This is a genomic window from Streptosporangium sp. NPDC050148, from assembly GCF_055586505.1.
In genome coordinates this window covers 278,051-335,062 of sequence record NZ_JBVJIA010000001.1, presented here as the reverse complement: position 1 = coordinate 335,062, position 57,012 = coordinate 278,051, and the positions used below count along the sequence as shown (strand labels likewise).

48 protein-coding genes (2 of these 48 only partly in view) are annotated in these 57,012 nt (G+C 71.1%); 25 read left to right on the top strand and 23 right to left on the bottom strand.

Features of this window, described 5'->3' with window-relative positions:
* The 5 genes in view from ACZ6RT_RS01475 to ACZ6RT_RS01455 are tightly spaced (at most 31 nt apart) and all read left to right on the top strand, a layout consistent with a single transcriptional unit that may run on beyond the window.
* On the top strand, positions 1–700 hold the 3' end of the coding sequence (locus ACZ6RT_RS01475; RefSeq protein ID WP_470151792.1) for a fatty acyl-AMP ligase. The gene continues 1,163 nt to the left of window position 1, outside the view; 700 of the gene's 1,863 nt are visible here — the last part of the coding sequence; the start codon falls outside the window, past its left edge; it ends in the stop codon at positions 698–700.
* Between the two features lie 31 nt (positions 701–731).
* Positions 732–1,847 (top strand): DegT/DnrJ/EryC1/StrS family aminotransferase, encoded by a 1,116-nt coding sequence (locus ACZ6RT_RS01470; protein WP_399186877.1) that lies wholly within the window; start codon positions 732–734, stop codon positions 1,845–1,847.
* A 23-nt stretch (positions 1,848–1,870) separates the two neighbouring features.
* Positions 1,871–3,139, top strand: coding sequence for an activator-dependent family glycosyltransferase (locus ACZ6RT_RS01465; protein WP_470151791.1), 1,269 nt, complete (start codon positions 1,871–1,873; stop codon positions 3,137–3,139).
* A 27-nt stretch (positions 3,140–3,166) separates the two neighbouring features.
* Positions 3,167–4,423 (top strand): activator-dependent family glycosyltransferase, encoded by a 1,257-nt coding sequence (locus ACZ6RT_RS01460; RefSeq protein ID WP_470151790.1) that lies wholly within the window; start codon positions 3,167–3,169, stop codon positions 4,421–4,423.
* Between the two features lie 27 nt (positions 4,424–4,450).
* Positions 4,451–5,728: an activator-dependent family glycosyltransferase gene (locus tag ACZ6RT_RS01455; protein WP_470151788.1), complete on the top strand. Its 1,278-nt coding sequence runs from the start codon at positions 4,451–4,453 to the stop codon at positions 5,726–5,728.
* 32 nt (positions 5,729–5,760) lie between these two features.
* On the opposite strand, the gene ACZ6RT_RS01450 is transcribed toward ACZ6RT_RS01455, so the two are convergent.
* The 3 genes from ACZ6RT_RS01450 to ACZ6RT_RS01440 all read right to left on the bottom strand — a co-directional run bounded on the left by ACZ6RT_RS01450 (position 5,761) and on the right by ACZ6RT_RS01440 (position 9,492).
* Complete coding sequence (locus ACZ6RT_RS01450) at positions 5,761–6,987, bottom strand: class I SAM-dependent methyltransferase (RefSeq protein ID WP_344897927.1); 1,227 nt, start codon at positions 6,985–6,987, stop codon at positions 5,761–5,763.
* A 151-nt stretch (positions 6,988–7,138) separates the two neighbouring features.
* A complete protein-coding gene (locus ACZ6RT_RS01445) occupies positions 7,139–8,122 on the bottom strand; it encodes a Gfo/Idh/MocA family protein (protein ID WP_399186880.1) in 984 nt (327 codons plus the stop codon).
* Complete coding sequence (locus ACZ6RT_RS01440) at positions 8,119–9,492, bottom strand: NDP-hexose 2,3-dehydratase family protein (RefSeq protein ID WP_470151786.1); 1,374 nt, start codon at positions 9,490–9,492, stop codon at positions 8,119–8,121. The genes ACZ6RT_RS01445 and ACZ6RT_RS01440 overlap by 4 nt, the downstream gene beginning before the upstream one ends.
* A 285-nt stretch (positions 9,493–9,777) precedes the next feature.
* On the opposite strand from ACZ6RT_RS01440, the gene ACZ6RT_RS01435 reads away from it, so the two are divergent.
* The gene (locus ACZ6RT_RS01435) at positions 9,778–10,230 is read left to right on the top strand and encodes a sugar 3,4-ketoisomerase (protein ID WP_399186882.1); all 453 of its coding nucleotides are present in this window, start codon (positions 9,778–9,780) and stop codon (positions 10,228–10,230) included.
* Positions 10,227–11,327 (top strand): DegT/DnrJ/EryC1/StrS family aminotransferase, encoded by a 1,101-nt coding sequence (locus tag ACZ6RT_RS01430; protein ID WP_470151784.1) that lies wholly within the window; start codon positions 10,227–10,229, stop codon positions 11,325–11,327. Before ACZ6RT_RS01435 ends, ACZ6RT_RS01430 begins: the two co-directional genes overlap by 4 nt.
* Positions 11,328–11,361: 34 nt before the next feature.
* Here the strand turns inward: ACZ6RT_RS01430 and ACZ6RT_RS01425 are convergent, their stop codons facing one another.
* The 6 genes from ACZ6RT_RS01425 to ACZ6RT_RS01400 form a co-directional block, all read right to left on the bottom strand.
* Positions 11,362–12,357 carry an NAD-dependent epimerase/dehydratase family protein gene (locus ACZ6RT_RS01425; protein ID WP_399186884.1) on the bottom strand — a complete coding sequence of 332 codons (996 nt, stop codon included), beginning with the start codon at positions 12,355–12,357 and terminating at the stop codon, positions 11,362–11,364.
* 5 nt (positions 12,358–12,362) lie between these two features.
* Positions 12,363–13,712 (bottom strand): nucleotide sugar dehydrogenase, encoded by a 1,350-nt coding sequence (locus tag ACZ6RT_RS01420; RefSeq protein ID WP_399186885.1) that lies wholly within the window; start codon positions 13,710–13,712, stop codon positions 12,363–12,365.
* A 21-nt stretch (positions 13,713–13,733) separates the two neighbouring features.
* Entirely contained in the window at positions 13,734–14,888 is a 1,155-nt protein-coding gene (locus ACZ6RT_RS01415; RefSeq protein ID WP_399186886.1) for an ABC transporter permease, read from the bottom strand.
* Complete coding sequence (locus ACZ6RT_RS01410) at positions 14,885–16,042, bottom strand: ABC transporter permease (RefSeq protein WP_470151780.1); 1,158 nt, start codon at positions 16,040–16,042, stop codon at positions 14,885–14,887. The genes ACZ6RT_RS01415 and ACZ6RT_RS01410 overlap by 4 nt, the downstream gene beginning before the upstream one ends.
* Positions 16,043–16,089: 47 nt before the next feature.
* On the bottom strand, positions 16,090–17,031 hold the full coding sequence (locus ACZ6RT_RS01405) for an ABC transporter ATP-binding protein (RefSeq protein WP_399186888.1): 942 nt from the start codon (positions 17,029–17,031) through the stop codon (positions 16,090–16,092).
* A gap of 229 nt (positions 17,032–17,260) precedes the next feature.
* Positions 17,261–17,356 (bottom strand): class III lanthipeptide, encoded by a 96-nt coding sequence (locus ACZ6RT_RS01400; RefSeq protein WP_350974439.1) that lies wholly within the window; start codon positions 17,354–17,356, stop codon positions 17,261–17,263.
* Positions 17,357–17,702: 346 nt separating this feature from the next.
* Here ACZ6RT_RS01400 and ACZ6RT_RS01395 point away from each other — a divergent pair, with 346 nt between their 5' ends.
* The 6 genes from ACZ6RT_RS01395 (at position 17,703) to ACZ6RT_RS01370 (ending at position 24,679) form a co-directional block, all read left to right on the top strand.
* Positions 17,703–18,431 (top strand): helix-turn-helix transcriptional regulator, encoded by a 729-nt coding sequence (locus ACZ6RT_RS01395; RefSeq protein ID WP_470151777.1) that lies wholly within the window; start codon positions 17,703–17,705, stop codon positions 18,429–18,431.
* Between the two features lie 126 nt (positions 18,432–18,557).
* On the top strand, positions 18,558–19,178 hold the full coding sequence (locus ACZ6RT_RS01390) for a GNAT family N-acetyltransferase (RefSeq protein ID WP_470151775.1): 621 nt from the start codon (positions 18,558–18,560) through the stop codon (positions 19,176–19,178).
* Positions 19,175–19,828 carry a flavoprotein gene (locus ACZ6RT_RS01385; RefSeq protein WP_470151773.1) on the top strand — a complete coding sequence of 218 codons (654 nt, stop codon included), beginning with the start codon at positions 19,175–19,177 and terminating at the stop codon, positions 19,826–19,828. The genes ACZ6RT_RS01390 and ACZ6RT_RS01385 overlap by 4 nt, the downstream gene beginning before the upstream one ends.
* Before the next feature lie 115 nt (positions 19,829–19,943).
* The gene (lanKC, locus tag ACZ6RT_RS01380; protein ID WP_470151771.1) at positions 19,944–22,631 is read left to right on the top strand and encodes a class III lanthionine synthetase LanKC; all 2,688 of its coding nucleotides are present in this window, start codon (positions 19,944–19,946) and stop codon (positions 22,629–22,631) included.
* Between the two features lies 1 nt (position 22,632).
* A complete protein-coding gene (locus ACZ6RT_RS01375) occupies positions 22,633–23,835 on the top strand; it encodes an ATP-binding cassette domain-containing protein (RefSeq protein WP_470151770.1) in 1,203 nt (400 codons plus the stop codon).
* Positions 23,822–24,679 (top strand): ABC transporter permease, encoded by an 858-nt coding sequence (locus tag ACZ6RT_RS01370; RefSeq protein ID WP_470151768.1) that lies wholly within the window; start codon positions 23,822–23,824, stop codon positions 24,677–24,679. Before ACZ6RT_RS01375 ends, ACZ6RT_RS01370 begins: the two co-directional genes overlap by 14 nt.
* Positions 24,680–24,761: 82 nt before the next feature.
* Here the strand turns inward: ACZ6RT_RS01370 and ACZ6RT_RS01365 are convergent, their stop codons facing one another.
* Positions 24,762–25,178 carry a MarR family winged helix-turn-helix transcriptional regulator gene (locus ACZ6RT_RS01365; protein ID WP_399186896.1) on the bottom strand — a complete coding sequence of 139 codons (417 nt, stop codon included), beginning with the start codon at positions 25,176–25,178 and terminating at the stop codon, positions 24,762–24,764.
* Positions 25,179–25,301: 123 nt separating this feature from the next.
* On the opposite strand from ACZ6RT_RS01365, the gene ACZ6RT_RS01360 reads away from it, so the two are divergent.
* Positions 25,302–27,035 carry an ABC transporter ATP-binding protein gene (locus ACZ6RT_RS01360; protein WP_470151766.1) on the top strand — a complete coding sequence of 578 codons (1,734 nt, stop codon included), beginning with the start codon at positions 25,302–25,304 and terminating at the stop codon, positions 27,033–27,035.
* 115 nt (positions 27,036–27,150) lie between these two features.
* Complete coding sequence (locus ACZ6RT_RS01355; protein WP_470151764.1) at positions 27,151–28,323, top strand: alkaline phosphatase PhoX; 1,173 nt, start codon at positions 27,151–27,153, stop codon at positions 28,321–28,323.
* Between the two features lie 51 nt (positions 28,324–28,374).
* Here ACZ6RT_RS01355 and ACZ6RT_RS01350 read toward each other — a convergent pair whose 3' ends face one another.
* Positions 28,375–29,589 (bottom strand): hypothetical protein, encoded by a 1,215-nt coding sequence (locus ACZ6RT_RS01350; RefSeq protein ID WP_470151763.1) that lies wholly within the window; start codon positions 29,587–29,589, stop codon positions 28,375–28,377.
* A gap of 314 nt (positions 29,590–29,903) precedes the next feature.
* Between ACZ6RT_RS01350 and ACZ6RT_RS01345 the strand changes: the two genes are divergently transcribed.
* Positions 29,904–30,767: a hypothetical protein gene (locus tag ACZ6RT_RS01345; protein WP_399186901.1), complete on the top strand. Its 864-nt coding sequence runs from the start codon at positions 29,904–29,906 to the stop codon at positions 30,765–30,767.
* A gap of 42 nt (positions 30,768–30,809) precedes the next feature.
* Here the strand turns inward: ACZ6RT_RS01345 and ACZ6RT_RS01340 are convergent, their stop codons facing one another.
* Entirely contained in the window at positions 30,810–31,268 is a 459-nt protein-coding gene (locus ACZ6RT_RS01340) for a MarR family winged helix-turn-helix transcriptional regulator (protein ID WP_470151761.1), read from the bottom strand.
* Positions 31,269–31,439: 171 nt separating this feature from the next.
* Between ACZ6RT_RS01340 and ACZ6RT_RS01335 the strand changes: the two genes are divergently transcribed.
* The 6 genes from ACZ6RT_RS01335 (at position 31,440) to ACZ6RT_RS01310 (ending at position 36,935) form a co-directional block, all read left to right on the top strand.
* Positions 31,440–32,006 (top strand): GNAT family N-acetyltransferase, encoded by a 567-nt coding sequence (locus tag ACZ6RT_RS01335; protein WP_470151760.1) that lies wholly within the window; start codon positions 31,440–31,442, stop codon positions 32,004–32,006.
* A 61-nt stretch (positions 32,007–32,067) separates the two neighbouring features.
* Positions 32,068–32,562 (top strand): NUDIX domain-containing protein, encoded by a 495-nt coding sequence (locus tag ACZ6RT_RS01330; RefSeq protein ID WP_399186904.1) that lies wholly within the window; start codon positions 32,068–32,070, stop codon positions 32,560–32,562.
* A 75-nt stretch (positions 32,563–32,637) separates the two neighbouring features.
* The gene (locus tag ACZ6RT_RS01325; protein WP_399186906.1) at positions 32,638–32,967 is read left to right on the top strand and encodes a DUF5709 domain-containing protein; all 330 of its coding nucleotides are present in this window, start codon (positions 32,638–32,640) and stop codon (positions 32,965–32,967) included.
* 628 nt (positions 32,968–33,595) lie between these two features.
* A complete protein-coding gene (locus ACZ6RT_RS01320) occupies positions 33,596–34,717 on the top strand; it encodes a polysaccharide lyase family 1 protein (RefSeq protein WP_399186907.1) in 1,122 nt (373 codons plus the stop codon).
* Between the two features lie 11 nt (positions 34,718–34,728).
* Positions 34,729–35,799 (top strand): polysaccharide lyase family 1 protein, encoded by a 1,071-nt coding sequence (locus ACZ6RT_RS01315; protein WP_399186908.1) that lies wholly within the window; start codon positions 34,729–34,731, stop codon positions 35,797–35,799.
* A 101-nt stretch (positions 35,800–35,900) separates the two neighbouring features.
* Positions 35,901–36,935, top strand: a complete 1,035-nt coding sequence (locus ACZ6RT_RS01310; RefSeq protein ID WP_399186909.1) for a polysaccharide lyase family 1 protein — start codon at positions 35,901–35,903, stop codon at positions 36,933–36,935.
* A 72-nt stretch (positions 36,936–37,007) separates the two neighbouring features.
* Here the strand turns inward: ACZ6RT_RS01310 and ACZ6RT_RS01305 are convergent, their stop codons facing one another.
* Positions 37,008–37,685, bottom strand: coding sequence for an HAD family hydrolase (locus tag ACZ6RT_RS01305; RefSeq protein ID WP_399186910.1), 678 nt, complete (start codon positions 37,683–37,685; stop codon positions 37,008–37,010).
* Positions 37,686–37,772: 87 nt separating this feature from the next.
* On the opposite strand from ACZ6RT_RS01305, the gene ACZ6RT_RS01300 reads away from it, so the two are divergent.
* Positions 37,773–38,402 carry a Uma2 family endonuclease gene (locus tag ACZ6RT_RS01300; RefSeq protein ID WP_470151756.1) on the top strand — a complete coding sequence of 210 codons (630 nt, stop codon included), beginning with the start codon at positions 37,773–37,775 and terminating at the stop codon, positions 38,400–38,402.
* Positions 38,403–38,463: 61 nt separating this feature from the next.
* On the opposite strand, the gene hrpA is transcribed toward ACZ6RT_RS01300, so the two are convergent.
* The 7 genes from hrpA to ACZ6RT_RS01265 all read right to left on the bottom strand — a co-directional run bounded on the left by hrpA (position 38,464) and on the right by ACZ6RT_RS01265 (position 50,976).
* Positions 38,464–42,360, bottom strand: a complete 3,897-nt coding sequence (hrpA, locus tag ACZ6RT_RS01295) for an ATP-dependent RNA helicase HrpA (RefSeq protein ID WP_470151754.1) — start codon at positions 42,358–42,360, stop codon at positions 38,464–38,466.
* A 359-nt stretch (positions 42,361–42,719) separates the two neighbouring features.
* Positions 42,720–45,026 carry a glycoside hydrolase family 6 protein gene (locus ACZ6RT_RS01290; protein WP_470151752.1) on the bottom strand — a complete coding sequence of 769 codons (2,307 nt, stop codon included), beginning with the start codon at positions 45,024–45,026 and terminating at the stop codon, positions 42,720–42,722.
* 254 nt (positions 45,027–45,280) lie between these two features.
* Positions 45,281–46,015, bottom strand: a complete 735-nt coding sequence (gene ppgK, locus ACZ6RT_RS01285; RefSeq protein WP_470151751.1) for a polyphosphate--glucose phosphotransferase — start codon at positions 46,013–46,015, stop codon at positions 45,281–45,283.
* Between the two features lie 237 nt (positions 46,016–46,252).
* Positions 46,253–47,062, bottom strand: a complete 810-nt coding sequence (locus ACZ6RT_RS01280; RefSeq protein WP_470151749.1) for a COG1361 family protein — start codon at positions 47,060–47,062, stop codon at positions 46,253–46,255.
* A 283-nt stretch (positions 47,063–47,345) separates the two neighbouring features.
* Positions 47,346–47,894, bottom strand: coding sequence for a hypothetical protein (locus tag ACZ6RT_RS01275; protein ID WP_470151747.1), 549 nt, complete (start codon positions 47,892–47,894; stop codon positions 47,346–47,348).
* 289 nt (positions 47,895–48,183) lie between these two features.
* Positions 48,184–49,164: a LacI family DNA-binding transcriptional regulator gene (locus ACZ6RT_RS01270; protein WP_399186917.1), complete on the bottom strand. Its 981-nt coding sequence runs from the start codon at positions 49,162–49,164 to the stop codon at positions 48,184–48,186.
* Between the two features lie 174 nt (positions 49,165–49,338).
* Positions 49,339–50,976, bottom strand: coding sequence for an ABC-F family ATP-binding cassette domain-containing protein (locus ACZ6RT_RS01265; protein ID WP_470151745.1), 1,638 nt, complete (start codon positions 50,974–50,976; stop codon positions 49,339–49,341).
* Between the two features lie 319 nt (positions 50,977–51,295).
* On the opposite strand from ACZ6RT_RS01265, the gene ACZ6RT_RS01260 reads away from it, so the two are divergent.
* Both ACZ6RT_RS01260 and ACZ6RT_RS01255 read left to right on the top strand, forming a co-directional pair.
* Complete coding sequence (locus ACZ6RT_RS01260) at positions 51,296–52,039, top strand: hypothetical protein (RefSeq protein ID WP_399186919.1); 744 nt, start codon at positions 51,296–51,298, stop codon at positions 52,037–52,039.
* A gap of 228 nt (positions 52,040–52,267) precedes the next feature.
* Positions 52,268–53,419, top strand: a complete 1,152-nt coding sequence (locus tag ACZ6RT_RS01255; protein ID WP_399186920.1) for an acyl-CoA dehydrogenase family protein — start codon at positions 52,268–52,270, stop codon at positions 53,417–53,419.
* Between the two features lie 328 nt (positions 53,420–53,747).
* Here ACZ6RT_RS01255 and ACZ6RT_RS01250 read toward each other — a convergent pair whose 3' ends face one another.
* From ACZ6RT_RS01250 to ACZ6RT_RS01240, 3 genes are all read right to left on the bottom strand, one after another.
* Entirely contained in the window at positions 53,748–54,797 is a 1,050-nt protein-coding gene (locus tag ACZ6RT_RS01250) for a family 2 encapsulin nanocompartment cargo protein polyprenyl transferase (protein ID WP_470151742.1), read from the bottom strand.
* Between the two features lie 37 nt (positions 54,798–54,834).
* Positions 54,835–56,229, bottom strand: coding sequence for a family 2B encapsulin nanocompartment shell protein (locus ACZ6RT_RS01245; protein ID WP_470151740.1), 1,395 nt, complete (start codon positions 56,227–56,229; stop codon positions 54,835–54,837).
* A gap of 501 nt (positions 56,230–56,730) precedes the next feature.
* Positions 56,731–57,012, bottom strand: the final stretch of a protein-coding gene (locus ACZ6RT_RS01240) for a glycosyltransferase family 4 protein (RefSeq protein ID WP_470151738.1). It continues 906 nt past the right edge of the window; the window shows 282 of its 1,188 coding nt (coding positions 907–1,188); its start codon lies off the right edge, out of view — the gene reads right to left on this strand; its stop codon occupies positions 56,731–56,733.

The following is a 57,012-nucleotide window of genomic DNA, read 5'->3' as shown; positions in this document are numbered from 1 at the left end:
CCGCGAGGCCCTGGCCGCCGGCGTGGCCCGCGAGCTCCCGCCCGGCAGCCCGGACACCGTGCGCATCGTCTCCTGCGGGGCGCCGAGCCTGGGGGTGTCGGTGCGGATCCGGCACCGGGAGGACACGAGCGCGCTGCCGGACGGCCGGGTCGGCGAGATCTGGGTGAGCGGGCCCAACGTGGCCGACGGCTACTGGAACCGGCCCGACCGCTCGGCCGCCGTCTTCGCCAAGCACCTGGTCGAGGCGGACGGCGACCTGCTCCCCGGCCCCTGGCTGCGCACGGGCGACCTCGGGTTCCTGCTGGACGGGCGCGTGCACGTGGTCGGCAGGGCCAAGGACATGATCATCATTCGTGGCCGGAACCACTACCCCGACGACATCGAGGCGACCGTGCAGGCCGCGCGGGACGCCGCCTCCGAGGTCGTCTCCGAGGGGTCGGCGGCCGCGTTCTCCGCCGAGATCGACGGCGAGGAACGGCTCGTCGTCCTCGTCGAGGCCGATCCCGCGCTCCTGGCGGCCGACGGGACCGAACGGGAGGTGCTCCTGCGCGGCCTGCGACAGGAGATCACCCGAAGTCACGGCCTGACCGCGCACGACCTCGTCCTCGTACGGCGCGGCACCCTGCCGCGGACGACCAGTGGGAAGATCCGCCGTGGTGCCTGCCGCGAGCAGTACCTCCGCGGGGAACTCGCCCACTGAGCCGAAGTGGCTTCCCATCCGGAGGTGATGTATGGCCAGGCCCCTTTACGTCTGGGACTATCTGCAGGAGTACGAGAACGAGCGGGAGGACATCCTCGACGCGGTCGACACCGTGTTCCGCTCGGGCCAGCTCGTGCTCGGCCGTGCCGTGCGGGACTTCGAGGCGGACTTCGCCGCCTATCACGGCGTCTCCCACTGCGTGGGCGTGGACAACGGGACGAACGCGATCGTGCTGGCCCTGCAGGCGCTGGGCGTCGGGCCGGGCGACGAGGTGATCACCGTGTCGAACACGGCGGCGCCCACGGTCGTGGCCATCGACGCCACCGGCGCCACCCCGGTCTTCGTCGACGTGCACGAGGACACCTACCTCATGGACGTCGGGCAGGTGGAGGCGGCGATCACCGAGCGCACCCGCTGCCTGCTGCCGGTGCACCTGTACGGCCAGTGCGTCGACATGGAGCCGCTGCGGGAGATCGCCGGCCGGCACGACCTGGTGATCCTGGAGGACTGCGCTCAGGCGCACGCGGCCCGCCATCACGGCCGGATCGCGGGCTCGATGGGCCAGGCCGCCGCGTTCTCCTTCTACCCCACCAAGGTGCTGGGGACGTACGGCGACGGCGGGGCGACGATCACCTCGGACCCGCAGGTGGACGCGGCGCTGCGGCAGCTGCGCTACTACGGCATGAAGGAGCGCTACTACGTCGAGCGGACGCCGGGACACAACAGCCGGCTGGACGAGGTGCACGCCGAGATCCTGCGCCGCAAGCTGACCCGGCTGGACGGCTACGTCGCGGCCCGCAGGGCCGTGGCCGCGCGCTACGCCGAGGCGCTGGCCGGCACCGACGTCGTCGTGCCCGCGGTCGCCCCCGGCAACGAGCACTCCTACTACGTCTACGTGGTCCGCCACCCGCGGCGGGACGACATCATCGAGGCGCTCAAGGCCTACGGCGTGTCGCTCAACATCAGCTACCCGTGGCCGGTGCACACGATGTCGGGGTTCGCGAAGCTCGGGTACCGCACCGGGAGCCTGCCCGTCACCGAGGCGGCGGCCAAGGAGATCTTCTCGCTGCCGATGTACCCGTCGCTGACCGAGAGCGACCAGGCGATGGTGGTCGAGTCGCTGCTCAAGGTGCTGGCGGCCCTGTGACGGAGCGCGGCGGGGGTCGTTCCATGCGGGTGCTGTTCGTCAGCCACGCCGAGAGGACCCATTTCCTGGGGATGGTGCCGCTGGCGTGGGCGCTGCGCAACGCCGGTCACGAGGTGCGGGTGGCCAGCCAGCCGGAGCTGACCGGCGTCATCACCGGCGCGGGCCTGACCGCCGTGCCGGTCGGCGCGGACCACATGCTGCAGCAGTTGCTCACGCACGGGGAGAGCCTCGATCCGGACGCCCCGCCGCCGTTCGACATGGCGGAGGACCGGCCGGAGAGGCTGACCTGGGAGTACCTGCGCCGGGGCTACCACGACGAGCTGGTGCCGTGGTGGTGGCGGGTGGTGAACGACCCGATGATCGGGGAGCTGACCGCGTTCTGCCGGCACTGGCGGCCCGACCTGGTGATCTGGGAGCCGGCCACCTACGCGGGGGCGATCGCGGCCAAGGCGTGCGGGGCCGCGCACGCCCGCATGATGTGGAGCCTGGACCTGTTCGCCCGGATGCGCGGCCACTACCTGCGGGTCCGTCGGGAGCAGGCCCCGCACGAGCGCGACGCCATGGCCGAGTGGCTCGGGGCGCGCGGCGCCAAGGTCGGCGTCGCCTTCTCCGAGGACATGACGACCGGGCAGTTCACGATCGACCACACACCGGCCTCGCTGAGGCTGGACGTGCCGCTCCCCTACGTGCCGCTGCGCTACATCCCCTACAACGGCACCGCGGTCGTCCCGCCCTGGCTGCACGTCCCCCCCGTCAAGCCCCGCGTCTGCCTGACGCTGGGCACCTCGGCCACCGAACGCCTGGACGGCTACTCGGTCGACGTGCAGGACATCCTCACCCACCTGGCCGACCTCGACATCGAGGTGGTGGCCACGCTGCCGGAGAAGCAGCAGGCCGAGCTGGAGAACGTCCCCGGCAACGTCCGCCTGGTCTCCTTCGTCCCCCTGCACGCCCTGGCACCCACCTGCTCGGCCGTGATCGACCACGGCGGTCCGGGCACGGTGTTCACGGTGGCCTCCCACGGCGTGCCGCAGCTCATGGCCCCGAAGCTGTTCGACGAGCCGGTGCTCGCGGAGAACCTCGCCGCGCGGGGCGCCGGACTGGTCCTGCACGGCCGTGACGCCAGTGGCCCGCGGGTGCGCGAGCACCTGCTGCGCCTGCTGGGCGAGCCCTCCTTCGCCGAGGCCGCAGGAAGGCTGCGCGCGGAGATGGAGGCCATGCCCACCCCCAACGAGCTCGTCGGAGAGCTGGAGAGGCTCACCGCCGAACACCGCGGCCGTGCCGTGAGCTGAGCGGCGCGGCCACAGGAAGGAAAGACCATGCGGGTCCTGTTCACGTCGTACGCCGAGAAGAGCCATTTCCTGGGGATGGTGCCACTGGCGTGGGCGCTGCGCAACGCCGGTCACGAGGTGCGGGTGGCCAGTCAGCCGGAGCTGACCGACGTCATCACCGGCGCGGGCCTGACCGCCGTCCCGGTCGGTAAGAACCACGGCCTCGGCAGGCTCCTGCAGCTCGCCAAGGACACCGGTCAGGAGAAGGATTTCGACATGGCGGAGGACCGCCCCGAGATGCTCACCTGGCAGCAGATCAAGACCGGCTACCAGGGGCACGTCCTGTGGTGGTGCCGGGTGGTGAACGACCCGATGATCGCGGGGCTGACCGAGTACTGCCGTCAGTGGGAGCCGGACCTGGTGATCTGGGAGCCGCTGACCTACGCGGGGTCGATCGCGGCCAAGGCGTGCGGGGCCGCGCACGCCCGCTTCATGTGGGGACTCGACCTGACGGCCCGGATGCGCGGCCACTACCTGCGCGCCCGGCAGGAGGCGGGTGTCGCCACCGACGCGCTCGGCCAGTGGATGGGGGTGCACTCCAGGGGTTTCGGGGTGCCGTTCTCCGAGGACATGACGACCGGGCAGTTCACGATCGACTACACGCCCGGCTCGCTACGGCTGGACCTGCCGCTGACGTACGTGCCGCTGCGCTACATCCCCTACAACGGTGTGGCCGTCGTCCCGCCCTGGCTGCACGTCCCCCCGGCGAAACCCCGGGTCTGCCTGACGCTGGGCACCTCGGCCACCGAACGCCTGGACGGCTACTCCGTGCCGGTGCAGGACATCCTGACCAGCCTGGCCGACCTCGACATCGAGGTGGTGGCCACGCTGCCGGAGAAGCAGCAGGCCGAGCTGAGCCACGTCCCCGACAACGTCCGCCTGGTCTCCTTCGTCCCCCTGCACGCCCTGACCCCCACCTGCTCGGTGATGATCCACCACGGCGGCGGGGGCTCCTTCTCCACCAGCGTCGTCAACGCCGTCCCCCAGCTCATCCTCGCCGACATGTTCGACGCCCCCCTCAAGGGCGAACTCCTCGCGCAACAGGGCGCCGGCCTCACCCTGCACAGCAGCCAGGCCACCGGACCCCGCGTCCGCGAACACCTCCTGCGCCTGCTGAACGAACCCTCCTTCACCCAGGCCGCCCAGCGGCTCCGCCAGGAGACCCTCGCCACCCCCGGCCCCAACCAGATCGTCCCCGAACTGGAACGACTCACCGCCGAGCACCGCGGCCGTGCCGTGAGCTGAGCGGCGCGGCCACAGGAAGGAAAGACCATGCGGGTCCTGTTCACGTCGCACGCGGAGAAGAGTCATTTCCTGGGGATGGTGCCGCTGGCGTGGGCGCTGCGCAACGCGGGCCACGAGGTGCGGGTGGCCAGCCAGCCCGAGCTGACCGACGTCATCACCGGCGCGGGCCTGACCGCCGTCCCCGTCGGCACGGACCACGAGCTGCGGCGCATGACCCAGGTCATGCGGAGGATGAAGCCCGACGCCCCGGCCTTCGACATGGCCGAGGACCGGCCCGAGGTGCTCACCTGGGAGCACCTGAGATGGGGCTACGACGGGGTGGTTCCGTGGTGGTGGCGGGTGGTGAACGACCCGATGATCGCGGGACTGACCGAGTACTGCCGTCAGTGGGAGCCGGACCTGGTGATCTGGGAGCCGCTGACCTACGCGGGGTCGATCGCGGCCGAGGCGTGCGGGGCCGCGCACGCCCGCTTCATGTGGGGACTCGACCTGACGGCCCGGATGCGCGGCCACTACCTGCGCGTCATGGCGCAGCAGCCGCCCGGCGCCCGGCGGGACGTGCTCGCCGAATGGCTGGGGGCGCGCGCCGAACGCTTCGGGGTGCCGTTCTCCGAGGACATGACGACCGGGCAGTTCACGATCGACTACACGCCCGGCTCGCTACGGCTGGACCTGCCGCTGACGTACGTGCCGCTGCGCTACATCCCCTACAACGGCACGGCGGTCGTCCCGCCCTGGCTGCACGTCCCCCCGGCGAAACCCCGGGTCTGCCTGACGCTGGGCACCTCGGCCACCGAACGCCTCGACGGCTACTCGGTCGACGTGCAGGACATCCTCACCCACCTGGCCGACCTCGACATCGAACTCGTCGCGACCCTTCCGCAGAAGCAGCAGGGCGAGCTGAGCCACGTCCCCGACAACGTCCGGCTGGTCTCCTTCGTCCCCCTGCACGCCCTGACCCCCACCTGCTCGGTGATGATCCACCACGGCGGCGGGGGCTCCTTCTCCACCAGCGTCGTCAACGCCGTCCCCCAGCTCATCCTCGCCGACATGTTCGACGCCCCCCTCAAGGGCGAACTCCTCGCGCAACAGGGCGCCGGCCTCACCCTGCACAGCAGCCAGGCCACCGGACCCCGCGTCCGCGAACACCTCCTGCGCCTGCTGAACGAACCCTCCTTCACCCAGGCCGCCCAGCGGCTCCGCCAGGAGACCCTCGCCACCCCCGGCCCCAACCAGATCGTCCCCGAACTGGAACGACTCACCGCCCGGCACCGCGGCCGTGCGGTGAGCCGGGCGGCGCGGTAGGCCGGAGGCGGGACCGGGGGCGGCCCGCGGGATCAGACGACGTGCACCTCGGGCACGTACAGGATCCACCTGCCGCCCGCCTCGCGGAAGGCGCGCTCCTTGGCCATGATCTCCTCGGCGTGGTTCCAGGCGAACAGCAGCGCGTAGTCGGGGTAGGGGTCGGCGAACGCGGCCGGCTCCCGCACCGGGATGTGCGAGCCCGGGGTGAGCCTGCCCTGCTTGGCGACGGTGGTGTCGCAGATGAACGGGACCAGGTCCGGGCCGATGCCGCAGTAGTTGGTCACGGTGGCGCTCTTCGCGGTCGCCCCGTAGCCCACGACCCGCTTGCCGTCGTTGCGCAGGTCGCGCAGCAGGGCGGTGAGGTCGTCGCGGATCCGCTCGACGTTGCGGGCGAAGCCCTTGAGCGTGGGCATGGCCGCGAGGTTGCGCTTGTTCTCGTCCTCCAGCAGCTCGGCCACGGCCTCGGACGGGGTCCTCGCGCCGGCGTGGGCCAGCGTGTAGCGGACCTCGCCGCCGTGCACCGGGAGCCTCTCGACGTCGACGAGCTCCAGGTCGAAGCGGGCGGCCATGGCCTGGACCGAGCGGACGGTGAAGAAGTAGAAGTGCTCGTCGTAGATCTGGTCGAAGGAGGTGCGCTCGACGATCTCGGAGAAGTACGGGTCCTCGAAGACGAAGACGCCGGTCGGGGCCAGCAACGCGGTCACCCCGCGCAGGATGGACTCCATGTACGGGATGTGGCAGAGGGTGTTGGCGGCGTAGATGACGTCCGCCCGCCCGTCGGTGGCGAGGATGTCGCGGGCGGTCTCCTCCTCGAAGAAGGACGTGCGCACCCGGATGCCCTTGGCGTGGGCCATCGCGGCCACCCCGCCGGACGGCTCCACGCCCAGGTGCCGGACCCCGGCCTCGGCGATCGCCTTGAGCATCACCCCGTCGTTGCAGCCGAGCTCGACGACGAACGGGTCGTCGCCGGTCAGCTCGGTGGCGAGCAGGCGCCGCGCGAGCTTCTCGAAGTGCTCGCGCATGACCGCCGAGCCCGACGACACGTACGGGTAGTCCTCGTGGAACATGCGGTCGCGGGGGATCTCCTCCATGAGCTGCACCATCGTGCAGGACTCGCATATCCCGACGGCGAGCCGCACGAAGAATTCGTCCGCGAAATCCTCGGGACGGACGAACGCGTCGGAGAGGGGCTGGCGCCCGAAGTCGAAGAATTCGGCAAGGGGACCGGCGCAGACACGGCAGCGCGACTGGGAAGACATACTCGGCTCCTCGATTCGATGTGCACGGGAGGGGTGAATCAACTGAAAATCGTACGGAGATTCGCTTCGGGCATGCCGAAGAAAGGAAGCCGGGAGCGTTTGTTCAGGATACCGTGGCGTCCCCGGCCGCCACTTTCCCGGCATTTCATTGTCATATCGTTATCCGCCGTGCCCGCCGGCGGATCTCGTCGACGAGCCCGGCCTGCGCCAGGGCCTGGCCGGTGTGGGCGGTCTGGTCGCCGCCCTGCCTGACCGAGCGCGCGAACGACTCCAGGATGTTGACGAACTGGCGGTCGGCGGGAAGCGTCCGCTCCTCGACGTGGTCCTGCCGCTCCAGGCGCACGACCGGGCGCATCGAGTCGGGCGAGGTGTAGGCGCGGTCCAGGAAGAGCGACCCGAGCGACCCCCACAGCGAGTACGAGCTGCGGTAGGAGTGCTCGAACCCGAACCTGATCTGCGCGCTGACGCCTCCGGGCGAGCAGAGCAGCGCGCCGCCGTCGACGTCCACCCCGGTGGCGGCGTCGTAGCGCAGGAACGCGCCGCAGACCTCCAGGTCGCCGCCCAGGAAGAGCTGGGCGGCGCGGATCGGGTAGACGCCGACCTCGAACAGGGCCCCGCCACCGAGCTGCGGGCGGTAGCGGAAGTCGCCGGGGTCGCGCGGCGGGATGCCGAAGTCGCCGGCGAAGGAGCGCAGCTCGCCGATGGCCCCCTCGCCGAGCAGCCGCCGCACCTCCTCGTGCTGGGAGTGGTGGGGGAAGACGAGGTTCTCCACCAGCAGCAGCCCGCTCCGCTCGGCCAGGGACAGCAGTCCCCCGGCCTCCTCGCGGCTGACGGCCAGGGGTTTCTCGGCCAGCACGTGCTTGCCGGCCCGCAGCGCGCGGCCGACCCACTCGGCGCGCAGCCCGGTGGGCAGCGGGATGTACACCGCCTCCACGTCGGGGCGCTCCAGGAGTGCCGCGTACCCGGTGACGGCGTCGCAGCCGAAGCGCCGCGCGAAGGTCTCGGCCTTGGCCGTCTCGCGGCTGGCGACCGCCACCGGCAGCACGTCCGGGGTGGCGGTCATCGCGGGCAGCATCCGCCGCCAGGCGATGTCCGCGCACGAGAGCACGCCCATGCGCACCGGTGGGACCGTCAACGCTCTCCTCCCCACAGGCCCTGCAGGCAGGCGACCAGGGTGCGGGCCTGGACGTTGATGTAGTAGCTGTGCCGCAGCAGCCCGGACAGCTGGCCGACGGTGACCCAGGCGTAGTCCTCGGGCACCTCGACGGGGAAGTCGTCCTCGGCCTCGATCACCAGGTACCTGATGACCGCGCCCATGAAGCGTCCTCCCTCCTCCGACAGCATCGCCTCGAAGCGGATCCGGGACGGGTCGGCGTTCAGCACGTACTCCATGAAACGCGGGCGCCGCCCGGCGGGCACGCCCTCGTAGCTCTCGGGCGCGCACTGCAGGGTGGCCGCCAGCTCGACCATGTCCGGCAGGCCGCCCTCCATCCGGGCGTGGACCAGCACGTGCAGCACGCCGTGGATGCGTTTGACGACGAAGGCGACCACTCCCTGGCCGACCGGCACGAACAGGGGCTGGCTCCACGAGCCGACCTCCCGGCCGGCCCCGCTCACCGCGACCGCGGCGACCGTGAAGTACTTGCCCTCCTCGTGGGCGATCTCGTCGCGGGAGCGCTTCCAGTGGGTGACCTGCTCCAGGTTGATGCACCAGCGGTCGACCAGCTTGGTGCTCCTGGCCGCGGTGAACCAGCTCAGCAGGCCGGAGGTGGTGTGCAGGGCGGCCCCGCCGCCGACCACCGAGCGGCGCAGCGCCCCGCAGAAGTCGTCCTCCTCGTCGCCGCCCAGGACCGTGCCGTCGAACGGGACGCACGCCAGCACGGTGCGGGAGTCCATGTTGACGAGGTTGTCGACGCGCAGGAGCTCCTGGAGCTGGCCGATGGTGAGCCAGCAGAAGCCGTCGCGGACCTCGACGTCCTCGGTCACCTCGACGACCATGTTGCGGTTGCGCTTGCACCAGAACCACGACCCGTGCTCGGACTGCAGCACGTCGACGAGCACGCCGCCGGGCCGGGGCCGGGTGAAGTACTCCAGGTAGGGCACGCCCGCGCCGCGGTGCACGCCGACGTAGTTGCTGTGCGTGGCCTGCACGGTGGGCGACAGCTGCACGGAGTTGATGTTGCCCGGCTCCATCTTGGCCTGCATGAGGAAGTGGACGACGCCGTCGATCTCCTTGGCGAGGATGCCGAGGATGCCGATCTCGGACTGGTTGATGATCGGCTGCGACCAGCTCGCCGCCGGATCGGAGCGGGTGCTGACCCGCAGCCCCTCCACGGAGAAGAACCGCCCGCTGCGGTGGACCAGGTTGCCGCTGCCCGGCGCGAAGCTCCAGCCGTCCAGGTCCGCGAAGGGGATCCTGGTGACCTCGGCGCGCTCCGTGCGGTGGCGCTCGGCGAACCACTCCCTGAACTCGGCGAGCGGAAGGACGGCACTGTCCCTGGCCATGGCCGATTTCGTCAGGCGGGTTCTGAACTCATTATTCTCCCGGCGCAGAGAATGTGATATCTGGGGGAGGCTGGTCATGTTCCGACCCTCCGGTCTTTGGATCGCACGGCCTTCGCCGGAGAGTAATTATATAAATCCCGTTAGTCCATTGCATTCGTTCTTCCGGTACGGATCCGAGGCGCCGGGAATCGCTTGACCGCCGGGTTTTCTGAAAATAGCGTTTGTCCCGCTGGCGAGACGGAACGGGGCGGAGCGACCCCTCGTCCGAGGGAGGGTGGCAGCCCGATGAGTTCTTCTGTGAACGGCGGCGGGGACGTCATGGTCGGCAGGGTCGAACCGTGCCGCATCGTCGAGCTCCCGGAGATCGTCGACCCGCGGGGCAGCCTGTGCGTGGTCGAGTCCGGCAAGGAGATCGACTTCGACGTGAAGCGGGCCTACTACATGTTCGGCATGCCGCCGGAGACCCGGCGCGGCGGGCACGGCCACCGCCGCCTGCGGCAGCTGATCATAGCGGTGCACGGAAGCTTCAAGGTCGACGTGGACGACGGTTTCAACAGGCGCACCTTCGTGCTCGACCACCCGCGGCGCGGGCTGTACATGACCCCGATGGTCTGGCGGGACATGGTCGAGTTCGCGCCCGGGACGGTCGGCCTGTGGCTGGTCTCCGAGACCTACGACGAGTCCGACTACTACCGCGACTACGACGAGTTCCTGCGGGACGCGCGGAGCGTGAGGTGAGCGTCCCCTTCCTGGACCTGCGGGCCCCGTACGGGGAGCTGCGCGCCGAGATCGACGCGGCCCTGCAGCGGGTGCTGAGCTCGGGCTGGTACCTGATGGGTCCCGAGCTGGAGGCGTTCGAGGCGGAGTTCGCGGCCTGGTGCGGCAACGCGCACTGCGTGGCGGTGGGCAGCGGCTGTGACGCGCTGGAGCTGTCCCTGCGCGCGATGGGCGTCGGAGGAGGGGACGAGGTGATCGTCCCCTCGCACACGTTCTTCGCGAGCTGGGTGGCGGTCTCCAGGAGCGGCGCGCGGCCGGTGCCGGTGGAGCCGGACGAGCGGACCTGCACCCTCGACCCCGCGCGGATCGAGGCGGCCGTCACGCCCCGCACCAAGGTGATCATGCCGGTGCACCTGTACGGCCACCCCGTCGACCTGCGGGCCGTCGAGGACGTCGCGGCCCGGCACGGCCTGCGGATCCTGCAGGACGCCGCCCAGGCCCACGGCGCCCGCGAGCACGGCCGCCGGATCGGGTCGCGCTCCACGTCCGCGTTCAGCTTCTACCCCGGCAAGAACCTCGGCGCCCTCGGCGACGGCGGCGCCGTGGTGACGGACGACGCCGAGCTGGCCGCGCGGCTGCGGCTGCTGCGCAACGTCGGCTCCCGCGAGAAGTACGTGCACGAGGTCGTGGCGGCCAACTCCCGGCTGGACGAGATGCAGGCCGCCGTGCTGCGGGTCAAGCTCGCGCGGCTGGACGAGTGGAACGAGCGCCGCCGGGCCGTGGCCGCGCGCTACCTGGACGGGCTCAAGGGCGTGGGCGACCTGGTCCTGCCCGTGCCCGCGCCGTGGGCCGAGCCGGTCTGGCACCTGTTCGTGGTGCGCACCGCGCGCCGGCGGGAGCTCCAGGAGCGGCTGGCCGCCGCGGGGATCGGCACGCTGGTCCACTACCCGGTCGCGGTGCACCGCTCCCCCGCTTACGCCGGGCAGGGGTACGCGCCCGGATCGCTGCCGCTGGCCGAACGGCTCGCCGACGAGGTGCTGAGCCTGCCGATGGGCCCCCACCTGGACGACGACGCGGTGGACGCGGTCGTGGCCGCCACGCGCGAGGCCTGCGCCTGACGGGACCGGACGGCCGTCCGGTCCCGCCGGGCCGTCAGGTGGCCGAGCCGCTGTCGGGCTGTTCCAGCCACCAGGGGTTGGCCCGCGCCCACTCGATCGTCCTGGACAGGCCGTCCCGCAGGTCGGTGGTGCTGCGCCAGCCGAGCACGGCGAGCGCCTTGGAGGTGTCGGGGACGCGGCGGGACAGGTCCTGGTAGGCGGAGCCGAAGCCGTCGCGCGGGTCCACCGGGACCGCCTTGTCCCCGTCCGTCAGCTCCACCACGAGCTCGATGAGCTCGCGGACGGACGTCTCGACCGAGCTGCCGATGTTGAAGCACTCCCCCAGCGCCACGGCGGCGGTGCCCGCCTCGACGGTGGCGGCGATCGCGTCGTCGACGAAGGTGAAGCAGCGCGTCTGCCCGCCGTCGTCGTACAGGACCGGCGGCAGGCCGCGCAGGGCGCGGTGGATGCTGCGGCTGACCACGAAGCCCGGCCGCTGGCGGGGCCCGTAGACGTTGAAGTAGCGCACGATGGTGGCGTCGAGCCCGCGCTGGCGCATGTAGGCGAACGTCAGGTGCTCGGCCAGCGCCTTGCTGGAGGAGTAGCTCCACCGGTCGGTGGCGGTGCTGCCGAGGACGCGGTCGTCGTCCTCGGCCCACGGCACGGCCGGGTTCTTGCCGAACACCTCGCTGGTGCTGGCCAGCACCAGCCGGGCGCCGGCCCGCTCGGTGAGCTCCAGCACGTTCTTCGTGCCCATGAGGTTGATGTCGATGACGTCGAGGGGACGGTCGATGTACCGGTCGACGCCGACGACGGCCGCCAGGTGGTAGACGGTGTCGACGTCGCCGGTGATCACGCCGGCGAGCGCCTCGGGGTCCCTGATGTCGCCGCCGACGTACCGCGGCGCGGGTCCGTCGTCCCGGCCGGACGGGGGCGGTCCGCCGTCGAAGACCGTGACCTCGTCCCCGCGCCGGACCAGGGCCTCGGCGAGGTGGCTGCCGAGGAAGCCGAGACCACCGGTGACGACCACCTTCGCGGTGTTGCTCGCCATGTCCCCTACCTCCCGATCCCGCGGTAGGCGTACCCGGACTCGCGCAGCAGGTCTATGGTCTCGCGCGGGTAGTAGGCGCGGCCGTCGACGACCGCGCACCCCGGGGCGACCTGCTCGCGGAGCGCGGCGAAGTCGATGTCGTGGAACTCCCGGTGCCAGGCGAGGACGGCCAGGCAGTCGGCGCCGCGCACCGCCTCCTCCAGCGAGGCGGCCTGCGGAAGCCCGAAGAGCTTCTCGGCCTCGTCGGCGTCGACCAGCGGGTCGTACAGGGTGACCTTCGCGCCGGCCTTGAGCAGTTCCTCCACGACCGGCCTGACCGGCGTCTCGCGCAGGTCGCCGGTGTTGTTCTTGAAGGCCAGCCCCAGGACCGTCACCTTCGCGCCCGCCGGGGAGCGGCCCATCCGGGCCAGCTCCTCCACGATGAGGTCGCGGGTGTAGTGCGGCATGGAGTCGTTGACCTCGCGGGCCGCGGGGATCGTCAGCAGGTCGATGCCGCGCTCGCGGGCGGAGCGCCAGACCATCCAGGGGTCCTTGGTCAGGCACGAGCCGCCCACGCCCACGCTCGGCAGCAGGATGTTGACGTTGCCGTTGCCCTTGGGGATGGAGTTGGCCGCGGAGATGATGTCGAGGACGTCGACGTCCAGCGCCGCGCAGACCCGGGCCAGCTCGTTGGCCAGGGCGATGTTGTGGTCGATCCACCAGTTGTCGGCGAGCTTGACCATCTCGGCCGCCTCCAGGGAGGCCACCGGGATCACCTCGACGCCGATCGCCCGGCGCCAGAACTCCACCGCCGCGGCCGAGGAGTCGGCGCACCAGCCGCCGACGACGATGGGGAAGCTGCGCAGCTCGCGCAGGGCGGTGCCCTCGGAGAGGCGTTCGGGGCAGAAGGCGAGCCCGAAGTCCTCGCCGCAGACCAGGCCGCCGCGCTCCAGCAGCGGCAGCGCCAGGGAGCGGGTCACCCCCGGCGGGACGGTGCTCTTGAAGACCAGCAGCTGGCCGGGCCTGATGTGCCTGCCGAGCTCCTCGCAGGCGCCGCGGAGCTGGCTCTCCTTCATGACGCCGCGCTCGCCGGTGGGCGTGCCGACCGCGACGATCACCACGTCCGCCTCGGAGACGCTCTCGTAGCTCGTGGTGACGCGCAGCCGGCCGCCCGCGTGGCGGGCCACCAGCTCGGGCAGGCCGGCCTCGCTGAACCGGCAGTGCCCGGCGTTCAGCTCCTCGACGAGCACGGGGTCGGTGTCGACCCCGATCACGTTCACGCCCCGGTCGGCCAGGACCGCGGCCACGCACGACCCGACGTATCCCAGGCCGAGAACCGCGGCCGTGATGTTCTCCCGCTCTGGCAGGAAACGCATGTCATCTCCAAAGGTCTGGCTTTACCGGGTGAGGACACGACGCAGGCGCCAGACGCCTAGGGCGAACAGGACGGCGGCGTAGCAGCTCAGGATGGCGAACTGGGGCAGGATGTCGACGATGGTGCCGCCGTTCCTGACCAGTTCGGCGAAGGCCTCGTAGGCCCAGGCGTGCGGCGTCACATGGGCGATGGTCTGCATGGTGGGGCTGAAGGACTCCAGGGCGACCATGGAGCCGCCGAGCGCGGCGAGCCCCAGCCCGAGGACCATGGCGACGGAGATCGCCGCCCCGGGGGTCTTGAACGCCGATCCCAGCAGCATCGCGGCCCCGCTCCCGACCAGGGAGAAGACCAGCACGAGGGTACCCGCGGCGAACGGGTCCCCCCAGTCGACCCCGAAGATCACGGCCGAGCCGATCATGATCAGCAGTGCCTGGGCGAGAGCGATGATCAACCGGCCGAGGGCCTCGCCGGTGACGATGGTGCGCGCCGTGACCGGGCTGGCGTACATCCGGCGCGCGACGCCGAGCAGCCGGGTCTCGATGAGGCCGATCGCGGCGGTCAGCGAGGTCAGGAAGGTGAACATCAGCATCAGGGGCGGCGCCGAGGCGCCGAAGGGGTTGAACCCCTCGGGGAACAGGCTCCGGCCCGTGGTGGTGACGTTCACCTGGACCGTCCCGATGTCCACCCGGGCGGCCCTGGCGAGGTTCTCCTCGAAGGTCCCGCTCCCCTCCTGCTGCCCGAAGCGGGCGGCGCGCAGCAGCGCGGCCTGCTGGGGGACGACGGAGCGGATCCAGGTGCCGATCTCGGCCGCGCCCGGGTCCTCCTGGCGGGTCAGGTAGCGCAGCTCGACCTGTCCCCCGTCGCGCACCCTGGCGTCGTAGTCGGCCGGGACGATCACGCCGGTCCGCAGCCTGCCGCGCTCCACCGCGGTCCGCAGCGCGCCCTCGTCGGCGACCGGCTCGACCACGATGCGCTTGCCCGAGCCGAGGGCCTGGACCAGCTGCTCCGACAGCGGCCCGGAGCCGCTCACCACGCCCAGCGTCAGCTGCTGGCTGCCGCCGAACATCTGCCCGAGCACGAAGACCATCAGGAACGGCGCCACGATCAGGAAGAAGATGTTGGTGCGCTCGCTGAAGACCCGGCGGAGGTTGACCATTGCTATGGCGAGGGCCTTCACGCGTGCACCATCCTTCCGATGCGGAACAGGGCCAGGGCGCCTCCCAGGACGGCGAAGCCGAGCAGGGCGGCGACCGGGATCGCCACGGCCTGCAGCGACCCCCCGCCGGCCAGGTCGCCCAGGCCCTGCATGAACCACTTGTGGGGTGTGAGGTAGCCGAGCACGTTGAGCCCGCCGAGCTGCGCGCTGGGGAAGAACACCCCGCCGAAGATGCCGAGCAGCATCGCCACCACCGACTGCCAGTTCGACGCCTGCTCGGCGGTACGGGCGAAGGTGGCCAGCGCGGTCATCAGCCCGGTGGCGGCGAGCACTCCCGAGACCACCAGCGCGGCCACGCCGAGCGGGTCGCCCCAGCGGGCTCCGATCACGAGCGTGGTGACCACGACCAGGATCGTCATGCTCACGATGCCGACCAGGACGCCGCTGAGCAGCTTGCCCATCACGATCGTGGGCCGGGAGATCGGCGCGGCCAGCATCCGGGTCAGCGTGCCGCCCCTGCGCTCGTCGAAGATGCTGGTGACGCTGAAGACCACGGCGAAGAACAGGAAGAACATCGCCATGCCGGCCGAGTAGTAGGTGGTGACGTCCAGCTGGCGCTTCAGCGCGGAGGCGTCCTCGCGCAACGAGACCGGCATGGGGAGCGCGCCGGCCCGCTCGGCCAGCTCGCCAGCGGGGGCCGTCCCCTGGGGGGTGGCCACGGCGACGGCCAGCCGGACCGAGTGCAGCCCGGCGGCGTAGGACTGCGCGACCTCCCGGGCGACCTGGACCGCGACCGGGGCGCCGACGTTGCCGATGATCTCCAGTGTGGCGGGCCGTCCGGCGCGCGCGTCGGCGGAGAAGTTCGCGGGGACGACGAAGGTCGCCTCCACCTCGCGCCGCTCCGTCAGCGCGCGGGCCTCGTCGACGGTGGCCACCGGCCGCAGGGTCACGACGCCCGACGTGCTCATGGGCTCCAGCACCTGGCCGACGAAGCCGGTGTTCCCGGCCGCGCGGTCGGCGTCGACCACGGCGTAGCGGGCCTTGAACTCCTGGCCCGCGTCACCGAGGACCGCGTTGAGGATGAAGGCCATGCCGAGCGGCAGCACGACCGCGAAGACGATCAGTGTGCTGTCCTTGGCCCGCTGCCGCAGGTCCTTCACGAGTATGGTGATCATTCCGCGCACCGTGGGCCTCCGTTCCCCTCAGTTCCCGTCGGTCCCTGTCAGTCCCGAAGCGCCTTGCCGGTGAGGTGCAGGAAGACGGCCTCGAGGTCGGGTTCGCGCACCTCCGCCGAGCGGACCGCCGCGCCCGTGCCCGCCACGACCTCGAACAGTCGCGGCAGCACCGCCCTGGCCCCCTCCACGAGGAGGTCGATCCGGGAACCCTCGCCGGACACCTGGCGCACCTGCGGCGCGTCGGCGAGCGCCTGCCGCACGCGGTCCAGGTCACCGTCCACCTGCAGCAGCACCTGGTCGTTCTCGCCGACCATGTCGACCAGCTCGCGGCGGGTGCCCTCGGCCTTCATCTGGCCCAGGTCGATGATGCCGACCCTGTCACAGAGGCGCTCGGCCTCCTCCATGTAGTGGGTGGTGTAGAGCACGGCCACCCCCTCGGCGGCCAGGCGCTGCACGCTCTCCAGGATGGAGTTGCGGCTCTGGGGGTCGACTCCCGCGGTGGGTTCGTCCAGGATCAGCAGGCGTGGACGGTTCAGCAGCCCGATGCCGATGTTCAGGCGGCGGGCCATGCCCCCGGAGTAGCCGGAGACCGCCTCGTCGGCGCGGTCGGCCAGCCCGATCGTCTCCAGCACCTCGCCCACCTTGCTCTTGCCCTCACGTCCCCGCAGCCCGTGGAGCTGCGCGAAGAACCACAGGTTCTGACGTGCCGTGAGGTCCTGGTAGAGCGCGAGTTCCTGGGGTACGTAACCGATCAGCGCCTTGGTCTTCGTGTTCCGCGCGTCGTGCGGCTGCCCGTCGATGACGACGGTGCCCTCGTCGCGCTCGACGACGCCGACAATCATGGAAATCGTCGTGCTCTTTCCGGCGCCATTAGGCCCGATCAGCCCGTAGACTTCGCCCTCGGCGATGGAAAAACCGATGCCGTCGACCGCGACTATCTGGCCATAACGTTTACGGAGTCCTTCGCACACCAGAATGCTGTCGCTCATACGGCCTGATTCAACACGTCCTGTTCTCCGTGCACAAGATATCGGAGAAGGCGGTGGCTGGCTTTGCGATCGGCTCGCGAATGGCCTACGGCGTTTGCCGTCGTACGGGGTGCCCGCTCTCGGGAGAAAAAGGGCCCGGACGGGGTGCTCCCCCGGTCGCCCGGCGGGTGCGAGGGGACCGCGAACGCGGGGGGAGGCGCGAGGCCTCCCCCCGCGAACGCGGAAGGAATCAGCAGGTGCTGCTGCTGATCGTGCTGCTGGGCAGCTCGGCGTACTCGGGCGCTACGTCGATCTCCTGCAGCTCGAGAATGTTGGACAGATCCATTAAGACACCTCCTTCGAGGGCTCGAATGTCAGACCGGCCATGTGGCGGCCCCGGACGGCCGGGAGTTTCCTCCTCTTTGGCACATCGTCGTCCTCGCCGGTTTCGGAAGGTGAACCGCTCGTATTTCACGAATTTCACGGAGCCTGCACCGTGACACTCAACCGAAAAGCGATGACGAGCGAAAGAGCCATCGAGGCGTCAATCCCGGTCGCTCCGCTGACGAAACATAGTTATGGATCGCCGGAATGCGCAACGGCCTGTCCTAAAACGGCCACCCTGTCCGTGTTTCCATAAGCCGGAAACAACGGCCATGGGTCCGGGGCTTTAGCCGTGACATTATATTTTCATGCACCACGCCGAGCCGAATGCCAGCGGGGACCGGGTAATCACGCTCCAGGAACTGCGCGACGTTTTTCACCGGATGGCGGAGAGCCGGTGCCGGGAGGTCCTCGCGGTGCTCTCCGAGGACCCGCTGGGCAGGTTCCTGTCCGAGCGGGTGGGCGAGCTCCGCGCCGCCGAGAACCGCTCGGTCTCCGTCGTCCGCGCCGAGGCCGCCGGCCCGGCGCCGGACTCCCCCGCGGACCGCTCCCGGGTCCGGACGCTGCCCTCGGTCCCGCTCTCGGCGCTGATCACCGACCGGCGGACGGCGCTGCTGTGCCTGCGGACCCCGCCGGGCGAGGAGGCCGGCCCGGTGGCCCTGGTGACGCGGCCCGGCCACGTCTCCACCCTGGTGTCCGTCTTCGACCACCTGTGGGGCAGTGCCTACGCGCCGCCCCCCGAGGGCGCCTCCCCCGACGGCAGGCCCCAGGGACGCTGCCGGGCCGTGCTGGACCTCCTGGCGGAGGGGCTGACCGACAACGCCGTGGCGGCCCGGCTCGGCATCGCCGAGCGCACCGTCCGGCGCGAGGTCAACGGGCTGATGCAGTCGGCGGGCGCGACCAGCAGGTTCCAGCTGGCGCTGCGCGCCCAGGAGCTCGGCTGGCTGCGCCGTCCCGCCGGCGAGACAAGACCGCAGACGGGCCCGGAAGCGGGACCTGCCGCGGGCCGCGTATCGCTTTCCCATGACCGTGGATAGCAGCGTTGACTATCCAGGAACCCCAAACCTAATGTCCAACCGTCAGCGAGATCCGACGGTTCGATCACACGGGACCATTGCGTCCCGGAACCATCACCGCCGAGAGAAATTCAAGGTGACACAGTCGTGCTCATTCCCCATGTCGAGACTCAGCGGACGACGCTCGCGATCGCGGACGTGTCGGACGGGGTCGCCCTCTACGAGCTTCTCCTCGGCCTGGGACTGCACAGCATGCCTCCGCTCAAGGTGTTCGTGGAGCAGATGAAAAAGCAGGATATTTCTGCACTTTTCGCGATCAAGCTGCGGCACACCGGAGAGACCGTGGGGTTCGGGACCCTGCACGAGATGGACCCGGCCGGGCACATCCAGGTCGGCATATTCACCGACACCGACAAGGCGCGGTACGGTCTCGGCGGTGAGGCGATGATGCTTCTCGTGAATTACGCGTTCGCCACCTGGGAGAACGTCAGGAAAGTCTATTTCGTCACCACGGACGCCAGCATCGACCGGCTCGGCTGGGTCGGAGACCTCATTCCCAAGGAGGCGACCCTCCCCGAGCACATGTTCTTCCGGGGACGCCTGTGGGACGTGCATTTCTACGCCATTTACCGGCGGATGTGGGAGAAGCAGGGCGCCGACGTCCTCACCCGGCTGGTCGAGGGACCTGACGCCCGGCCCAAGGGCCTGCGCGCGCTCATCCGTCATCTCAGGAAGCTCGTCACGAGGCCCAAGGAGTACGCGCGGTGACCGACACCCCGACCGGCCGCAGACCACCCCCCGAGTTCGGCGGCGAACGGCTGCTCGTGATCGGTACCGGCGCCATCGCCGCGATGTACCTGCCGTTCTGGCTCAACTGGCTGACCACGGCGTACCGCGACCTCGAGGTGCAGGTCGTCCTGACCACGAGCGCGGAGCGTTTCGTCAGCGCCCAGGCGCTGAGCGTGCTCGTCCGGCGCGAGGTCGTCCCGGACCGCTGGCCCGAGGAGACGCGGCCGGACGCGCTGCACGTGCGGCTGGCCGAGTGGAGCGACAGCGTCGTCGTCTACCCGGCGTGCGTGAACTTCATCTCCAGGCTGGCCCTCGGGCTGGCCGACACCCCCGCGCTGCTGATGCTGCAGTGCACCTCGGCCCCCATCGCGGTGGCCCCCTCGCTGCCGCCGGGCGCGCTGGACAACCCGACCCTGCAGCGGCACCTGGCGACCCTGGCCGAACGGCGCAACGTCGTGGTCTCGCCGGTGCAGGCGGTACCGAGCCTGACCACCGGGCGCCGCGACGCCGCGGGGGCGCCCCCGCTCTCGACGGTGATCGGAATGCTGGAGGAACTGCGCGGCTCCCTGTCCGGCGAGGGGTCACGGGCGGCCGAGGGGTCACGGGCGGCCGAGGCCGAGGCGGTCTAGCCGGACGGTCCCCCGCCGGGGCCGTACGGGACCCGCCGGTTCCGGCGAGGCGGCGAGGCGGCGGACACGGCCGGGACGGCACGCAGCAGCGGGCACGCGATAGGGAGCACCACGCATGCAGGACATGATGCAGATCTACACTCTGGCCGACCCGCTCTTCTTCGAGGAGCCCACGCGCTGGTCGGGAGGGGTGGGCTTCATCGGCGACGCCGAGCTCGCCGTGTCGCGCGCGGCCGTCCCCGAGGGCTGGGTGCGCAAGGAGCGCGGCGTCTGGGTCTCGCTGCGACCGGCCGATCAGGCCACCGCCGAACAGGGCTGGAAGGTGCATCTCTCGGCGACGCTGGACAACGCCGACCGGCTCTGCTCGGCCGCCTGGGACCACTGCGTCGAACGTGGCATCCCGTTCAAGCACCTGCGTGACCGCAACATGCTGCTCGTCTTCAACGCCAAGTACTCCCCGCGCGGCTCCAGCGGGAAGCTGGTCACGATCTACCCGCGCGACGAGGAGGAGCTGCGGTCGGTGCTGACGGAGCTCTCGGCCGAGCTGGACGGCGAGCCGGGCCCGTACATCCTCAGCGACCTGCGCTGGGGCACCGGGCCGCTGTTCGTCCGCTACGGCGGCTTCACCGAGATGACGTGCGTGGACGAGCACGGCGAGACCGTCTTCGCGATCCGCCACCCCGACGGCACCCTGCTGCCCGACCGGCGCAGGCCGGTCTTCGATCCGCCGAAGTGGGTGGAGCTGCCGGAGTTCCTCCGGCCGCACCTGGACTCCCGCCACGACGGCGCGGGTGCCGAGCTTCCCTACCTCGTACGGCGGGCCCTGCACTTCTCCAACGCCGGGGGCGTCTACCTGGCCACCCGGCGCACCGACGACAGGGAGGTCGTGCTCAAGGAGGCCCGCCCGGACACCGCGGTGGACGCCAACCACCAGGACGCGATCACCCGGATGGCCCGCGAGAGCTGGGCGCTCACCGCGCTGCGCGGCATCCCGGGGATCCCCGAGCTGTACGACGAGCTGGACGTGGCCGGGCACCGCTTCCTGGTCGAGGAGTACATGGACGGCCAGCCGCTGAACGTCTGGTGCGGGACCGCCCACCCCTGGGTGACCAGGGCGGAACCGACCGAGGAGGAGATCGCCGCCTACACCCGCAGGGCGGTGCGCATCTCGGAGCGGATCGAGGAACTGATCACCGCCGTGCACGCGCGCGGGGTGGTGTTCGGCGACCTCCACCTGGGCAACGTCATCGTCCGGCCGGACGAGTCGGTGGCACTCGTCGACTTCGAACTGGCGTTCGATGCGACGGACGCCGACTGGCGGCCCGGGCTCTCGGCGACGGGGTTCGGCAGCCGCGACAAGAGCGGTGCCGACCGCGACCTGCACGCCCTGGCCGCGGTACGCCTGGCCATGTTCCTGCCGTACAGCAAGATCACCGCACTTCAGCCGGACAAGGTCCACGAGTTCGTCCGGCTGATGTGCGACGAGTTCCCGGTGCCCGCGGACTGGGCCGGGACGATCCTGTCCCACCTGGCGCCCCCCGGTGCCTCCCCGATCCCACCGGATTCCGGGAGCCCCGGGATCCCTGGAAGCCCCGCGGGGTCCGTGGCTTCCGTGACCTCCGCGGGTTCTCCGGCGCCCCTCGGCCGGACGCGGCCCGAACAGGAGCGTCCCGAGCAGGCGCGTCCCGACCTGGACGCGCCGGTCGTCGACTGGGAGGCGGTGCGCGCGTCCCTGGCGAAGGGGATCCTGGCCTCCGCCACGCCCGACCGGGAGGACCGCCTGTTCCCCGGTGACGTCCACCAGTTCCTGTCCGGGGGGCTCGGCCTGGCCTACGGCGCGGCCGGGGTGCTGTGGGCGCTGGACGTGACCGGCCACGGCCGCCGTCCGGAGCACGAGCGCTGGCTGATCGACGCGGTACGGCGCACCACCCCGCGCCGCCCGGGGTTCTACGACGGCACGGCCGGCCTCGTCCACGTCCTCGACCACCTGGGCTACCCGGACGAGGCGGCCGAGCTGCTCGACCGGCATCCGGTGCCGGACCGCGCGAACATCTCGATGTTCTCCGGGTTCGCGGGCATCGGCGCGGCGCTGGCCCACCTGCCGGAGGGACGCGACCGGCTGGCGACGGCGCTGACCGTCGCCGACCGGCTGGCGGACGCCGTACGGCGCCGCGATCCCGGCACGGCCCGCGGCCCGGGACTGCCCGCCCCCACCCGCCCGGTGGAGCCCGGCCTGATGCGGGGCTGGTCCGGGGTGGCCCTGTTCCTCATCCGGATGTTCGAACGGACCGGTGACCCCGGCCACCTCGACCATGCCGCGCTGGCCGTGGGCCTCGACCTCGACCGGTGCGTGACGACCGCCGACGGCGGGCTCGTGGCCGAGGAGGCGGGAGTGCGCACGATGCCCTACCTCGACGTCGGCAGCGCGGGCATCGCCCTGGTCGCCGACGAGTTCCTCGCCCACCGCGAGGACGACAGGATCCGCGCGAGCCTGCCCGGCCTGCTGCGCGCATGCCGGACGCGCGTCGCGCTGCAGTCCGACCTCTTCCGCGGCACGGCCGGCCAGGTGGCCGTGCTCTCCCGGCTGGGCGCCGACGACGAGCAGGCGATGGACCGCCGGCTGCGGGACCTGTGCCGGCACGCCGTCTCCTTCCGGGGGCACCTCGCCTTCCCCGGCACCAACGGCTTCCGGCTCTCCATGGACCTGGCGACGGGCGGGGCGGGCGTGCTGCTCGCCATGTCGCAGGCCGCCGGGACCGGCACGTCCTTCCTGCCGTTCTTCTCTCCCCGCGGGAGGCGCTGAGATGGACGACGAAGCGGCGGTGTCCGTCAGGGGACTGCGCAAGGAGTACGGGCGGATCGAGGCCGTCAAGGGCGTCGACTTCGACGTGGCGCCCGGGGAGGTGTTCGGCCTGCTGGGCCCCAACGGGGCGGGCAAGAGCACCACGATCAACATGCTGTGCACGCTGGTCCGGCCGACCGGCGGCAGCGCGACCGTCGGCGGGCACGACATCGTGCGGCAGCGCGACGAGGTCAGGCGCGACATCGGGCTGGTCTTCCAAGAACCGACCGTCGACGGCTACCTCACCGGCGCGCAGAACCTGAGCTTCCACGCCGAGCTGTACGGCCTGCCCAGGCACGCCATCGGCGACCGGATGACGAGGGTCCTGGACATCGTCGGCCTGTGGAAGCGCCGCCACGACCGCGTGCACACCTACTCCGGCGGCATGCGGCGGCGCCTGGAGATCGCCCGGGGCCTGCTGCACTCCCCCCGCGTGCTGTTCCTGGACGAGCCCACGGTCGGGCTCGACCCGCAGACCCGGGTGGCCATCTGGGGCTACATCGCCGAGCTGCGCGAGCTGGAGAAGATCACGGTCTTCATGACGACGCACTACCTGGAGGAGGCCGAGTACTGCGACCGCATCGCGATCATCGATCACGGTTCCGTCGTGGCGCTGGACACCCCGGAGGCGCTGAAGGCCACGGTGGGCAGGGACCGGATCCGCATCCACACCGAGGACGACGAGGCCGCCGCGACGGCACTGCGGGAACGCTTCCTGGTGGAGGTCGCGCCGCGCGACGGCGGGCTCGTCTTCTCCGTGCCCAGCGGTGAGGAGTTCGTGCCGCGCCTGTTCTCCGGGCTCGGCGTGCCCATCAGGTCGGTGCAGATGACCAGGCCCTCGCTGGACGACGTCTTCCTCGCCTACACCGGCTCGACCATCCGCGACGCCGAGGACGGCGCGAGCGGCACCGACGGCACGGATGGCACGGATGGCACCGACGGCACGGGCGGTACCGGCCCCGAGGACGGCGCGAGGGGCGTTCCCGACGTTCCCGGCGTTGCCCGCACTCCCGCTGTTCCCCGCACTCCCGACCCTCCCGGCGTTCCCGGCACTCCCGGTGTTCCCGGCGGTGAGGTGAACGGCACGTCTCTCGCGAACGGCGCGGGCGGCGACGACTCCGGTGACGTCCGCGGCGAAGAGGTGACGGTCCATGGCCGCGATTGAGACTCCCCCGGCCCGCGTCCCGCTGCGCGGCGCCGCCCACAACCTGCGCGCGGTGCGGGTGGTCCTCCGCAGGGAGATGATCCGCTTCGCCACCGACGGCAAGCGCGTCACGGCCATGCTCTTCCAGGCCTTCATGTGGATCTTCATCATCGGCACCGGGTTCGGGGCCCTGATGCCGGGGGTCCCCGACGGCGTCGACCTGAAGACCTTCATGTTCCCCGGCGTCATCTCGATGACGGTGATCCTGACCGCGATGTTCTCGGCCTCATCGATCGTCTGGGACCGCGAGTTCGGTTTCCTGCGGGAGATGCTGGTCGCGCCGGTGAGCCGTACCGCGATCGTGTTCGGCAAGGTCCTCGGCGGCGCGCTGGTCGCGACGCTCCAGAGCCTGGTGATCGTGGCCATGGCCGGGCTGGTCGGCGTCCCCTACGACCCGATCATGATCGCCGGGCTCGTCGGCGTGATGTTCCTGACCGGCTTCACCATGTCGGCCTTCGGGGTGCTGGTCGCCGCGCGGATGACCAGCATGGAGTCGTTCCAGGGGATCGCACAGATGGCGATCATGCCTCTGATGTACCTGTCGGGGGCGCTGTTCCCGCTCACCGGCCTGCCCGGCTGGATGAACACCCTGACGCTGCTCAACCCGCTGACGTACGCGGTCGACCCCACGCGCCAGGTCGTCTTCGCCCACCTGACGGTCCCGCCCGAGGTGATGGCCGTGTACGGCCCCGGGGTGTCCTGGTCGGGGTGGACCGTCCCGGTGGCCCTCGAACTGCTGCTGGTCGGCGGCGCGGGCCTGCTGATGCTCGCCCTGGCCGTCGCCCGCTTCAACCGTACCGACTGAGAGCCGTAGCCCGCGGGAACCGCGCCCCGGGACCGGTCCTGCCACGACCGGGACCGGCGTGAGCGCCACCGCGCCCGGCCGGTCAGGCGGACTGGGCGTCGACCGTGCCCAGCAGTTCCCTGAGCCGGTCGCGCTGCTCGGCGGTGAGGACCGAGAACAGCTCCTCGGCCACCCGCCTGCGCTCCTCGCGTACCCGCTCGTACAGCTCGCGTCCCCCGGCCGTCACCACCAGCAGGGTGGAGCGGCGGTTGGCCGGGTCGACCTCGCGGCGGACCAGACCGGCCTCCTCCAGGGCGTCGACCACCGGGGTCACCGAGCGCGGCACGATCCGCAGCCTCTCGGCGAGCTGCACCATCCGAAGCGGCGGCTCGGACTCGACGATCACCCTCAGCGCCCGCGCCTGGCCGGGGCTCAGACCGAGCGGGCCCAGCCGCTCGCCGTACCCGCGCCGCAGCCGGCGGCCGACGCCGTGCACCAGATCGGCCAGTTCCGTCTCCACAGCGCCGAACCTATCCCAGCGCGTCCGGGAATGAATGAGAGGTAACCTCTGTTTGAGTAAACATCGGAAAGGAGTTCCATGACGGAACCAACCGGGAGTGCCCTGCGGCACGAAACATCACGTATGCACGACGAACCCCGCGCTCCCCTGCGGCGCGTCGTCGGCCTGTTCCGCCCCTACCGGGGACGGCTGGCCGTCGTGGGCGCCCTCATCGGGGTCTCCTCGCTCGTCTCGCTGGCCTCGCCGTTCATGCTCCGCGAGGTGCTCGACGACGCCATCCCCAACGGCAGGACCGGCCTGCTGACGCTGCTCGCGCTCGGCATGGTCACGGTGGCCGTCGTCACCAGCGTGCTCGACGTGATCCAGACGATGATCTCCACCGGGGTCGGCCAGCGCGTCATGCACGACCTGCGCACCACGGTCTACGGCCACCTGCAGCGCATGTCCCTGGCCTTCTTCACCCGCACCCGGACCGGCGAGGTGCAGTCGCGCATCGCCAGCGACATCGGCGGCATGCAGCAGGTGGTCACCTCCACCGCCGCCTCGATCGTCTCCAACCTGACCACCGTGGTGGCGACGATCATCGCGATGCTGGTGCTGGACTGGCGGCTGACCCTCATCTCGCTTGCGCTGCTCCCCGTCTTCGTCGCGATCAGCCGCAGGGTCGGCCGGGAGCGCCGCAGGATCACCTCCGAGCGGCAGCGGAAGATGGCCGCCCTGTCGTCGATGGTCCAGGAGTCGCTGTCGATCAGCGGCATCCTGCTCGGCCGGACCATGGGGCGCGGCCCCGAGCTGGCCGGCCGCTTCTCCGCCGCCTCCGACGAACTGGCCGACCTGGAGGTCCGCTCCAGCATGGCCGGGCGCTGGCGGCAGTCCACCATCCAGATCATCATGGCGGCCATGCCCGCGGTGATCTACTGGTCCACCGGCCTGACCTCGGCCGTCTCCATCGGCACCGTGGTCGCCTTCACCACCCTGCAGACGGGCCTGTTCCGGCCCTCCGTCTCGCTGCTGCGGCTCGGCGTCGACGTGCAGAGCTCGCTGGCGCTGTTCGCCCGGATCTTCGAGTACCTGGACCTGGAGGTGGACATCCACCCCGGCACCCGTACACCGGAGAGCGTGCGCGGCGAGATCCGCTTCGAGCACGTCGACTTCTCCTACGGCGAGACCCCGGCCCTGTCGGACGTGGACCTCACCGTCCCGGCCGGCACCACCCTGGCCGTGGTCGGCGAGACCGGCTCGGGCAAGACCACCCTGAGCTACCTTCTCCCCCGCCTGTACGACGTGACCGGCGGGCGGATCACCATCGACGGCGTGGACGTGCGTGAGCTGACCTTCGAGTCCCTGGCCGAGACGGTCGGCGTGGTCTCGCAGGAGACCTACCTGTTCCACTCCTCGATCGCCGACAACCTCCGCTTCGCCAGGCCCTCGGCCACCGACGAGGAACTCGTCGCCGCCGCGCGGGCCGCCCGGATCCACGACCACATCGCGTCACTTCCCGACGGGTACGACACCGTGGTCGGCGAGCGCGGCTACCGCTTCTCCGGCGGGGAGAAGCAGCGCCTGGCCATCGCCAGGACGCTGCTGCGCAACCCGCCCGTGCTCATCCTCGACGAGGCCACCAGCGCCCTCGACACCCAGACCGAGCGCGCCGTCCAGGAGGCCCTGGACACCCTGTCACGCGGGCGCACCACCATCACGATCGCCCACCGGCTGTCCACGATCCGCGACGCCGACCAGATCGTGGTCCTCGACCACGGCCGCGTCGTCGAACGCGGCACCCACGACGAGCTCCTCGCCTCCGACGGCCCCTACGCCGCCCTCGTCAACCGCGACCGCTCCCTCACCACCGCCTGATCCGGGTCGTGGCGCGGGCCCTGAAAGATCACCTCTCGTTCACGCCGGAGGGGGTGGTCAAGGCGGCCTCGGCGTTCTACGTTCCGTTCGATGACCTACGGCCTGACTCGGAGGAATGATGGATCGTCGAACGCTGTTACGCGCGACCGTCGTCGGAGTGGGAGGTGCCGCGTTCTCCGGAGCGCTGTGGGGGCAGGCGTTCGGCGCCGTCGCCCAGCCGGGGCCCAGCCCGTACGGTGACCTGCGGGCCGCGGACGCGAACGGTGTCGAGCTCCCCGCGGGGTTCACCAGCCGGGTGATCGCCCGCTCCGGGCAGCGGGTCGCCGGGTACACCTGGCACCCGGCGCCGGACGGCGGGGCGTGCTTCCCCGACGGCAGCGGCTGGATCTACGTGTCCAACTCGGAGGTCCCTCTCGTCGGCGGGGCCTCGGCAGTGCGCTTCGCCGCCGACGGCTCCATCACCTCGGCCTACCGCATCCTGTCCAGGAGCAACGTCAACTGCGCGGGCGGCGCCACGCCGTGGGGCACCTGGCTGTCGTGCGAGGAGGTCCCGCTCGGACGGGTCTTCGAGACCTGGCCCGCCGGCGGGCGTTCCGCCGAGGAGCGCACCCGGATGGGCCGCTTCAAGCACGAGGCCGCCGCCTGCGACCCGGTGCGGCAGGTCGTCTACCTCACCGAGGACGAGGGCGACGGCTGCTTCTACCGGTTCGTCCCCGACACCTGGGGTGACCTGCGCACCGGCAGGCTCCAGGTGCTCTGTGCCCCGGCCGCGCAGGTGACCGGGCCGGTGACCTGGCAGGACATCCCCGACCGCGACGGTTTCCCGATCGCGACGCGCAAGCAGGTCTCCGCCGCCAAGCACTTCGACGGCGGAGAGGGCTGCTGGTACGACCGCGGCGTCTGCTACTTCACCACCAAGGGCGACAACCGGGTCTGGGCGTACGACGCCGCCGCCTCCAGCCTCGACCTGGCCTACGACGACTCCCTGGTGACCGGCGGGACCGCCCCGCTGACCGGGGTGGACAACATCACCGGCGCGCCCACCAGCCGCGACCTGTTCGTCGCCGAGGACGGCGGCAACATGGAGATCAACGTCATCACCGGCGAGGGGGTCGTGGCGCCGTTCCTGCGGCTGCCCGGGCAGTCCTCCTCGGAGATCACCGGCCCGGCGTTCTCCCCGGACGGCTCGCGCCTGTACTTCTCCTCCCAGCGCGGCACCTCCGGGTCCTCGGCCGGCACCGGCGGGATCACCTACGAGGTGACCGGGCCGTTCCGCGTGCGGCCCTGACCCTCTGCCCGTCGGCGCCCGTCCCGGACTCCGGGACGGGCGCCGGTGGGCTCACGGCGCGACGGCCGTCCCTCCCGGCACCGCACCGGACGCCCGGCGCACGGTCCCGCGAGCCGTCAGGAAGAGGGCGAGCGTGCCGAGAACGAGGAACCCCTGGGCGACCAGGTTGGTGACGGTCGCGACGTCGTGCAGCATCAGCAGCAGGAAGCCGAGGCACGAGTAGGTCAGCAGGGCCCCGCCCGCCGCCGCGAGCCGGTGCGCCGCGCCCCAGTCCCGGTCCCGCGACCATCGGATGATCACTACCGTCGCCGCGGCGAGCAGCACGACGCCCATGGCGATCCCCCACCGGTTCTCCGGCCGGGCGACGAACACGGCGGACGTGACGAACACCGCCGTCCCGGCCTGCCACGGAGCCGGTGCCCGCAGGAGCCTCGCCGGGCGGGGAGGCCCTGCGGGCGCGCCGGGAGCACCGGGAGCACCGGGACGTCCGGCGGACGAGCGGGGTCGTCCCGTCGCGAACGCGACGACGACCAGGAGGGTCACGATGACGGCGGTCGCGATCCGCTGCGGTGCCGACGCCATGAACCCGCTCTCGTCGTGAATGCCGCTGAAGATGAGCAGCGATCCCAGGACGAACACGACCGAGGTGACGGCGAGGCCGAACCTGCCCAGCCAGGGAACCGCCGCGCGACGGGGCACCAGGCTCTCGACGAGGGCGATCGGGACGCCGATGCTCCAGATCGCGTGCCCGGCGAGGAAGCCGAGGGCGTTGTTGCCGCTGATGCCCAGCGCCGGGACGAAGGTGGCGTGCGAGGCGTCGCCCTCGTACAGCGGGGCGGGGTTGAAGAGGGTCTGGTCGATCAGGCCCGCCTCCAGCAGGCCGTACGCGGCTCCCAGCAGCAGGATCGTCGTCCAGCCGCGTCCGGTGCGCCGTACCGTCTCGCGGATGATGATCGCGCCACCGCCGTACATCGGCGCGAGGAGGAGCAGGCCCCACAGCTCGGAGGCGGGGACGTTGCCGAGCAGGTACTCGGCGACCAGCGGGGACAGCAGGAACAGCCCCAGGGCGGGGGCGATGCGCCGCGCCGTCCCCGGCTCGCCGCCCGGCTTCCGGCCGGGGCCGGGATCGGGATCGGGATCGGAGTCGGGGCCGGGGTCGGAGCCGGGATCCAGGCCCGGTTCCCGGCCGGTGCCGGTGCCGGGGTGAGGATCGGGGTCCGCCGGCCGGGGCTCCTGCCGCCGGTCGTGGGGAACGTTCGCCGTCATGGGAGCGACGCTAGGCCGCGACGACACGCGCCCGCATCGGCCGCAGGAACGGCCCCCGCCCTACTTTAGATGGGTTCTCGACATATATACCTTTTAAAGGAAATATCATTCCATATCTCCTTCACGAGATCCTCGTGGAGAACTGCGTGATAAATGCACCACAACCGGGAAAAGATAAATAAGCGACTTACGTGAGTTCGTCGTTACTTTTCCGGCGGATCGATCCCCGCGCGCAGCGACCCGGCTCGACCCGCGAAGACGTCGGCGTACGGGACCCGTGACGGTTCCTTCAGGGGCTCCCGTTCCGGAGGGCGATGATGGTCGATCTTGGTTTCGCCGGGGCGAGCAGGCCCGCCAACGACTACCGGCTGCTCGGGGTCACCGACGGGGACACCCCCACGATCGCGATGGCGATCCGGATGGTGTCGATCGACACCCCGGAGAGCGCGTACGGCGGCAGTCCTCCCACCGCGCAGGCGGCCCTGGAGCGCGCCCGGGTACGGCTGCTGGACGGCACCTACGACGCCCTGCCCGAGGACCTGCGCGCCTACCTGGCCTCCAGGATCACCCCCGACGCGGCCGCGCGGCACCAGGCCGCGGGCAAGGCCGCGGCGGCCGAGCACCAGGCCGCGGTGACCGCCCGGCTGACCCGCCCGGACGGCTCGCAGCGCAAGCTGGCCGTGATCGCCACCGGGGAGCTCATCGAGGGCAACGGCCGCCTGCTGGCCTACACCGCGCCCTGGTTCACCGGCACCGCCGCCGACCCGCTGCCACCGCGCGGCGACCCGCGCCGGCGTACCTTCAACCTCGACATGGTCGCCTCCGGCTGGGCGGCGACCTTCCTCATCTACCCCTCCCTCCCCTCGGCCGCCGACCTGAACCTGCTGCTGGCCGAGGCGGAGGCGGCCTGGGCCGGACGGCGCGGGGCGTGGGCGCGGTTCGGCGAGGACCTGCTGCTGGGGTACGAGTACCGGGCCTGCGTCAAGCTCGGCTCCGGCGATCTCCGTGACGGCCCGGAGGCGGCGATCCGGCAGGCGTTCCAACGGGTGTGCGTGGACCTGGGGACCATGCGGGAGACCGGCCTGTACGGCTACCACCGGGTCCCGCCAGCCCGCCGCCTGTGGATCTGGGAGACCGACCTGGAACGGGCCCGCCGCGACCTTCCCCTCGTCCCCTGATCCCGGCCGGGACGCCTCATCCCGCGGGACGGTCCGATCGGGTCAGGCGCCGCCGCCCGGGGCCTGCCCGGAGTGGTGGTCCAGCAGCCGACCGAGCAGCGCGATCAGCAGGCGCCGCTCGTCGGCCGACAGCGGGGCGAGCAGGTCGTCCTGCACCCCGTCGAGCACCTCGTCCATCCGGCGCAGCCGCGACCGGCCCTCGTCGGTGATCGTCACCGTGTTGCGCCTGCGGTCGGCGGGGTCGGGGGCGCGCTCGACGGATCCCTGCTCGGTCAGCTCGTTGATCGCGTTCACGACGTCGCTGCGGTCGACGCTGCACCGGCGCCCCAGCACGGCCTGGCTCATCGGCCCGAACTCGTGCAGGGCGGCCAGCAGGCGGTAGTGGTACCCGCGCGCGTCCGCCTCGGCGAACCCCGCGGACACCAGCCGCCGCGCGTGCACGGCCAGCTGGGTGATCAGCCAGCTCGGCTTGGCGGACAGGCGGCTCGGAGGTGATTCCACGAACGGCCACCCTAACAGAATCGTTGGAACGACCTATGATCTCCGTCGCACCGGTCCCGCCGTCGTCGTCGGCCCTGACGGGGCCCGCGGTCCTGCCGTCGTCACCGATCCCGCCGGGACCGTCCCCGCCGGATTCCGGTCCGCGCGACGTCCGCGCGTACGATCTCGCCCATGGCGGAAGGATCGAGTCCCATGAACGGCGCCTCCCAGGTCACGCGGCCCACCGTCCGCGTCGCCACCGACGAGGACGTCCCCACGCTGGTCTCCCTGGTCCAGTCGGCGTACCGGGGAGAGCAGAGCCGGGCGGGCTGGACCACCGAGGCGGACCTGCTGGACGGGCAGCGGACCGACGCCGAGGGCGTGACGGACGCGGTGCGGGGGCCGGACGGCCGCATGCTCCTCATGGAGTCCGGCGGCGAGGTCGTCGCCTGCTGCCAGGTGGAACGCAAGGAGGGACACGCCTACTTCGGGATGTTCGCCGTACGCCCCACCCTGCAGGGCGGCGGCATCGGCAGGGCGCTCCTGGCCCACGCCGAGCGGTTCGCCCGCGACGAGTGGGGCGTGACCGAGATGCGGATGACGGTGATCTCGCTCCGCGAGGAACTGCTGGCCTGGTACGAGCGCCGCGGCTACACCCGCACGGGCGAGAGGTCCGCCTTCCCGTACGGCGACGAGCGCTTCGGCGTGCCAACCCGCGAGGACCTGGAGTTCGAGCTGCTGGTCAAGACCCTCGGCTGACCGGGACGAGCGGAGCCGGTCCTGCCCGTGCCGCCTCGCCGGCGGCGGTAGCGTGATCCGAATGAGCGAGACCTACCTCGAACCGGCCGCGTGGTTCGCCACCCTGCCCAGCGTGTTCATCTCGGCCAGCATGCTGCTCACCGACGCCGACGACCGGGTACTGCTGGTCAAACCCAACTACCGGCCCGGCTGGAACTTCCCCGGGGGGATCACCGAGGAGAACGAGGCTCCCCACGACTGCGCCGCGCGCGAGATCGTCGAGGAGCTCGGCCTGTCCGTCGAGCCGGGTGATCTCCTCGTGGTCCACTGGTCGCCACCGCTCGGGGAACGCCCCCGGCCGCTGGTCAACTTCCTGTTCGACGGCGGCGTCGTGGCCGATCCCTCCCGGATACGGGTCCAGGCCGAGGAACTGGACGAGGTGGCGTTCTTCCCCTGGGAGGAGGGCATCGCGCTCCTGCCGTCGAGCACCTCCGCGCGCCTGCGCACGGCGCGCCTGGCCAGGGCCGACGGTCACCCCCACTACCTGGCGGGCGGCTCCGACGAGACCGCCGAATGACCCCCGTGACGACCGGCCGTTCCCGGTGAACGGCTGACCTGGTGATTAGCGACGGCAAACGGGTAGGGCCGCGGTATGAGCGAACTACCTCCAGACCGCGAGGGTCTGAGCGACGAGCAGGCGATCGAGGTCGCGGAGTGGACCGACGACCGCGGGCTCAACCACGAGGTCGTCGAACACGACGACAGGCACCGTGACACCCTTGACGAACGTCTCCGCCGGGAGCTGCCGGACCACGAGCGGCCCCCGCGCGAGGACTTCCGCCTGGTGGCGCCCGACGAGGGCGGCAGCCCGGACCGGACGGCCGAGGAGTACGCCACGGACGTGGGCCCGGACGACGACGACCTGTCCGCCGAGGAACGCGCCGTGCACATCGAGCCGGACATCGAGTACCGGGACGTCTGATCCGGTGGCGGACGCCGCGTACCGGGACGTTCCATCCCGCGACGGACGTCGTGAGCCCGGCACCCCCGGACCCCGCCTCACCGGCGGGGGCCGGGGGTGTTTCACGTCCCGGGGTGTTCCGCCCTCCCGGGCGGTGACGGCCCGGGACGGCGGAACGCCCTGGGAGCGCCGTCCGGCGGGGTGACGCGAGAGCCCTCGGAGCACCCCCGGCGGCCGATTCCCGTACAGCCGGATCGTTGACAGAAACCTGTGGGAAACATAAACTCGCCCCTGTTGGGAAAGCGCTTTCCGGAGCATCCGCCCGGAGGTGTCCTCTCGCCACGAGGTGGTGATGCCATGGTCGCCCTCTGATCCGCACCTTCTCTCTCCCGAGCGCGGTGTCCACTCCCGCCTCGCGTCCCGCGACACCGCGGTCTCACCTCCCGGGCGAACCGGCCCCGGTCGGCGAGCACGGTCACGTGGCCGGACGCACCCCTCACCGTTGCGGTGCACCCGCCGTCTCCGCCCTACTCCCCGCGGTCACGGCCCGCGCACCCGCGCCGCCCGTCGCGGCCCCGTACTCCTCTCCCGGCCGACGCCGCCTGACAGCATGCCGCCGCGACCGCGGCGTGCAGAGAGCAGAGAACACATGCCCCTCCCCGCCACCCCCCCACCGGCCCCGCGGCCCGCTCCGGCGGCACCGACCGGCCCCTCCCCGGCCGCCGCCCCCTTCTTCCGGCGCGGTCCGCGCACGACGCTCGTCCTGGGCGCGATCGCCCTGCTGATCGCCGCGCTGACCGGCACCACCACCGCCACCGCGCAGACCGGAGCGCGTCTCGCGGACCCGGTCGACGCCATGGTCGGCTTCGCCACCGTCAACGCCCTCGGCCAGAACGGCACCACCGGCGGCGCCGGCGGGCCCACGGTCACCGTGACCACCACCGCGCAGTTCCTCGACTACATCTCCCGCCCGGGGCCGTACGTCATCCGGGTGAGCGGCAGGATCACGCTGCCCACCGGCTCCAACGACGGCATGTACAACGTCGCCTCGGACAAGACGATCATCGGGGTCGGCGCGAACGCCGCGCTGGTCGGCGGCGGGCTGAACATCGGCCTGCCGGTCAGCGACTCCGTCACCTCGCCCCCGGCGAACGCCGTGCACAACATCATCATCCGCAACATCGCGTTCTCCGGCGCCTCCGACGACATGATCAACGTGCAGATGTTCAGCCACCACATCTGGATCGACCACAACGACTTCTCCAACGGGGACGACGGCGCGGTCGACATCAAGCGCGGCTCCGACTTCGTGACCGTCTCGTGGAACAGGTTCCACGACCACGACAAGACGCTGCTGCTCTCCCACGACGAGGACGCCGGCCCGCAGGACATCGGCAGGCTGCACGTCACCTACCACCACAACTTCTTCGACGCCTCCGACCAGCGCCACCCCCGGGTCCGCTTCGCCGACGTCGTGCACGTCTACAACAACTACTACCGGGACAACAGCTACGGCATCGCGTCCACCTACAACGCCGGGGTGCTGGTCGAGAACAACTACTTCTACAGCGTCAACAACCCGGGCCGGGTCGAGTTCAGCGGCGACCTCGGGCGCCTGGTCGAGCGCGGCAACATCCTGGTCGACTGCAACCACCCCATCGAGACCCGGGGAACGGTGACCGAGCCGCGCACCTACTACTCCTACGCCCCGGATCCGGCGTCCGCGGTGCCGACCATCGTGCCCGCCGGCGCCGGCGTCGGGAAGATCTGATGGAGACGAAAATGATCATCAACCACCTCGACCGTCCCGCCGCGAGGCGCCGCCGTTCCACCACCGCCGCGGCCCTCCTGGTCGCCGCGCTCGCGGGCGTGGGCGGCGCGGCCCACGCCGACGTCTCCGGATCGGAGCGGGCCGCCGGGTCCGGTGCGGCGGCGGGTACCGCCGGGGCCGCCACCGCGGCCTGCACCGGCACCCCCGGGGGATTCGCGTCGGTCAACGCCCTGGGCCAGAACGGCACCACGGGCGGCGCCGGAGGCCCCGTCGTCACCGTGAACACGGCCGCGGCCCTGAAGGACTACGTCGGCCGCCCGGGACCGTACATCATCCAGGTCTCCGGCCGGATCCAGGTCTCCGGCATGCTGACCGTGGTCGCCAACAAGAGCATCCTGGGCGTGGGCACGACCGCGGAGATCACCGGTGGCGGCCTCCAGCTCGGCTCGACCACCCGGCCGGGCAACAACGTCATCATCAGGAACATCCGGTTCACCGGCGCCGAGGACGACTCGATCAGCGTCACCAACAAGGCGCACCACGTGTGGATCGACCACAACGACCTCTCCGACGGCTACGACGGCCTGCTCGACATCAAGCGGGAGTCGGACTTCGTCACGGTCTCGTGGAACCACTTCCACGACCACAGCAAGTCGGCGCTGCTGGGCCACTCGGACAGCTACACGGCCGACATCGGCAAGCTCCGCGTGACCTACCACCACAACTTCTTCGACGGCACCGACCAGCGCCACCCTCGGGTGCGTTTCGCCGAGCCGGTCCACGTCCTCAACAACTACTACCGGAACAACGCGCTGTACGGCATCGCCTCCACCGAGAACGCCGGCCTGCTCGTCGAGGGCAACTACTTCCAGAACGTCGCTCACCCGATCTACGTCGGCTACGACAAGAGCGGGCCCGGCCGGGTGGTCGAGCGCAACAACCTCTACGTCGGCTCGGGCACCCCGCAGACGGCCGGCACGGTCGTCGAGCCGCGCACGTACTACTCCTACACCGTCGACGACCCCGCGACCGTCCCGGCGAAGGTGTCCGCCGGCGTGGGCGTCGGAAAGATCGGCTGCTGACGGGCCGGGCCGCCGCCCCCGGAACCCCCCGGCCTCCCGCCCCGGCGGGCGGCGGCCCCTCCGCACCACCTCCCCCTCCCCGCCTCCGAAAGGCAGACGCCATGCCCCAGCCCCTCACCGGCCACGTCTCCCGGCGCGCGGCCCTGCGCGCCGGCGCGGCCACCGCCGTACTGGCCACCGCCCTCTCCTTCGTGCCGGCCGGCGCGAGCGCCACCTCCGCCGCCCCCGCCGCGGGCTCCGCCCTGGCGGCGGCGCCGATCGGCTTCGCGTCGGTCAACGCCCTCGGCCAGAACGGCACCACCGGCGGCGCCGGAGGCCGTACGGTCACCGTGACCGACGCCGCGTCGTTCCTGGAGTACATCGACAGCAAGGAAACCCTGATCATCCGGGTGGCCGGCACCATCGAGATCTCCAGCAAGCAGGGGGTGCGGCCCAACAAGACCATCATCGGGGTGGGCACCTCCGGTCACATCACCGGCGGCGGCCTGGACTTCTACCGGTCCTACAACGTGATCGTGCGCAACATCCGCTTCACCGAGGCCGAGGACGACGCCATCAACGTCGGCCGGGAGTCGCACCACATCTGGATCGACCACAACACCTTCTCCGGCGCGGTCGACGGCTCCATCGACGTGGTGCGCGGCGCCGACTACGTCACCGTGTCGTGGAACCACTTCGACCACGCCGACAAGAGCATGCTGATCAGCCACTCCGACGGCGCCGCGGGCACCGACATCGGCCACCTGAAGGTGACGATCCACCACAACTTCTTCGACAACAGCCGGCAGCGCCACCCGCGCATCCGCTTCGGCGAGCCGGTGCACGTCTTCAACAACTACTTCCTGGGCAACGAGCTGTACGGCGTGGCCTCCACCGAGAACGCCGGCGTGGTCGTGGAGGGCAACTACTTCCAGGACGTGCCGCACCCGCTCTACTCGGCGAGCGGCTACGCCGACAGCGGGCCGGGCCGGGCGGTGCAGCGCAACAACATCTTCGTGAACTCCGGGACGCCCGAGACGGCCGGGACGGTCGTCGAGCCGCGCACCTTCTACGCGTACACGGTCGACCCGCCGGCCGGCGTCCCGGCGTCGGTGCGCTCGGGTGCCGGCGTCGGCGCGCAGTGGAGCGAGCTGTAACCGTCGCCGGACCGCCCGCGGGCGGCGAGGCGGCCCGCGGACGCCGCCGCGGACCGCCCGCGGGCGCGGCCCTCAGGTGAGGATCGCGACCAGGGCGTGCAGGTCGTCGACGACGTGATCCGCGCCGCCCGCCCCGCGAGCCCCGGGGCGGGCGGCGTGCAGGTGCCCCCAGGGGCCCCTGCGGATCAGCGCGGTCCGCATCCCCGCCGCACGAGCGGGCAGGACGTCGTTGTCCAGCCGGTCGCCCACGTAGAGGATCTCGCCGGGCTCGCGCCCGGACACCTCGGCGACGCGGGCGAAGAACTCCGGGGCGGGCTTGGCGACGCCCCAGCCGTCGGAGGTGTGGATCGCGTCGACCGGCAGGTCCATCGCCAGCAGGGCGTCCCGCGCCTGCGGCGGCTGGTTGCCCGCGATGATCAACCGATGACCGAGGCCGCGCAGCGCCGTCAGCGCGGGACGGACGTCCGGGTAGAGGTCGTCGGCGTCGAAGTTCACCCGCAGCCCGTCCGGGTCGTCGCGCCTCCACGCCTCCTGCTCGGCCTCGACGTCGAACCCCGGCCGCAGCAGCCGGAAGGCGTCCTCGAACGACCGGTCGAGCGCGGCCATGCCGCCCAGCACGCCGAGCATGGTGAACCGGGTGACCCCCAGCCGGTCGGCCCAGCGCGACCAGATGCGCGTCTCGTCGATCAGCGTCTCGCCCACGTCGAACACCAGCGCCCGGACCACGATCTCCCCCTCGTTCAGGCCCACGATCGTATACGCCGGTACACACCCCGCTCGGGCGACCCCGCATGGAATACTCAGCGTGCATGTTCGGACACGAAGGGATACAGGTCGATGGTGATGACGGCGTCTCAGCGATCCACCCAGCGCACCGCACCCCAGCCACCCGCCCGGCCCGCGGCGCCGGACGACCGTCCGCTACCTCGCACCCCGAGGGAGATCTTCGAGTCCCTTCCCCCTATCCGCGGCCTCAGGGCCGAAGTCATCGACGGGAACCTGATCGTGAGTCCTTCCGCCGCCCCCCGGCACGCACGCATCGTCAGATCACTCAGCAGAGCCCTGATTCCCGTGGAGGACAGGAACGGCTGGGAGAGTTTCTCCGGCGACGTCGGCATCTGCGTCGAAGGCCCGCGTGACACCGTCGTCCCCGACTACTGCCTGGTCCCGCTGAACGCCCCTCTATGGGGTGATCGCGAGATCCTCTCCTCAGGACTCGTCCTGGTCGCGGAGATCGTCTCGCCCGGGAGCATGGAGATCGACCGCGCCACCAAGCCCCGGATCTACGCGGGCTGCGGTGTCCCGATCATGATGATCGTCGATCCGGTCGCCTCCCCGCCGATGGTCACGGTCCTCAGCGACCCCGAGGAGGGCACCTACCGGACCACCACCCACACCCAGATGGGCAAGCCGCTCCGGATCCCCTCCCCCGTCGACTTCGACCTCGACACCTCGATCTTCCTCTGACCGCGGTCCCCTCGCCCCCCGGCGGCGCCTGGTTCGCCCGCCCCGCCCTTCCGGGCGAGGCTCAGAGCTTCTCCATCGCCTTGCGGATGCGCTTGTCGGAGATCGAGTACGGGGTGCCGAGGGTCTGGGCGAAGTAGCTGACCCGCAGCTCCTCGATCATCCAGCGGATCTGGCGGACGTCGTCGTCACCGCGGCGGCCCGGGGGGAGCTTCTCGACCAGCTCGTGGTACTCGTCCTCGATGTCGTGGATCCTGTCCATCCGCTCCTGGTCGCGGAACGCGTCGTCGTGCACCTTCTCCAGCCGCCGCTGGGCCCCCTTGAGGTAGCGCAGCAGGTCGGGCAGGCGCGCGTAGCCGGTCTCGGTGACGAAACCCGGGTGGACCAGGGCGGCCACCTGCTCGCGGATGTCCTCGACCGCGGGGGTGGAGCGGGAGGCGGGCAGCAGCGTCGAGACGGTGTGCCAGACCTTGAGGATGCTCTCGACCCTGGCGACCACCTCGGCCGTGGTGTCGTACAGCTCGGCGCGGACCTTGTCGTGCAGGGCGGCGTAGGCCGCCTTGTCCCAGACCGGGCCGCCGTACTCGCTCATGAGACGGTCGGCGGCGCAGGTGACGCAGTCGTCGAACAGGGCGGCGGCCCCGGAGTGCGGGCTGCGGCTGAGGGCGAGCTTGGACTGGTTGCCGAGGGTTCCCAGGATGCTCTTGGCCGGGGACGGGATGTTCAGCAGCAGCATCCTGCGGGTCCCCTCCCACATGGCGCGGCGCTGCTCGGCCTCGGTCTCGAACATCCGCACGGCCACGGTGGCGCCCTCGTCGGCGAGCGCCGGGTAGGCCTTCATCCTGCCCTGCTCGAACGTCCTGGGCAGCGCGTCCATGGCCCAGCCGGTCAGGCCGGACCTCTCCAGGCCGTCGGCGGCCTGGGAGAGGGTCTGGCGGAGCCTGGGGGCGAGCCGGCGCTTGAGGTCGGCCAGGTCCTTGCTCTCGGCGAGCTTCTTCTTCCGGCCGTCGACCACCCGGAAGGTGATCTTGAGGTGGTCGGGGACCAGGTCGGGCTGCCAGGCCTCGCGGGGCACCTGGATGCCGGTCAGGTTCAGCAGCTCGCGCTCCAGCACCGCGAGCAGCGGCTCCCGGGTGGGCTCGGCGCGGGTGAGGACCTGCTTGGCGTAGTTGGGCGCGGGCACGAAGTTGCGCCGGATCTGCTTGGGCAGGCTCCGGATCAGCGCGGTGAGCAGTTCCTCGCGCAGTCCCGGGATCTGCCAGTCGAAGCCCTCGACGTTGACCTGGTTGAGCAATGCCAGCGGGATGTGCGCGGTGACGCCGTCGGCGTCGGTGCCGGGCTCGAACTGGTAGGTGAGCGGGAAGCGCAGGCCGCCCTGGCGCCAGACGTCGGGGTAGTCGCGCTTGCTGACGTCCCCGGCCGTCTCGCTGATCAGCATCGACTTCTCGAAGCTCAGCAGGTCGGGCTGATCGGTCCTGGCCTTCTTCCACCAGGAGTCGAAATGGCGCCCGGAGACGACGTCGGCGGGGACGCGCCGGTCGTAGAAGTCGAAGAGCGTCTCGTCGTCGACCAGGATGTCGCGGCGCCTGGCCCGCTCCTCCAGCTCCTCGACCTCCTCGAGCAGCCTGCGGTTCTCGGCGAAGAAGGCGTGGTGGGTCTCCCAGTCGCCCTCGACCAGGGCGTGCCGGATGAACAGCTCCCGGCTCAGCTCGGGGTCGATGCGGCCGTAGTTGACCTTGCGCTGGGCCACGATCGGCACCCCGTACAGGGTGACCTTCTCGTACGCCATCACCGAGCCCTGCTTCTTCTCCCAGTGCGGCTCGGAGTAGGTGCGTTTGATCAGGTGCTGGGCGAGCGGCTCGACCCACTCGGGTTCGATCTTGGCGTTGACCCGGGCCCAGAGCCGGGAGGTCTCCACCAGCTCGGCGGACATCACCCACAGCGGCTGCTTCTTGGCCAGCGCCGAGCCCGGGAAGATCGCGAACCGGGCGTTGCGGGCGCCGATGTACTCGGTCATCGGCCTGCGCGGCTCGTTCGGGGGACGGCGCCCGCCCCCGGCCTCGGCGGTCTTCTTGTCGATGTCCTTGACGCCGACGTGCGAGAGCAGCCCCGACAGCAGGGACATGTGGATCTTCTGCTCGTCCCCGGGGGTCGTCCCGGGGACGACGCCGAGGGATTTGGCGGTCTGGCGGAGCTGGCTGTAGACGTCCTGCCACTCGCGGACGCGCATGTAGTTGAGGAACTCGGCCTTGCACAGTCGCCGGAACGCGCTGGAGGAGAGCTCCTTCTGCTGTTCCTGGAGGTACTCCCACAGGTTCAGGTAGGAGACGAAGTCCGACTCCTTGTCGGCGAAGCGGCGGTGTCTCTCGTCGGCGGCCTGCTGCTTGTCGGCCGGGCGCTCCCTCGGGTCCTGGATCGACAGGGCCGCGGCGATGACCATGACCTCGCGGACGCAGCCGTTGCGGTCGGCCTCCAGCACCATCCTGGCCAGGCGCGGGTCCACCGGCAGCCCGGCCAGCTTGCGGCCGAGCGGGGTCATCTGCCTGGCCTGGTCGAAGGCGCCCAGCTCCAGCAGCAGGTCGTAGCCGTCCCTGACCTGGCGCTGGTCGGGCGGCTCCACGAACGGGAAGGCCCCGATGTCGCCCAGGCCGATCGAGGTCATCTGCAGGATGACCGAGGCGAGGTTGGTGCGCAGGATCTCCGGGTCGGTGAACTCCGGCCGGGTGAGGAAGTCGTCCTCCTCGTACAGCCGGATGCAGACGCCCTCGGAGACGCGGCCGCAGCGGCCCTTGCGCTGGTTGGCCGAGGCCTGGGAGATCGCCTCGATGGGCAGGCGCTGGACCTTGGTGCGGTGGCTGTAGCGGGAGATGCGGGCGAACCCGGGGTCGACGACGTACTTGATGCCGGGCACGGTCAGCGAGGTCTCGGCCACGTTGGTGGCCAGCACGACCCGGCGGCCTGTGTGGCGCTGGAAGACCCGGTGCTGCTCGCCGGCGGACAACCGGGCGTACAGCGGCAGGATCTCGGCGTCCTTGCGCTTGGAGAGCGCCTCGGCGGTGTCGCGGATCTCCCGCTCGCCGCTGAGGAAGACCAGGATGTCGCCGGGCCCCTCGGCGCAGAGCTCGTCGACGGCGTTGCCGATCGCCTGGATCTGGTCGTCGTCCTCGGCGACCGGCCGGTAGCGCACCTCCACGGGATAGGTGCGGCCGGAGACCTCCACGATCGGGGCGTCGCCGAAGTGCTTGGAGAAGCGCTCGGGGTCGATGGTGGCCGAGGTGATGACGACCTTGAGGTCGGGGCGGCGCGGCAGGAGCTGCTTGAGGTAGCCCAGGATGAAGTCGATGTTGAGGCTGCGCTCGTGCGCCTCGTCGACGATCAGCGTGTCGTACTGGTCGAGGTCGCGGTCGTTCTGCAGCTCGGCCAGCAGGATGCCGTCCGTCATGACCTTGACCAGCGTGCCCTCGCTCACCTGGTCGGTGAAGCGCACCTTGTAGCCGACGGCCTCGCCGAGCGGGGTGTCGAGCTCCTCGGCGACGCGCTCGGCCACGGTCCTGGCGGCGATGCGGCGGGGCTGGGTGTGCCCGATGAGGCCCCTGACGCCCCGGCCCAGCTCCAGGCAGATCTTCGGAAGCTGGGTGGTCTTGCCGGAGCCGGTCTCACCGGCGACGATCACGACCTGGTTGTCGCGGATCGCCTCCAGGATGTCGTCCCGGCGCTTGCTGACGGGCAGCGCCTCCGGATAGGTGATCGCGGGAACGCCGGCGCGGCGGCGGGCGACCCGCTGCTCGGCCCGCTCGATGTCGGAGGTGATCTCCGCGGCGATCTTCTGCTGGGCGGCACGGTTCCTGACCTTGCGGGCCCCGTCGAGCCTGCGGCGCAGGCGCCGCTGGTCACGCAGGGTGAGCTCGGGCAGGCGCGCGTGCAGCTCGGAGAGCGGAGATGTCAAAGGAGGCGTTCCCATACTGAGACCCAGGATACTTTCGGCCCGCGAGTGACGGCTCCCCCGTGCCCGCGAGGACGCACGGGCCGAGGGACCCTGCCCGGACCGGAGCCCTGATCGGGCCCGACCGTCCATGCTGCCCGAGTCGCCGCGTCACCGCATCCGGATATCGGGGCCGTACGGCGGCCGGGGGCGGGTGACGGCGCAGACCGCGAGGCGGCAGGACCGGCGGGGCACCTGCTCGCGTCCCGGGAAGGCCCGAGAGGACGGCCGGAACAGGGAGCGGCCCCGCCGTCCCGGAACCGGGACGACGGGGCCTTGGGGTCGCGGGGAAGGACCCCGCTCCGGGCCCCCGTGGGGGGTGGGCCCGGGATCAGCCGCTAGGGGAGCGCCGGGTAGGCGTTCTGGAGCAGCTGCTGGAACTGGGCGGAGAACCACTGGCCGGAGATGGGGGCGTCCGGCAGGGCGCCGCTCATGTTGTTGCCGTTACGGGCGTTGCCGCCGTAGGTCGGGTCGCACATCCGGTCGAAGCCCTTGCCCTCGTTGTTCGGGATCTCCTTGCTGGAGCCGTCGGACTCACCCGGAGGCTTGATCCAGACGTAGGCGTCCAGACCCGGAGCGGGGTTGGCCTGCGGGCGCTCGCCCAGACCGGCACCGCTCTGGTTGCACCAGTTGCCGGCGTGGATCCGCCGGTCGACCCGGGACTCGTTGACGAAGGTGTTCAGCACGTTGGAGGTGCTGGGAGCGGACGGGCGGGCCGAGCCTCCCCAGCCGTTGCGGGAGGTGTCGATCAGCATGCCGATGTTGGAGTTGAAGCCCTTCCGGATCAGCTCGTTCCGGAAGGCCTGGGCGAAGGAGAGCTCGTCGACGTAGAAGTTCCAGTCGAGCCAGGTGGACTGGCGGACGGTCTGGCCGTTGACGGTGGTGTTGATGGTGAAGTGCGGCTCACGCAGCGCCGAGTAGTTGGCGGTGTTGGTGATGAAGCCGTCCACGCTGTCGAAGCCCGCGGTGGTGCCGGCGACGGTGCTGGCGAACAGGTCGGCGGCGGGGCCGAAGTTGGTGTCCCAGCCGAGCCAGCCGTGGTGCGCGGCGTCGACGTAGGTGTAGACGTTCGGGATCGCGTGCAGCTTGTTCAGGGCGTAGCGGACACCGTCGACGTAGGCGCCGCTGTCCTTGGCCTCCTGGCACTTGGCGATGTTGAGGTTGGTGACCAGGTTCGGCAGGGAGTCGATCTCGACGATCGTCGAGATGCGCAGGCCGCGGTACTTCGACTCGCCCATGATCGCGGCGATCGGGTCGATGTACTCGGTCTTGTAGCGGTTCAGGCCGTTCTGGGAGATGAGCAGCTCACCGTTGGAGGCCAGCGCCGAGCAGTCACGGTTGGGCAGGTTGTAGATGACGAACTGGATCGTCAGCGGCTTGCTGCCGTTGGCCGCGTCCTGCTCCAGGGCCTCGTCCAGGTGGGCGCGCAGGCCCATGGCCGAGGAGGAGCCGGCGATGGCGGCGATGCGGTCCAGCCACACGCCGGTGGAGATGTCGGCGACCGCGTCGCCGCCGGGCTCGGCGGCGGCCTTGGCCGACCAGTCCGGGTTCACGTAGCCGTCGGCGCCGGCATAGGGGTTGTCGACGTGCTCGCCGACCGGCGGCGTGTCGCCGTCGTCGTCGGCCTCGGTCGCGGTGACCGAGACGCCGGTGTGGCCGGTGGCGGCGGCCGCGATGGTGGCGGTGCCGTCCGTCTCGTCGGCGTCCTGGGCGGCCGAGACGGTCACGTTCTGCGCCGTGTTCCAGTTGGCCGTGGTGAACGACAGCGTGGCGGGCGAGATGGTGAGGCTGGCGTCACCGGTCTTGGTGAGGTTGACCGAGACGTTGCCGGTCGGCGCCTGGCTGAGCCTGAAGCCGACCGTCCTGGAGCTTCCCTCGGGGACGCTGACCGAGGTCGCGGAGGCGACGATCGACGGCGTCGAGGTGCCGCCGCCCACGGTGAAGGGCACCGCGGCGGTCTCGGTGGACAGCGCCGGGGAGGCGTTGTCGTAGGCCTTGGCCTTGGCGGTGTGCGCGCCGGAGGCCAGGCCGGTCGCGGAGTAGGAGTAGGGCGCGGTGGTGTCGGTGTTGACCAGCGTGCCGTCGACGTAGAACTCGACCTTGCTGACCGAGCCGTCGTCGCTCGCGGTGGCCGCCAGCGGCACGGCCGCGCCCGCCTGGTAGGAGGCGCCCGAGGCCGGACTGGTCAGGGCGACCGTGGGGGGCTGGTTGGTGGGGTTCTGCCCGCCACAGGTGACGCCGTTGACCGTGAAGGCCGTGGGCTTGGGGTTGCTCCCGGTGGAGATTCCGTTGAAGCCCATGCTGGTGGAGGCGCCGGTGGCGAGGGTGCCGTTCCAGGCGAGGTTCTTCGCGGTGACCTGGGTGCCCGTCTGGGCCCAGGTGGCCGACCAGCCCTGCTGGAGCGTCTGCCCGCCGGTGAAGGCGAAGCCGAGGGTCCAGCCGTTCAGCGGGTCACCGAGGTTCTTGAGGGTGACGTTGGCGGTGAATCCGCCCTGCCAGTCGTTGGTGGAGTAGGCGACGTCGCAGGATACTGCGGCGTGCGCCGTGGCGGCCTGGCCGGTGGCGAGGCCGGCGGCGGCCACCAGCAGGGCCGCCGTGGTCGCCGCCCGGTTACGCCAGGCTTGGCGACGCGAAGTGACTGTCATTCGTGATCATCTCCAGGACGAGGGTGGGAGCGCTCCCATAGTCCGGATGTTTCCGGCGTGTGTACAGGGTGTTGCGCCTCGGGGACCCCCGGGAGACGACCTGTCGGCCCCTGACCTCACCGAACGGGTTTCGAACCAGATGAAAGTTTCAGAGTCGCCCCCGTCGGCGCTCCCCGGCGGCGTCTCCGCGCCGTCGGCGGAACGATCCCGCGAGGCCCGGGGCGCCGCCTCCCCGGGCTCGCGGACCGACACTGTTACGCCCTCGTCGCCGCCATCGCGGCGCCCACGATGCCCGCCTCGTTCTGCAGGCCGGCCGGGACGATCGGGGTACGGATCTTGATGTGCGGCAGGAACTTGTCGGCCTTCTTGCTGACCCCGCCGCCGATGATGAAGAGCGAGGGCGAGAACAGCATCTCTACGTGTTCCAGGTACTCCTGCACCTTCTCGGCCCACTCCTCCCAGCCGAGGTCGTGCGCCTCGCGGGCGTGGTCCGAGGCGCGCTTCTCGGCCTCCTTGCCCTTGATCTCCAGGTGCCCGAGCTCGGTGTTGGGCACCAGGCGGCCGTCCATCAGCAGGGCGCTGCCGATCCCGGTCCCGAAGGTCAGCAGCATCACCACACCCGGCCTGTCCTTGGCCGCGCCCGCCGCCACCTCGGCCAGCCCGGCCGCGTCGGCGTCGTTGAGCACGATCGTGGTCTGCCCGGTCACCCGGGAGAACAGCTGCTGCGCGTCCGTGCCGATCCACGCCTTGTCCACGTTGGCGGCCGACCTGGCGACCCCGTCGACCACGACCCCGGGGAAGGTCACCCCGATGGGCCCCTGCCACTCGAAGTGCTCGACGATCTTCGCCACGACCTCGGCCACCGCCTCGGGTTCGGCGGGGTCCGGGGTGGGGATGCGCAGCCGTTCCCGCGTCAGCCGTCCCTTGGCGACGTCCACCGGCGCGCCCTTGATGCCCGATCCGCCGATGTCGATTCCCAGCGCTTCCATGTGCACCTCCTGACCGGTCCCCCTTCCCCGGCACGGTCGGCTGATGCTCCTTCCGGGCGAGCGGTCGGACCGGGTGAGCCCGGCGAGGGCCCGCGCGGGCGCGACGGGGTTCCAGGTGGTTCCCGGACGGGGCTCGGACAGGGTCCGGCCGGGGGACGGCCGTCCGTGTCACCGCGACTCCCGGACGGGGATCGGACAGGGCCCGACCGGGGGACGGCCGGGGGACGGCCGTCCGTGTCACCCGCCGGATCGCCGGTGGGCCCCCACCGTCCGGGGGCGCCGGGTGCGCGCGCCGGGGAGCGGACCGCCCCGGCCGGCGGGAACGCGGCGCGGCGCCTTGCCACGCCGCCTGCGGCGCATCACCAGGACACCTGCGGCGGCCGGCAGCAGCACCAGGCCCACGACCAGGCCGATCAGCGGCAGGAGGTCGTCATCGGGCTCGACCGGACGGCCCCGGCCCGCGACCGGGAAGGTGAAGGTGGCGGTGACGGTCTTCTTCACCATGCCGCTCATCAGCGTCAGCTTCCCCTTCCAGGGGCCGTCGGGCACCCGGCGGTCCAGCGTCACCGTCACCGGGGCGGCGGAGCCCGGCGTCAGCGTGACCCCGCGGTCGGCGGGGAAGGGCCCGGCCTGCAGGCCGCCGGGCCCTTCCGAGAGCCACAGCGTGCCGCTCATGTCCAGGGCCCGGCCGCCCGTGTTGCGGACCAGCGCCGCCAGCTGCGGGGCGCCGTCCGGGGCGCGCATGGGGGTCAGGGTCTCGATGCGGAAGTCCGACGGCGGTTCGCCACCGCGTCCGATGTCGAGGTAGACGCGGATACCGACCCGGTTGACGATGCGCACGGGCCGGTCGGGGTCGCGCCGGGTGGCGACCTGCGCCCAGATGACGCCGTAGCGCTCACCGCGCGACGCGGACTCCGGCACCGCGATCGTGACCCGGGCGGTCCCGCTCCCCCCCGGCGGCAGATCGAGCGAGTCGCGGTTCAGGGACGTCCAGCCGGTCAGCTCGTTCCGGGCACGGCCGGGCTGGAGCTGGAACCTGTTGCGCACGACGTCGGCGGCGGCCGCGTACAGCTCGACGCGCCGCCGCCTGGAGGAGGTGTTGGAGACCTCCAGGTTCCGTTCGATCGTGGTGCCGGGACGCAGGTGGTCGACGATGTACGACAGCGCCCGGGGATCGTCGTGGCGGCTGACCGGCGCCTCCAGCAGGCGGATGCCGATCGTGCCGCGGGGGGTGTCGTCGGCGGCCCCGCTCGCACCGGCCCGGCCTGCGGTGACGCCCGACAGGAGCGCGATCGGTGGCAGGAGGAGCGCGAGCAGGGCCGCGAGACGGTCACGCCACCGAATGTGTCACCGTGCCGGTGTAAGCGCCGATCTGGGCCGTGATCGGGATGTTCACGATCAGGGTGGGGTTCCACGTCGCCGTGCTGCCTCCGGTGCCGCCGGTGTGGGCGAAGGCCACGAGCGGGGTGGCGACGAGGTCGAGCGGGGCGGCGGCGGGGGCGGTGAGCTGCCCGGGGATGAAGGTGCCGCCGCCGCTGGTGGCGGTCGTCGGCCCCGACCAGTAGTCGATCGAGGTGGGAGGGATCGTCAGCGCGGCCGCGACGAAGTTCGTCGCGTACACCGACGCCGTCCACTCCGACGTGGCGCCGCCCCGGGTGTCGGAGACCGAGACGGGACCGATCGGCCCGGTGAGCGTGCCGCCGGGAGGTGCCGAGCCCAGGTCGATCGGGCCCGCTGGCGCCACGATGTCCAGGGAGCCCGCCTCGACGGCGAACGTGACGATGGTCTCGTCCGTCGGCGCGGCCACCGCGGGCGCGGCCGACAGGAACATGAGGGTGCTCGCACTCGCCGCGACGAGCACGATGGATTTTCTGCGCACGGTCTTCCCCCGAACGTCCGGATGCGTTTCCGAGGGGAGAGACAGGGGGCCGACCCCTGCCCGCAGCGATCACTTTAGGACATATGAGGCTACCGAGGGTGACGGCGGAGGTAAAGGGTCGGTCAGGAGATATACCGGGGATGGCTACTTTTGTCCTGAAAGCTCCTAAATTAGCCGCTTTCAGGGGAGCCGCCGCGATCGTCCGTACGAAAAGGTCAATCGGGCGTAAAGGTCGCAAGAACACGAAAAAGCAGAGTAAGCAGCCGCAAAAAATGCGCTGTCATGACGCTCAGCGCTTCACCGGCCCGGTGGAGGCCCTGACCACCAGTTCCGGTTCGAAGAGCAGCTCGTCGGCCGGGACCAGGGCCTTGTCGATCTGGGCGGCGAGCAGGTCGACGACCGCGCGGCCCATCGCGTCGATCGGCTGGCGCAGGGTGGTCAGCGGCGGGTCGGTGCAGTTCATCAGCGCGGAGTCGTCGTACCCGATCACCGAGACGTCGTCGGGCACCGAGAGCCCCGCCCTGCGGGCCGCCCTGATGGCGCCCAGGGCCATCACGTCGCTGGCGCAGATGACGCCGGTGACGCCCCGGCGGATCAGCCGCGCGGCCGCCGCGTGCCCTCCCTCCAGGGAGAACATGGTGTGCTCGACGAACTCCGGGTCGAGCTTCGCCGCGTCCAGCTTGCGCCGGGAGGGCACGTGGTCGGGGGGCCCGAGCACCATGCCGATGCGCTCGTGACCCAGCGACCGCAGGTGGCCGAGCGCCATCTCGGCGGCGGCCACGTCGTCACAGGAGACCTGGGGGAACGCCAGGTGCGCCACCGCGGCGTTCACCAGCACGGTCGGCAGGCGCCGCTCGCGGAGCAGCTCGTAGTGCTCGTGGGAGGCGTCGGCCTGGGCGAACAGCCCTCCGGCGAAGACCACGCCGGACACCTGCTGCTGGAGCAGCAGGTCGACGTACTCGGCCTCGGAGACGCCGCCCAGGGTCCTGGTGCACAGCACCGAGGTGAACCCCTGCTGGGCCAGCGCCCCGCCGACCACCTCGGCGAAGGCCGGGAAGATGGGGTTCTGCAGCTCGGGCAGGACGAGCCCGACCAGCCGCGCCCTGTCCCCCCGCAGCTGGGTCGGCCGCTCGTAGCCGAGCACGTCCAGGGCGGTGAGGACGGCCTCGCGGGTCGCCTCGGAGACCCCGGGCTTCCCGTTGAGCACGCGACTGACCGTCGCCTCGCTCATCCCGACCTTCTTGGCCACTTCTGCAAGCCGTCGCGTCATGATGAAACTATAAGGCAAAAGAAGTAATTACTTGCGGCTGCTTGCGAAAGTTACGTCAGCCGGTCAGGAGAGGCTCGTCCGGCCCTCGGTGGCCGGCCCCTCGGCCCTCGGTTCCCGTCCGCGGGCCCCTGTCCGGCCCCGTCCCTCGGCCCCGCCCGTCGACTCGTCGGCTCTTCAGCTCTCGGTGATCCGGCCGCCGTCGACGTGCACGCGCCGGGTGGTGTGCACCGCGTCCAGCATCCGCCGGTCGTGGGTGACCAGCAGCAGCGTACCGGGGTAGGAGGCGAGCGCCGACTCCAGCTGCTCGATCGCGGCCAGGTCGAGGTGGTTGGTCGGCTCGTCGAGCACGAGCAGGTTCACCCCGCGCGCCTGCAGGAGCGCCAGCGCGGCCCGGGTCCGCTCCCCCGGCGACAGGGTGGCGGCCGGTCGTGGCACGTGCGCGGAACGGAGCCCGAACTTGGCGAGCAGCGTACGGACCTCGGCGGGGGCCATCTCCGGCACCGCCGCGCCGAAGGCGTCCACCAGGGCCTCGTCGCCCAGGAACAGCCCGCGCGCCTGGTCCACCTCGCCGACCACCACGCCGGGACCGAGCGAGGCGTTCCCCTCCTCCAGCGGGATCCTGCCCAGCAGCGCGGCCAGCAGCGTGGACTTGCCCGAGCCGTTGGCCCCGGTGACCGCCACCCGGTCGGCCCAGCCGATCTCCAGGTTCACCGGCCCCAGGGTGAACGCGCCGCGCCGGACCACGGCGTCGCGCAGCGTGGCGACCACGGCCCCGGAGCGCGGGGCCACCGCGATCTCCATCCGGAGCTCCCACTCCTTGCGGGGCTCCTCGACCTCGTCCAGCCGTTCGATCAGCCGCTCGGTCTGGCGGGCCTTGGCCGCCTGCTTCTCGGTGGCCTCGGTACGGAAGTTGCGGCCGATCTTGTCGTTGTCGGTCGCCTTGCGCCGCGCGTTCTTGACGCCCTTCTCCATCCACGCCCGCTGCATGCCGGCGCGCTGCTTGAGGGAGGCGACCGTGCCGGCGTACTCCTCGTACTCGTCGCGGGCGTGCCTGCGGGCGACCTCGCGCTCGGTGAGGTACGCCTCGTAGCCGCCGCCGTGCACCCGGACCAGCTGCTGGACGAGGTCGAGCTCGACCACCCGGTTGACGGTCCTGGCCAGGAACTCGCGGTCGTGGCTGACCAGGACCGTCCCGGCCCGCAGGCCGGTGACGAAGCGTTCCAGCCGCTCCAGGCCCTCCAGGTCCAGGTCGTTGGTGGGCTCGTCCAGCAGGAAGACGTCGTAGCGGCTGAGCAGCAGGGAGGCCATGCCGGCCCGCGCGACCTGGCCGCCGGAGAGCGCCGTCATCGGCCGGTCGAGCTCCACGGCGAGGCCGAGTTCGGCGACGACCTCCGCGGCCCGGTCCTCCAGGTCGGCCCCGCCCAGGGCGAGCCAGCGGTCCAGGCTCGCGGCGTACGCGTCGTCGGCGCCCGGCGTGCCGTCGACCAGCCCCTGGGTCGCGGCGTCCAGCGCGCGCTGCGCGGCGGCCACCCCGGTACGGCGGGCCAGGAAGCCCGCGATCGTCTCCCCCTCGCGGCGCTCGCGCTCCTGGGGCAGGTAGCCGACCGACGCCGAGGACGGGCTGAGCCGCACCGAGCCCTGCTCGGCAGGGAGCAGGCCGGCCAGGATCCGCATCAGGGTGGACTTCCCGGCCCCGTTCACGCCCACCAGGCCGACGACGTCGCCGGGGGCGATCACCAGGTCGAGCCCGGAGAAAAGCGCTCGGTCACCGTGTCCGGCGGCCAGATCCTTGGCGACGATGGTGGCACTCATGCGCAAACGCTATCCGGCCCACGAGCTCCGGGCGCCCGGCCCGGCCTGCTCGCCCGTCTCTCCGGCCCCGAGAGGATGATCGAATCACACCCGTATTCCCGACAAACCAGACAAATCCTTTTTTGTTGCAAAAATCTTGAAGGGCTGCTCAGCGCCGACTGACCTGCCGTTACCCTCGGCGAAACGTTACCTTACGGAGACTTTACGCAGACTTTCTGGAGAAATGAGGCAACATCGGCCGTCGGCGGGACGTCTTATAGGGCGGGCACGGTCAATCCTGACCGCGCCTGCCGAACGGGGAGAAGAGGAAAGCGTCTTGATGAAACGAATCGCCATCGGTCTGCTGTCCGCGGCTGTGAGCGGATCACTGCTCATGTCGGCCGGGACGGCCTCCGCGGAGCGAGTCGCTCTCAGTGTGCGCATCGACAACGTCAACCCGAACCCGGTCGTCGTTCACGGGGACGAGGACACCAGGGTAACGATCGAGGTGCGCACCACCGAGGCCACCCGCGTCGAACTCCGCCTCAAGCCGGTCTCCGACCAGTTCCGTACGCAGGACGCCCGTGAGCCCAGGATCTTCCACAAGGGCGATCTGTGGCGCTTCACGACCAGCTTCGACGAGAACGACTTCGAAGGACGCTGGGTCGCGACCGCCGACGCGTACGACAAGGACGGCAAGAAGGTGACCGACGAGGTCAACTTCTCCGTCGAGCACAAGGACGCCGAGAAGCTCGACACGCGCGTCTACCGGTTCTCCGCGAACCCCGACGTCGTGCGCAAGGGCCGCTGGGTCTACTTCACCGGTCGTCTTCAGGTCAACGACGACGACCGCTGGACGAGCGCCCGCCGCGAGGAGGTCGAGATCTACTTCCGCAAGCGCGGCTCCAGCGCCTGGAAGTACGTGACCTCCACCGACACCGGCCGCCGTGGCGCGTTCTACGCCAAGGCCCGCGCCTACAAGAGCGGTGAGTACCGCGCCGTCTTCGACGGTACCGACGAGCTCGAGGAGAGCCGTAGCCGTACCGATCGGGTGCGCGTGTACAGCCTCCACTACCGCCGCTGACGACACGGGTACCGCCGTGAGGCGGCACCACGCGCGTGACACCGTCCGTGCGGCCGTGAGACACACGGCCGCACGGGCGGGCGGCGTACGCGAAGGCCCGGGGCGACCCGGGCCTTCGCCGTCTCCGCCCCCGTCTGCTCCCCACCCGGCCTGTGAGTGGTCTCACTGCTTGACCCCACCCCTCGCGGGCAGGTGAGCGGGTACGACGACCGGAGGGAAGCCACGGCGATGATGACCGGCGATTTCTACGACTACTCCGCGCTCCTTGACGACTCCGAGAAGGAGATCGTGCTCCGGGTGCGGGAGTTCATGGCGCGGGAGGTGGCTCCCATCGCGAACGAGGCGTGGACCAACGCGCGCTTTCCGCACCAGATCATTCCCGGGTTCGCCAAGCTCGACATCGCGGGTCTGCCGTACCGGGGGGCGCGCAGCCTGCTGACCGGGTTCGTGGTGCTGGAACTGAACCGGGTGGACCCCTCGATGGGGACGTTCTTCGGCGTCCACAACGGCCTGGCGATGGGCAGCGTGGACCGGCTGGGTTCGGAGGAGCAGCGGGAGCGGTGGCTGCCGCAGATGGCCGCCATGGAGAAGATCGGGGCGTTCGCGCTGACCGAGCCCGAGGGCGGCTCGGACGTCGCGGCGGGGCTGCGCACCACCGCCCGGCGCGAGGGCGACGTGTGGGTGCTCAACGGGGCCAAGCGCTGGATCGGCAACGCGACCTTCGCCGACCTGATCCTGGTGTGGGCCAAGGACGAGGCCGACGGCCAGGTCAAGGGGTTCATGGTGGAGAAGGGCACGCCCGGTCTCGCCGCCACGAAGATCGAGAACAAGATAGCCCTGCGCACGGTGCAGAACGCCGACATCACGCTCACCAACTGCCTGGTCCCGGAGATCAACCGCCTGCAGAAGGCGAACACGTTCCGCGACACGGGTGCGATCCTGCGGCAGACCCGGGGCGGGGTGGCCTGGCAGGCGGTCGGCTGCATGATGGGCGCCTACGAGCTCGCGCTGGAGTACGCCAAGACGCGCGAGCAGTTCGGGCGCCCGATCGCGGGCTTCCAGCTCGTACAGGATCTCCTCGTACGGATGCTGGGCAACGTCACCTGCTCGCTGGGCATGGTGGTGCGGCTGGCGCAGCTCCAGGACGAGGGCGTCTACGCCGACGAGCACTCGGCCATGGCCAAGGCGTTCTGCACGGCCCGGATGCGCGAGGCCGTGGGATGGGCCCGGGAGGTCCTGGGTGGCAACGGCATCGTCCTCGACTACGACGTCGGCCGGTTCGTGGCGGACTCCGAGGCGATCTACTCCTACGAGGGGACCCGCGAGATCAACAGCCTGATCGTGGGACGGGCGATCACCGGTATCGGCGCCTTCGTCTGAGGGACGACCCCGGCGGGGCTCGTCCCGGGGTCGCGACGGGCTCCCCCGGGGCCGTCCCGGTGATCGCCCCGTGACGTCCGTCAGGACCGGGGCCGCCTCGATGTTCAGGGTGTGGTCCACCGGGGCCGTCCCGGTGGTCACGGTGACGTCCCTCAGGATCGGGGCCGCCTCGATGGTTCACGGTGTGGTCCACCGGGGCCGTCCCGGCGATCGCGGTGACGTCCGCCGGAACCGGGACCGTCCCGGCCCGTCACCCCCAGACCGGCCGGGGCCGCCTCAGTGGTCCTCAGTGGTCCTCAGTGGTCCTCAGTGGTTCCTCAGTGGTTCCTCAGTGGTCGCGGTGGGTGACGAGGCGGGCCAGCGTGGTGAGCTCGGCGGCGGGCCTGGACGGCGCGCCTGCCGCGTCGAGATGGCGCAGCGCCCGGGCGAGCAGCTCGTCGGCCTCCAGCCTAATCCAGGCCCGCCCGCCCGCGTCCTCGACGAGTGCGGCCGCGCGGACCAGCTCGGAGTCGGAGAGTTCCCCCTCCCGGTGGTAGAGGCCGGCCAGTTCGCCCCCGGCCGTCGTACCGGAGGCGAGGGCCGCGACGACCGGGATGGACTTCTTGCGGCTCCGCAGATCCGAGTGGACCGGCTTGCCGGTCACCTCCGGATCGCCCCAGATGCCCAGCAGGTCGTCGACCAGCTGGAACGCCAGCCCCAGGTCCCTGCCGAAGGCTCCCAGGTGCCCGACCTGCTCGGGGCCGCCACCACCGAACAGGGCACCGAGCGCGCAGGCGCACCCCAGCAGGGCGCCGGTCTTGCCGGCCGCCATGGACAGGCACTCGGCCGGTCCGACGTCCCTGCGTTCCTCGAAGGCGACGTCCGCGCTCTGGCCGTCCAGCAGTTCCTGGACCGCGGCGCTGAAGATCCGCGTCGCCTCGGCCGTGATCGGCCGGTCCCCGGTCGCCAGGACGTCGAAGGCCAGCGTCAGCAGCGCGTCACCGGCCAGGATGGCCGGGCTGACCCCGAAGACGGCCCAGGCCGTGGGGCGGTGACGGCGGGTACGGTCGCCGTCCATCACGTCGTCGTGCAGGAGGGAGAAGTCGTGCGCCAGCTCGACGGCCGCCGCCGGGCGGAGCGCCGAGGACGCGTCGCCGCCGACGGCCTCGGCCGACAGCAGGGCCAGCGCCGGGCGGAGCGCCTTGCCGCCGCCGGCCCCGGGCGGCCGGCCCTGCTCGTCCCACCAGCCGAAGTGGTATCCGGCGATGTGCCGCATCGAGGCGGGCAGCGTGTCGGCGGCCGGTCGCAGGGTCGCCTCGACCAGGTCCCGGCTCCAGGCCAGCACCTCACTCGCGGAACGCCCGTCCTTCGCCGTCCCGGTCGTCTCAACCGTCGTCATGCTTCCTCTCCTCGCTCGGCTCCGTCCCCCTCGTTCCTCAGTGACCGATCTCGACGTCCTCCAGGATGCCGAGCGCGTCGGGCACCAGGACGGCCGCGGAGTAGTAGGCGCTGACCAGGTAGGAGATGATCGCCTTCTCGCTGATGCCCATGAACCGGACCGACAGGCTGGGCTGGTACTCGTCGGGGATGCCGGTCTGGTGCAGGCCGACGACCCCCTGGTTGTCCTCGCCGACGCGCATGGCCAGGATCGAGGTGGTCCGGGTCTCGGTGATGGGGATCTTGCTGCAGGAGAAGATCGGCACTCCCCGCCAGGCGGGCACCCCGCTGCCCCCGACGTCGACGCCCTGCGGGTAGAGGCCGCGCGCGTTGCACTCGCGGCCGAAGGCGGCGATGGCGTGCGGGTGGGCCAGGAAGAAGCTCGTGCTCCTGCGGCGGCTGAGCAGCTCGTCGAGGTCGTCGGGGGTCGGCGGCCCGGTGCGGGTGTGGATCCGCTGCTTGAGGTCGGCGTTGTGCAGCAGCCCGAACTCGCGGTTGTTGATCAGCTCGTGTTCCTGCCGCTCGCGCAGCACCTCGATCGTCAGCCGGAGCTGCTGCTCGACCTGGTCCATCGGGTCGTTGTAGAGGTCGGCCACCCGGCTGTGCACCCGCAGGACCGTCTGCGCGACGCTGAGCCGGTACTCCCGCGGGAGGAGCTCGTAGTCGACGAACGTCCCCGGCAGGTCGGGCTCTCCGGCGTGGCCCGCGGCCACCTCGACGGCGGCCTCGCCGTACTTGTTCTGCGGGCCCCGGGAGGCGGCCTCCAGCAGCCGCAGGTGCTCGCGGAGCCGCTCGGACCGCTCGACCACCTCCCAGAACGCCTGCTGGGGCAGGACCATCGCCGTTCCACCGGTGACCGCCCTGGCGGTGAACGGCCAGGTGTCCTCCGTCCTGGTCAGCGTCTCGTCGCCGAAGTGGTCGCCCGCCGCCAGCACGGTCAGCACGATCTCGTCGCCGTACGGCCCGCTGCCGACCTTGTTGACCTTGCCGTGCGCGATCACCACCACCTCGTCGGCGGGCTGCCCCGCCTGCACGAGCACGTCCCCGGCGGCGAAGTCCCGCTGGACGAACCGGCCCGCCAGCGCGTCGAGGACGTCGGTGTCGTCGAACCCGCGCAGCAGGGGCAGCTCGCACAGCTCGGCGGGGACGACCGCCACCTGCGACCCGGTGCTGGTGAAGCTGACCCGGCCGTCGCCGATCGTGTAGCTCAGCCGCCGGTTCACCCGGTAGGTGCCACCCGACACCTGCACCCAGGGGAGCATCCGCAGCAGCCACCGGGAGGTGATCTCCTGCATCTGGGGAGCCGATTTGGTCGTCGTCGCCAGATTGCGCGCGGCGTCCGTACTCAGACTCAGCTGCGACCGGCCGGCCTCGGGCTCCGTCACAACACACACCACCGATCCGTACTCGTATCCGACAGGGAGGAGAGGGCATGAATCGACCAGGGGAAAACGGCGATCAGTGGTGCCGAAAAAGGCGGAATCGTCGACCCCCCGACGCGCGGGACCGAATACGGTCCGCCGTCGTGGACGCCTTGATTTTGGGTGACCGTTAAATGAATTGTCAAGCAGCGGTGACGATCCGGTCCGTCATCGGTAAAAGCGCCGGACAATAAAGTGGGAAAAGTCTAATATCTTTGAACATCGCCGCCGCGCCGTACATGGTGGGCTTTTCCACCCGGAGACGCGGCGACTCCGGTTATCGTGCGTTATTTCCGGAACCTGGGGTGAGATCGGGCGAATCCAACGCACATCCTCTCCGGGCACGGTCATGCGCACGCGGGCGCGAAGCACTCCCGGTGACTCGTGAGGCGGCTCACGGAACACATCGCGAAGCGACCCGCGAAACAGTCGCGAAACGACTCGTGGAGCAGCGCGCAAAAAGGAGAAAAGCGTTCAGAGCGATTCTCCCCGACGGCGTTCCAGCAGCTCCGAGAACAGGTCCTCCCAGAGCGGCATGACGGCCTCGGGGGCGTACTCGCGCGCGGTGACGGCCGCTGCGGCGCCCATCCGCCTCCGCAGGCCGGGGTCCTCGATCAGCCGGATCATCGCCTCCGCCAGCGCGTCGACGTCCCGGGCCGGGACGAGCAGCCCGTCGACCCCGGGGGTGAGCACGTCGGCCGGGCCGGTCGGGCAGTCGAAGGCGACGACGGGCAGCCCCTGGGTCATGGCCTCGAT

What these genes read in the sequence shown, in the direction of transcription:
- ACZ6RT_RS01470 (WP_399186877.1), top strand. Translation starts at nt 732, where the DNA reads ATGGCCAGGCCCCTTTACGTCTGGGACTATCTGCAGGAGTACGAGAAC.
- ACZ6RT_RS01465 (WP_470151791.1), top strand. Translation starts at nt 1,871, where the DNA reads ATGCGGGTGCTGTTCGTCAGCCACGCCGAGAGGACCCATTTCCTGGGG.
- ACZ6RT_RS01460 (WP_470151790.1), top strand. Translation starts at nt 3,167, where the DNA reads ATGCGGGTCCTGTTCACGTCGTACGCCGAGAAGAGCCATTTCCTGGGG.
- ACZ6RT_RS01455 (WP_470151788.1), top strand. Translation starts at nt 4,451, where the DNA reads ATGCGGGTCCTGTTCACGTCGCACGCGGAGAAGAGTCATTTCCTGGGG.
- ACZ6RT_RS01450 (WP_344897927.1), bottom strand. Translation starts at nt 6,987, where the DNA reads ATGTCTTCCCAGTCGCGCTGCCGTGTCTGCGCCGGTCCCCTTGCCGAA.
- ACZ6RT_RS01440 (WP_470151786.1), bottom strand. Translation starts at nt 9,492, where the DNA reads ATGGCCAGGGACAGTGCCGTCCTTCCGCTCGCCGAGTTCAGGGAGTGG.
- ACZ6RT_RS01435 (WP_399186882.1), top strand. Translation starts at nt 9,778, where the DNA reads ATGAGTTCTTCTGTGAACGGCGGCGGGGACGTCATGGTCGGCAGGGTC.
- ACZ6RT_RS01425 (WP_399186884.1), bottom strand. Translation starts at nt 12,357, where the DNA reads ATGGCGAGCAACACCGCGAAGGTGGTCGTCACCGGTGGTCTCGGCTTC.
- ACZ6RT_RS01420 (WP_399186885.1), bottom strand. Translation starts at nt 13,712, where the DNA reads ATGCGTTTCCTGCCAGAGCGGGAGAACATCACGGCCGCGGTTCTCGGC.
- ACZ6RT_RS01410 (WP_470151780.1), bottom strand. Translation starts at nt 16,042, where the DNA reads ATGATCACCATACTCGTGAAGGACCTGCGGCAGCGGGCCAAGGACAGC.
- ACZ6RT_RS01405 (WP_399186888.1), bottom strand. Translation starts at nt 17,031, where the DNA reads ATGAGCGACAGCATTCTGGTGTGCGAAGGACTCCGTAAACGTTATGGC.
- ACZ6RT_RS01400 (WP_350974439.1), bottom strand. Translation starts at nt 17,356, where the DNA reads ATGGATCTGTCCAACATTCTCGAGCTGCAGGAGATCGACGTAGCGCCC.
- ACZ6RT_RS01395 (WP_470151777.1), top strand. Translation starts at nt 17,703, where the DNA reads ATGCACCACGCCGAGCCGAATGCCAGCGGGGACCGGGTAATCACGCTC.
- lanKC (WP_470151771.1), top strand. Translation starts at nt 19,944, where the DNA reads ATGCAGGACATGATGCAGATCTACACTCTGGCCGACCCGCTCTTCTTC.
- ACZ6RT_RS01375 (WP_470151770.1), top strand. Translation starts at nt 22,633, where the DNA reads ATGGACGACGAAGCGGCGGTGTCCGTCAGGGGACTGCGCAAGGAGTAC.
- ACZ6RT_RS01370 (WP_470151768.1), top strand. Translation starts at nt 23,822, where the DNA reads ATGGCCGCGATTGAGACTCCCCCGGCCCGCGTCCCGCTGCGCGGCGCC.
- ACZ6RT_RS01360 (WP_470151766.1), top strand. Translation starts at nt 25,302, where the DNA reads ATGCACGACGAACCCCGCGCTCCCCTGCGGCGCGTCGTCGGCCTGTTC.
- ACZ6RT_RS01355 (WP_470151764.1), top strand. Translation starts at nt 27,151, where the DNA reads ATGATGGATCGTCGAACGCTGTTACGCGCGACCGTCGTCGGAGTGGGA.
- ACZ6RT_RS01350 (WP_470151763.1), bottom strand. Translation starts at nt 29,589, where the DNA reads ATGACGGCGAACGTTCCCCACGACCGGCGGCAGGAGCCCCGGCCGGCG.
- ACZ6RT_RS01345 (WP_399186901.1), top strand. Translation starts at nt 29,904, where the DNA reads ATGATGGTCGATCTTGGTTTCGCCGGGGCGAGCAGGCCCGCCAACGAC.
- ACZ6RT_RS01335 (WP_470151760.1), top strand. Translation starts at nt 31,440, where the DNA reads ATGGCGGAAGGATCGAGTCCCATGAACGGCGCCTCCCAGGTCACGCGG.
- ACZ6RT_RS01330 (WP_399186904.1), top strand. Translation starts at nt 32,068, where the DNA reads ATGAGCGAGACCTACCTCGAACCGGCCGCGTGGTTCGCCACCCTGCCC.
- ACZ6RT_RS01325 (WP_399186906.1), top strand. Translation starts at nt 32,638, where the DNA reads ATGAGCGAACTACCTCCAGACCGCGAGGGTCTGAGCGACGAGCAGGCG.
- ACZ6RT_RS01320 (WP_399186907.1), top strand. Translation starts at nt 33,596, where the DNA reads ATGCCCCTCCCCGCCACCCCCCCACCGGCCCCGCGGCCCGCTCCGGCG.
- ACZ6RT_RS01315 (WP_399186908.1), top strand. Translation starts at nt 34,729, where the DNA reads ATGATCATCAACCACCTCGACCGTCCCGCCGCGAGGCGCCGCCGTTCC.
- ACZ6RT_RS01310 (WP_399186909.1), top strand. Translation starts at nt 35,901, where the DNA reads ATGCCCCAGCCCCTCACCGGCCACGTCTCCCGGCGCGCGGCCCTGCGC.
- ACZ6RT_RS01300 (WP_470151756.1), top strand. Translation starts at nt 37,773, where the DNA reads ATGGTGATGACGGCGTCTCAGCGATCCACCCAGCGCACCGCACCCCAG.
- hrpA (WP_470151754.1), bottom strand. Translation starts at nt 42,360, where the DNA reads ATGGGAACGCCTCCTTTGACATCTCCGCTCTCCGAGCTGCACGCGCGC.
- ACZ6RT_RS01290 (WP_470151752.1), bottom strand. Translation starts at nt 45,026, where the DNA reads ATGACAGTCACTTCGCGTCGCCAAGCCTGGCGTAACCGGGCGGCGACC.
- ppgK (WP_470151751.1), bottom strand. Translation starts at nt 46,015, where the DNA reads ATGGAAGCGCTGGGAATCGACATCGGCGGATCGGGCATCAAGGGCGCG.
- ACZ6RT_RS01270 (WP_399186917.1), bottom strand. Translation starts at nt 49,164, where the DNA reads ATGACGCGACGGCTTGCAGAAGTGGCCAAGAAGGTCGGGATGAGCGAG.
- ACZ6RT_RS01265 (WP_470151745.1), bottom strand. Translation starts at nt 50,976, where the DNA reads ATGAGTGCCACCATCGTCGCCAAGGATCTGGCCGCCGGACACGGTGAC.
- ACZ6RT_RS01260 (WP_399186919.1), top strand. Translation starts at nt 51,296, where the DNA reads ATGAAACGAATCGCCATCGGTCTGCTGTCCGCGGCTGTGAGCGGATCA.
- ACZ6RT_RS01255 (WP_399186920.1), top strand. Translation starts at nt 52,268, where the DNA reads ATGATGACCGGCGATTTCTACGACTACTCCGCGCTCCTTGACGACTCC.
- ACZ6RT_RS01250 (WP_470151742.1), bottom strand. Translation starts at nt 54,797, where the DNA reads ATGACGACGGTTGAGACGACCGGGACGGCGAAGGACGGGCGTTCCGCG.